Below are 57,671 nucleotides of genomic sequence, written 5' to 3'. Positions count from 1 at the left end.
AGAACGAGCGCTTCAACAAGCTGCTGGTCGAGGCCCGTTCGGAGCTCGACGACGCCAAGCGCCGGGCCATGTACGAGGAAATGCAGGGGCTGGTTGCCAACGATGGCGGCGCGGTGATCCCGATGTTCGCCAGCTACGTGATGGCGCACAACGACAAGATCATGACACCGGAGACCGTGGGGCCCCAGTGGACGCTGGACGGCTTCCGCGCCATCGAACGCTGGTGGTTCGCCTGAGTTTCACCGGCCCCGGCATCCTGCCGGGGCCGGGCTTTCGCGATCCGTCATCCAGCGCCGGAAACAGCCCCGGTTTCCGGCGAAAACACAGAAGAACGGGGCTGGGGGACATATCTTGTCCGACATATGGAAAATGGTCGCCAGGCGTCTTGGCCTCGGCGTCCTGACCCTTTTTGTCATTTCGTTGTTGATCTTCGGTGCCGTGGAACTCTTGCCCGGCGATCTTGCCCAGGAAATCCTCGGTCAGTCGGCGACGGAAGAGACGGTCGCCGCGTTTCGCCGGGAACTCGGGCTCGACCTGCCGGCTTATCAGCGATACCTCACCTGGCTGGGCGGTGTCGTGCAGGGCGATTTCGGCACCTCGCTGGCCAATGGCCGGCCCATTGCCGATCTGATCGGTGTCCGGCTCGGCAACACCTTGTTCCTGGCGCTTTATGCTGCGGTGATCGCCGTGCCGCTGGCCTTGGTGCTCGGGATCCTCGCCGCGCTCTACCGCAATTCGCTGTTCGACCGGGCCATCAACGTGGTCACCCTGACGTCGATCTCCTTTCCGGAATTCTTCGTCGCCTACATCCTGATCGTCTATCTGTCCCAGACCGGTTTCTTTCCGTCGATTGCCCGCATCGACCCGGACGCCGGTCTCGGAGAGAAGCTCTATCGCACCTTCCTGCCGGCGCTGACCCTGACCCTGGTGGTCACCGCCCACATGATGCGCATGACCCGCGCGGCGATCATCAACCTGTTGGCCTCGCCCTATATCGAAATGGCGCGGCTGAAGGGGCTCTCGCCGGCCCGGGTGATCCTGAAACACGCGCTGCCCAACGCTCTGGCGCCGATCATCAATGTGGTGGCGCTCAATCTGGCCTATCTGATCACCGGCGTGGTCGTGGTGGAGGTGGTGTTCGTCTATCCGGGCCTTGGCCAGTTGATGGTCGATTCCGTCTCCAAGCGCGATATCACCGTGGTGCAGGCGGCGGCGCTGATTTTCGCCTGCGCCTATGTTCTGCTCAACCTTCTGGCGGACGTGCTTTCGACCCTGTCGAACCCGCGTCTCGTGCACAAGCGCTAGGGGAGGGGCAATCATGAACGGACCAACCCCTGTCTGGCTTTCCGCAGTTTATCTCGTGCTGGTCTTCGCCTGTGCGGTGGGGCTTGCCGCCGGGTTCCGGGGCCTTCTGGCGCTGGCGGCGCCGGCGGGTCTTGCCCGGACCTTGCGTTCCGCGCCGCTGACGGCAAGCTTTGGCCTGCTCGTTATTCTCCTTTATTTTCTGGCCGCGCTGTTCGCGCCGGTGATCGCGCCGTTCGGCGAACGGGAGGTGGTGGGCGGCCAGTTCCTGCCCTGGGACAGCGTGCATCTGCTCGGCACCGACAATCTCGGCCGGGACATGTTCACCCGGCTTCTTTACGGCGCGCGCAATACGGTTGGCGTTGCCTTCATCACCACCGGCATCGCCTTTTTCGCCGGTGCGCTTCTCGGCCTTCTGGCGGCGGTGGTCGGCGGCTGGCTCGACCAGTTTCTGAGCCGGACGGTCGATGTGCTGATGGCGATCCCGGCGCTGATCTTCGCCCTTCTGCTGCTGACCATTCTCGGCACGTCGGTGGTCAACATGATCCTGGTGATCGCGCTGATCGATTCCACCCGGGTGTTCCGGCTGGCGCGGGCAGTGGCGATGAACATCGTGGTGATGGACTACATCGAGGCGGCGCGGCTGCGCGGCGAGGGGCTCTATCACCTGATCCTGCGCGAGATCCTGCCCAACGCGGCTGCCCCGCTGGTGGCGGAGTTCGGCTTGCGGTTCTGCTTCGTCTTCCTGTCGATCTCGGCGCTGTCCTTCCTCGGCCTTGGCATGCAGCCGCCGACGGCGGACTGGGGCTCGATGGTGCGGGAGAACGCCACGCTGATCACCTTCGGCGATGTGACGCCGCTGCTGCCGGCCGGGGCGATCGCGCTGTTGACCGTGGCGGTGAATTTCGTCGTCGACTGGATGTTGCACCGCGCCAGCGGGCTGAAGGAGTAAGCCGATGACCACGGCAGAACAGACACCGCTCCTGGAAATCCGCGGCTTGCGGATCGAAGGCCGGTCGGAAGGCAAGTGGAATGAAATCGTCAAGGGCGTCGACCTGACCCTGCACCGGGGCGAGGTGCTGGGGTTGATTGGCGAATCCGGCGCCGGCAAGTCCACCGTCGGTCTGGCGGCGATGGGCTATACCCGCGATGGCTGCCGCATCAGCGGCGGCTCGATCCGCTTCGACGGAACGGATCTGCGCAGCGCGCCCATGCGCGAGCGCCGGCGGCTGCGCGGCAACCGCATCGCCTATGTGGCGCAATCGGCGGCGGCCAGTTTCAACCCCGCTCACCGGCTGATCGACCAGTATTGCGAGGCGCCGGTGCAGCATGGGGTGATGGGCCGGGCCGAGGCCAGGGCCGATGCGGTCGATCTTTATCGGCGGATGCGCCTGCCGGACCCGGAGGACATCGGCTTCCGTTATCCGCATCAGGTCTCCGGCGGTCAGTTGCAGCGGGCGATGACGGCGATGGCCATGTCGAGCCGGCCGGATCTGATCATCTTCGACGAGCCGACCACCGCGCTCGACGTGACGACCCAGATCGAGGTGCTGGCCGCCATTCGCGACATTGTCGAACAGTTCGACACCGCCGCCATCTACATCACCCATGATCTTGCCGTCGTTGCGCAGATGGCGGACCGGATCAAGGTGCTGTTGCAGGGCGAGGAGGTGGAGGAGGCCGATACCGAGGCCATGCTGGCGAGCCCGCGCGAGGCCTATACCAAATCGCTGTGGGCGGTGCGCAGCCATGCCCGCCCCGAACGTCCGCCGGCTGGGCCGGAGGAAACCCCGGTGGTGTCGGTGCGCGGTGTCACCGCCGCCTATGGCGAGATCCCGGTGCTGCATGACGTCAGCTTCGACATTCACGCAAGGCGCACCGTGGCGGTGGTCGGGGAATCGGGCAGCGGCAAGTCGACCACCGCGCGGGTCATCACCGGTCTTCTGCCGCCGAGCGCAGGGGACGTGCGGTTCAACGGCACCGCCCTGCCGCCGAGCTACCGCGCCCGCGACAAGGATCAGCTCCGTCAGGTGCAGATGATCTACCAGATGGCCGATACGGCGCTCAATCCGAAGCACCGGATCCGCGAGATCATCGGCCGGCCGGTGGCGTTCTATCTCGGCCTGTCGGGCAAGCGGCTGACCGAACGGGTGCGAGAGCTGCTGAGCCTGATCGAGCTGGAGCCCGACGAGTTCATCGACCGGCTGCCCTCGGAGCTTTCCGGCGGACAGAAACAGCGCATCGGTATCGCCCGTGCGCTGGCCGCCGAACCGCAGTTCATCATTTGTGACGAGGTGACATCGGCGCTGGATCAGCTTGTCGCCGAAGGGATTCTGACCCTGCTCGACCGGCTGCAGAGCGAATTGGATCTGGCCTATATGTTCATCACTCATGACCTTGCCACCGTCCGGGCGATCGCCGACGAGGTGGTGGTGATGAAGGAAGGCAAGGTGGTGGAGCAGGGCGGCAAGACCGCGATGTTCCGGCCGCCGCACGATCCTTACACCGAATTGCTGCTATCCTCGGTGCCGGAGATGGATGCCCACTGGCTCGACCGGTTGCTGGCGGAGCGCGGCGAGTTGCCAGCAGAGGAATGACTGGCGACAGCGGGTAGGCGAGGGGGTAAGACGGAGCGCGGGGCAATGAAGCGCCGTGCGCCGTCGAGGACCGCCGGGTGGGCGATCCCGTAAGCCGTGGGAGCTGGCATGAGCACCGGATTGTTGATGTTGGCGATGTTCGTCATGGTCTACACCATGCTCGCCAAATGGCTGTCCTCGACCGTGCTGACGGCGCCGATACTGTTCCTCGGCTTCGGCTATGCGCTTGCCGGCACCGGCCTGATGCCGGTCGGGGAGACCGAGGCGCTGCTGCATGTGGTGGCGGAAGTGGCGCTGATCCTCTTGTTGTTCCTCGACGCGGCGCAAACCGATGTGACGGCGCTGCGCCGGCATCACGTCTGGCCCTTGCGGATGCTGGTGATCGGGCTGCCGCTGGCGGTCCTGTTCGGCACGCTCGCCGCCTGGCCGATCCTTCCCGGCTTGCCGCTGGCCGCCGTGGCGCTGGTGGCGGCAATCCTGGCGCCGACGGACGCGGCGCTCGGTCAGGCGGTGATCGGCAACCCGAAGGTTCCGAAACGCGAACGGCAGGCCTTGACGGTGGAAAGCGGTCTGAACGATGGGCTGGCCCTGCCGCTGGTGCTCTTGTTCGCCAGCCTGTCTGCCGAGGCGATGGATGGCGCGGCAACCGATTGGCTGGCCTTCGGGCTCAAGCAGGTCCTGCTCGGTCCGCTGGTCGGCGCGGCCGCCGGCTGGATCGGCGGTTCGGTCTTTCTCACGGCCAAGGACAAGGGCATGACCACCGAGACCATGGAGGGCATCGGCACGATTTCGCTGGCCGGCGGCGCCTATCTGGCTGCGGGGGAGATCGGCGGAAACGGGTTCATCGCCGCCTTTGTGGCCGGGCTCGCCTTCGGCAATGTGGTGCTCGGCCGATGCCGCTTCATCTACGAGTTCACCGACAATGAAGGGCAGATGCTGGCCTGGGGGGCGTTCTTCCTGATCGGCCTGGCCTTGGTGCCGCAGGCCGTGATGCATCTGGAACTCTGGATGCTGGCGATCATCCTGCCCAGCATGTTTCTGGTGCGCCCGCTCGCCATCTGGCTGTCGCTGATCGGCACCGATGCGCCGGCGCGCACACGGTTGTTCTTCGGCTGGTTCGGCCCGCGCGGCCTTGCCACTGCCCTGTTCGCGCTCTTGGTGGTGCCGCAGATCGACCCGGAGCTGGGCGAGCCGCTGTTGATGCTGGCGGTCAATGCCGTGTGGATCTCGGCGCTGCTGCACGGGGTCAGCGCGGTGCCGGGCGCGCGCTGGTACGGCGCCTTGCGGCATCACGGCAAGGCGGACAAGACGGGCAAGCCAGGCAAGAATGGCGGTACGCCGGTCCCCGGTGGTCGGGCGTAGCTTCACACAGGTGTGGCGTTCATGGAAATCTCCACCTGTGCGTGCTTGATATACAATGCGAAATTGCGAATTGTCCTGAAGAAACCCGAGGGAGCGGGGCGAATCGGGTCTGGGGGGATCGGATGAACACAGGCGGACAGACGGCGCGGGTGCCGCACAGTTGTTTCTCGCTGGAAGGGGTTCCGCCGCAGCAGCGATTTGCCCTCTGGCGGGAGAGCATCAGCTGCATCTTCTCCGTCGAGGCGCCGCGCGAGGCACGAACCGAGGACTTTCGCGCGCAGCTCGATGCCCATGTGGTGGGCGATGCGGCGGTGGTGCGCACCCATACGCAAGCGCAGGAGTGGGAACGCGGGGCTGGGCAGATTGCCCGGGACGGGATGGATCACATCATGATCCAGCGCTACGAGGCCGGGACGATGGAGGTGAGCCATCGCGGTGGCACCGAAACCTTTGCGCAGAACGGTCTGATCGTCTTCGATCTGGCGCAGGAAATGGCCTCCCGGACCACGGATCTGGTCAATCTGTCGCTGCTCCTGCCACGCAATGTGCTGGAGCCGCATCTGAAGGAGGCGGGCGACCATCATATGCAGGTGCTGGCGGGCGACAACCCTATGACCCGGCTGCTGCAACAGCACATGCATTCGCTCAAGGCGCTGGCCGGGGACATGTCGCTCACCGAGGCGGCGGAGGCGAGCGCCGCGACCATCGCACTGGTCGCCGCTTGTCTCAATGCGACCGGCCCCTCCGGTCATGGACCGGAACCCGGCATCGGCTACGCCTTCCTGACCCGGGCGCGCCAGGTTATCGAGGACCGTCTGGCCGATCCGGAGCTGACACCGGCACAGGTGGCCCGCCTTGCCGGCGTCTCGCGCACCCGGCTTTATGAAATGTTCGAACCCTTTGGCGGGGTGCGCAGCTACATTCGCGAACGGCGCCTGGGCCGGGCATTGCGGATGCTGCTGGACAAGCGGTGCCGGCACCAGCCGATCGGCGCCATTGCGCTTGCCTGCGGCTTTCTCAACGACAGCGCCTTCAGTCGCGCCTTCAAGCAGCGCTATGGCATGGCCCCCCGGGAGACCCGCTCTGAAGGTTCGCGAGAGGGCAGCGGCGGTCTGCCGGTCCTGCCCGATACGGGACACGGGTTGGTGATCGACCGCCGCTACGAAACCTGGATCCGCATGTTGACGGCCTGACCGCCAGCATCCCCGGACGACCTCAGCGCCAGGCGGTGATCCTCGTGCCCCCGGCGGTCATGCCGTCCAGGCGGTTGTGAGCTGTGCGATGCAAGCTCGCCCGGCGCTTGTCGAATGTGCCGGTCAGCACCACCTCATAGCCGCGCAGCGACCAGCCGGTGACCTGCCCCAGGTCCGAACCGAAGCACCCGAAGGACGAGGCGTAGCCTGTGGGGCGCCCCACGGGGCGGTTAAGCGTCAGTTTGCACTGCTTCCCGTCGATATCGAGCTGCCAGGAGCCGGCGAGATCGGATGCGTGTGGCGCCGGTCTGTATCCACCATCACCGCTGCTGGCGGCGGCGCCAATCAGTGTTGCCATTGTGGCGCCGAGGGCGTCCGGATTGACGGAAACGGACGCGGACGCGGTGGTACGGGAGCTTTTGGTATGACGGGTCCCGTTGGCGTCGACCCAGGATCTTGATTTGGAACTGAGGGTGGCCTGGCGCGTCATGTTGTGGGTGCGCCACGTGGTGGAGTTGTAGGGCATCGAACTGGGCCGGTAATAGGTCCCGGTCGCATGAGGGCTCGGTCCCGGCCCGGTCGACTGGCAAGCGGTGACGAGAAGGCCGGAGAGGAGGGCGGCGAGCTTCTTCACGTTTCGGATGTCCCTGTTGCTGTGGCGGAGGCCGCCCAGATGCCGGTCTCGCCATTGCTGAGCTAAGCGTCTTCTTTTTGACGGGCTTGGGACTGGGTGTGCAAGCTCTTTTTCTGCGAATTGGACGTTTGGAAAAGAATCGCGGATGTCTTGCAAGCGATATTGCGATATGCGCTAGCTCTCGCATAATGAATTACTTGATTAATACATAATTAAACATGAATTGGAAGAATGCGGTTCAGGAAGGCCCGAGCGATGTCCGTCGAGGCATCCTGCTGCGGGTGCAATTCGTCTGTCCAGCGTCCGGCGACGATGCCCCTCAGATCCATGACTTCCGCGTTCGGGTGGTTCTTCGCGACCTTGTCGAGCAGGGCGTAGAAGTGGTCGACCAGAAAGGCGATGATCTCGGCGATCAGACGGGCGTCGGTCTCCAGATCGTAGCCCTTGGCGGCAAAGGGCAGCCCAAGCCAGGGCTCGCCGGCCAGCGGCACCGGCCGGTCGTACCCGTGCAGCAACAGCACCGTGTCGGGGGCGAGGGCGGCCACGTCCGCGGCCAGGGTGTTGTAGCCTTCCGACAGTCGGCTGAGGGCGGCGTCGAGCCGGCCGCCGATCAGATAGGCACGCGGATCGCCGCTGCCGGCGCCCGCCTCCCTGGGCTTCAGCAGGGCGGCGAGGGCGCTGCCGCCGAGGATGTCGTTGCCGCCGCCGGAAAAGATGAAGAAGTCATAGATGCCGGAGGCGAGCGGCTGGCGGTAGTCCCGTGCGGCGAGGATTTCAGCGAAGGTGTCGCCCGGCCAGGCGATGCCGCGGGTGTAGAGATCCGGCCGTTGCTCGATGACATCGAAGAAGGTCATGTCATAGCCGAGCGGCGCAGAGAACGGCCACAGGATGTTGATCCAGGAGTCCCCCTCGGCACAGATCTTGAGCGTGCCGGGCGCCGTCGGCATGGTCTGCCGGACCGCATCCCGGCGGTAGGCGGAGCGCAGCTCGCCGGACAGGTCGCGCCCGGTGGCATCGAGCAGCCGGTAGACCAGGGCGGTTTGTGGGTCTTTCTCGATCCTGTCGATCGGGTCGGCCCAGTGCTCCGTCAGCTCATCCGTCATCGACTGCCCCTGCCAATGGTGCTGGAGCCGGCATGAAATCGCGTTTGCCGCCTTCGCGCAAGATTGTCGTGCTGTCCGGGACTATTTGATCCCGGCGCGCATGAAGCTCTGCACGAACTGGCGCTGGAACAAGAGGAAGGCGATCAAGAGCGGGGCGGTGGTCATCAGCGTCGCGGCGTTGATCACCGACCATTCGATGCCGGAATCGATGGCGGAGAAGATGCTGAGACCCACGGTCACCGGCCGGGTCTCCTCCGAGTTGGTGACGATCAGCGGCCAGAGGAAGTTGTTCCAGTGGTGACTGACGGAAACCAGCCCGTAGGCAAGGTAGGTCGGCTTGGCGAGCGGAATGTAGACGCGCCAGAGGATGCCGAGGATGGAGGCGCCCTCGATGCGGGCGGCCTCGTCCAGCTCGCGCGGGATGGTCAGGAAGGTCTGGCGCAAGAGGAAGATGCCGAAGCCCGAGGCGATATAGGGCAGGGCGATCGCCGGGATCGTGTCGACCAGATCGAGCAGCCGCATGGTCTTGTAGTTCTCGACGATCAGGATATCCGGCATCACCAGCAATTGCAGCAGGACCAGGGTGAAGAGGATCGAGCGGCCGGGAAAGCGGAAGCGGGCGAAGGCATAGGCGGCCAGGGTGCACAAGAGGAACTGGCCGGCGAGGATCAGCGTCACCAGCAGGAAGGTGTTGAGGAAATAGCGGGCAAACGGCGCCGCGTTCCAGGCGGCGATGAAGTTGTCGGCGGTGAGCGGCGCGGTCAGCACGAAGCGCGCCTCGTAGGCGCCCGGGTGGATCGCCGTCCAGACCGCATAGACCAGCGGCAGGATCCACAAGAGCGCGAGCAGCCAGGCGGCGAGAGTGTTCAGCGTCTGGTCGAGGGAAAAGGGGCGTCCGGTCATTTGTAGTGCACCCGCCGGTCGAAGAGGAAGAACTGGCCGATGGCCATGAGCGAGAGCAGGAGCAGCAGCACCACCGTCAGCGTGGCGCCATAGCCGGTCTCCCAGAAGCGGAACGCGGTCTCGTAGATGTAGAACAGCAAGAGCGAGGAGGCGTTGTCCGGTCCGCCGTCGGTCAGGATGAAGATGTGATCGACGAGGCGGAAGGAGTTGATCACCGCGTTGATCGACACGAACAGGGTGGTCGGCATCATCAGCGGGAAGGTGATGCGCCAGAAGATGGTCCAGCGGCTGGCGCCCTCGATCCGCGCCGCCTCGGTCAGGGTCACCGGGATGGCCTGAAGCGCGGCAAGGTAGAAGATCATGAAGAAGCCGGCTTCCTTCCACACGGTGACGACGATCACCGCGTTGAGGGCGGTGGCCGGATCGCCGAGCCAGTTGACGCTGCTCCAGCCGAACAGGGCGCTGGTGAGCTGGTCGATCAGGCCGAAGCCGGGGGTGTAGAAGAACAGCCAGATGTTGGCGACGGCGATCAGCGGCAGGACCGTGGGGGTGAAGAACGCCATGCGCAGGAAGCCGCGCCCGGCCATCTTGTCGTTGACCCACAGCGCCATGACGATCGCCAGCGCCACCGACACCGGGATGGTGCCAAGCGCAAACCACAGATTGTTGCCCAGCACCTTCCAGAACACCGCGTCATCCAGCAGACGCTCGTAATTCGTCAGCCCCAGGAACTTCGCCTCGCGCCGGCCGCGCGGGGTCGAATAGAAGCTGTTGATGATGGTGGTGATCGCCGGGATGTGGGTGAAGGCGAACAGAAACACCATGGCCGGCAGCAACAGCAGCCAGCCATGGATCCAGTCCCTGCGAAAACGGACGGAGCGATGTGACGTCATGGCGATGGGCGGGCCCTGCGCGCGGGAGAACTAGGGAAGAGGGACCGGCGGGCGCGATGGCCCGCCGGTCCGGCGTGTCGGGGTTTCGGCTTAGCGGTACTCGGCGAGGATCGCGTCGGCCTTGCTCTGGGCTTCCTTCAGCGCCGCTTCCGGATCCTTCTGGCCGGTGATGGCGGCGGCCAGCGCATCGTTGAAGATGCTGGTGACGCGCTGGTTCTGGTAGGTCGACAGCTCGGCAACCGCGTGTTCAAGCTGGTCGCGGGCGACGAGGACCGGCGGGAAGTCGGCGGCATAGGCCTTCATCGTGTCCGTTTCCCAGGTCTCGGCGCGCGGAGCGACATAGCCGGTGGCCATGGTCCACTTGGCCGACTGTTCCGGCGCGGTGATCCACTTGACGAAATCGACGGCCGCCTGGGCCTGCTCGTCGGTGGCGCCCTTCAGCAGGTAGAAGTTGCCGCCGCCGGTCGGCGCGCCGCGCCGCTTGTTGGCCGGCAGCATGGCCACGCCGAACTCGAACGGCGCGTTGGTGCGCACGTTGGTGAGGTTGCCGGTGGAGGTCCACATCATCGCGGTCTGACCCTCGAAGAAGGCCTTGGGGGTTGCGCCCCACTCGATGATGCCCGGCGCCATCACGCCGTATTTGCCGCTGAGGTCGACCATGTACTGCAGCGCCTCAACCACCTTCGGATCGTCGAAGTTGGTCTTGTTGCCATCGGCATTGGCCAGGATCACGTCATTTTCCGTGGTCAGGCCCTGGAACAGCCAGTAGGGGAAGCCGGAGGAGGGAATGCGCACGCCCCAGCGGGTGACGTTGCCGCTGGCATCCTTCTGCACCAGCTTCTGGCTGTATTCGACCATCTCGTCCCAGGTGGCCGGCGGCGTTTCCGGATCGAGACCCGCTTCCTTGAAGGCTTCCTTGTTCCAGTAGAGCACCGGCGTGGAGCGCTGGAACGGAATGCCGTAGGTCTTGCCGCCGGTCTGGCTGTTTTCCATGAAGGCCGGGTAGAAGCCGTCGAGCCAGGCCTTGCCTTCCTCGCCGGGAAGGTAGTCGTCGAACGGCATGATCAGGTCTTCGTCGATCAGCGTGAACATGTCGACCGACAGGATCACCGAAAGCTGCGGCGGGTTGCCGCCACGGGCGGCGGTGATCACCTTGGCGACCGTATCCTGGTAGGAGCCGGTGTAGACCGCATCGATGGTTACATCCGGATTGGCCGCGACATACTCGTCGGTGAGGCTCTGGATGGTTTCCGCCGCCGCGCCGCCAACGGCAACGGGGAAGTAGAATTGCAGGTCGACCGCATGGGCGGAGGCCCAGGTGCCGAAGGTCAGGGCCGTCGTGGCGACGGCTTTCAGCAAGGTGTGTTTCATCTCGTTCAACTTTCCCTTGTCAATGCCGTCCGCGGTGATCGGCGGCTGGTCGCCCCCGGGGAGCCGGGGGCAAGGCGTCAGGACCGCATCAGCGGTCCGAGTGTCTCTTTCAGATCGTCCCGGCGCGGGCCGGTCTCGCCTTCGAACACGTGCAGGTCGTCGATGGCGAAGGCGAGCCGAAGGGGCTGGCCGACCTCGATCTCGCGCTGGCCGTGAACGCGCACCACCAGCGGCGCGCCGTTCAGGGTGCAGTCGATCAGAAGGTCCGCGCCGAGGTACTCCACGCCGGTGACGGTGGTCGCCAGCGGTCCGTCCGCATCCGGCACGAGCGCTTCCGGGCGCAGGCCGAGCAGGCAACCGGGGCTGGCGGCTTCGACGGCTGGCAGCGCCGCGCCGGCGATGACATTCATCGGCGGGCCGCCGATGAAGCGGGCGACGAAGGGGGTGGCCGGGCGGGTGTAGAGCTCGCGCGGCGGGGCGGCCTGCTCCACCTTGCCGCCGTTCAAGAGCACTACCTGATCGGCCATGGTGATCGCCTCCACCTGATCGTGGGTCACGTAGATCATGGTGAAACCGAGCTGGCGCTGCAGGGCGCGGATTTCGAGCCGCATCTCGTGGCGCAGCTTGGCGTCGAGATTGGACAGCGGCTCGTCCATCAGGCAGACGGGCCGCTCGGCGATGATCGCCCGGCCAAGGGCCACGCGCTGCTGCTGGCCGCCGGAGAGCTGCGCGGGCTTGCGATGGAGCAGGGCGCTGAGGCCAAGCAGCTCGGCGACCTTCTCCAGCCGGTCCTGGCGCTCGGCCTGCGGGGTGCGGCGCACCTTGAGGCCGAAGATGATGTTTTCCGCCACGGTGAGATGGGGAAACAGCGCATAGGACTGGAACACCATCGCCAGATCGCGCTCGGCACTGGGCAGGCGGGTGACGTCGCGGCCGCCGATCTCGATGCGGCCGCCATCGGCCTCTTCCAGCCCGGCGATCATGCGCAAGGTGGTGGACTTGCCGCAGCCGGAGGGGCCGAGCAGCACGGTGAAGGAGCCGGCCGGAACGCTGATCGACAGTTCATCGACGGCGGGTTTGCCGTCCCACACGCGGGAGATGCCGCGCAGCTCGATGGCCTTGCCGCTGATGTGCAGGGGGGCGGAGGTACTCATGACGGATTTTCCTCGCCGGAACAGAGAATGAAACGGCCACCGGCGGCGGCAACGCGCTCGGCAAGCGGGCCGGGAAGGGGCTGGTCGCAGAAGATGTGGTCGACGTCGGCGATATGGCCGCCGCGCACATGCGCCCGCCGGCCGAACTTGCTGGCATCGAGCACGAGAAAGGCATTGCGGCAATTGGCGAGGATCGCCTGCCGCGCGGCGACCTCCTCCTCGTGGAAGTCGAGCAGGGTGCCATCCTCATCGACCCCGGCGACGCCGAACACGCCGATATCCACCTTGTAGGCGGAAAAGAACGCCTGGGTGTCGGGGCCAAGAATGTCCCGGTCGCCATGGCGCAGCCGGCCGCCGGCAATCGAGACCTCGAAGTCATCGTTCTGCGAGGCGGTGAAGGCCACGTGCAGATTGTTGGTCAGGACGCGCAGGCCGTGATGATGGCTGAGCGCCTGCATGACGATCTCCGGCGTGGTGCCGATGGAAAACGCCAGCGAGGCGCCATTGGGCACATGCCGGGCCACCTCGGCGGCGATGGCGTCCTTGGCCGGAAGGTTGAGGATGCGGCGGCGGCTGTAGTGAAGGTTGCCGGTTTCGGCCGGCGGCTCGACGCCGCCATGGGTGCGGCGCAGAACGCCGAGGGAGCAGAGCCGGCCAAGATCGCGGCGGATGGTCTGGGTGGTGACATCGAAGCGGGCGGACAGCGCCTCCACCGAGGCGAAGCCGTGCGACTGCACCAGATCGGCGATTTCCCGCTGCCGGGCGGTGATGGCGAAATGTGCGTTCATGTGACCTGCTTCCGGCGCCAACGGCGCGTTTCGGATGCTGGATTAAATCGTTCATATGAACGGCATGCAACGTTCATATGAACATAAAATGACAGGAGTCGATGTCCGGAGGCGGAGCAAAGGGGGGGCGATGGACGCTGCGGCACCGAGGCCGCGCGACAACTCGTCCGGACATCTTGTCCGGGCCGGGCCGGGGCGGCACGCGGAGGCGCGATGGGGCGTGTACCTGCGGGTTGTCGCACTCTTAAATGCGAATAATTCGCAATTGCATTGACAGATGCAACTCGTTCTCATAATCATTCTGAACAGGTTGAATGCAAACCGGGGATACGGATAGGTCATGCGGATAACGAAACGTGGGGTGCTGTCACTGATTGCCGGCGCGGCAATGATGGTTGTCGCTGGGGGCGGGGCGCCGGCCAAGGCGCAGTCTGAAGCTCCCTTGAGCGTGGTTGCGACCACCGGAATGATCGCCGATGCGGCGCGTCAGGTGGGCGGCGATCAGGTCACGGTCCAGGCGCTGATGGGGCCGGGCGTGGACCCGCATGCCTACCGCCAGACCCGCACCGACATCGTGGCGATGATCGATGCCGACCTGGTGCTGTGGCACGGCCTTTTCCTTGAGGCGCAGATGCAGTCCTTCATGCACGAACTGGGCGAGCAGAAGCCGGTGGTGGCGGTGGCCGAGGCGATGCCGAAGGACCTGCTGATCGCCCATGATGACTATGCCGACAAGTACGATCCGCATGTGTGGATGGACCCTGAGCGCTGGGCCCATGTGGTGGAGGCCGTGCGCGATGCGCTGATCGCCGCGCGCCCGGAGGCGGAGCCGGTGTTCACCGCCAATGCAGAGCGGCATCTGGCAGAGGTGAAGGCGCTGGCGGAGTATGCCCGCACCGCGACCGCCTCGGTTCCGAAAGATGCGCGGGTGCTTTTGACAGCGCATGATGCATTCAACTACTTCGGCCTGGCCCATGGGTTCGAGGTGCTTGGCATTCAGGGCATTTCCACGGAAAGCGAGGCCGGGCTCAATCGGGTGGCCGAGTTGGTCGACTTGCTGGTGGAGCGCAAGGTCGGTGCGGTGTTCGTGGAATCCTCCGTTTCCGACCGCAACATCCGCGCCCTGATCGAAGGGGCGGCGGCCAAGGGGCACAAGGTGGTGATCGGCGGCGAGCTGTTTTCCGACGCCATGGGCGAGGAGGGTACCTATGAGGGCACCTATCTCGGCATGATCGACCACAATGTCACAGTGATTTCCGGCGCGCTGGGTGGCACGGTTCCGAAGGGCGGAATGCGCGGCAAGTTGGCGGGAAGCTGATCTCTTATGAAGGACCAACAGGCAATGGGGCATACGGTGCTGGAACTGGCGGCGGATGGCGGTAAGGCGCCCGCCGCCGAGGCGGGTGGTGCAGCGGCGCTGCAGCTTGCCGAAATGACCGTCTCCTACGGCGAGAAGCCGGCGGTCTTTTCCGTCGATGCCCGGATCCCGGCGCGCAGCATGGCAGCGATCATCGGGCCGAACGGGGCGGGCAAGTCGACCCTTTTGAAAGCGGCGCTCGGCATCGTCCCGCGCCTTTCGGGCAAGGTGACCGTGTTCGGTGAGCCGTTTCGCCAGGCCCGGCACCGCATTGCCTATGTGCCGCAGCGGGCCTCGGTCGACTGGGACTTTCCGACCCGGGTGATCGACGTGGTGCTGATGGGGCTCTATCGGGAGCTGGGGCTGCTGCGCCTGGTGCGCCGGCGGCACCGGGAGGCCGCGCTTGCCTGTCTGGATCGGGTCGGCATGGCCGATTTCGCCGAGCGGCAGATCGGCCAGCTCTCCGGCGGTCAGCAACAGCGGGTGTTCCTGGCCCGGGCGCTGGCGCAAGGAGCCGATCTCTACCTGCTGGACGAGCCTTTCGCCGGCGTCGACGCGGCCACGGAAAAGGCGATCATCGCCGTCCTGAAGTCATTGAAGGAGGCGCAAAAGACGGTCCTGTGCGTTCATCACGATCTGGCGACGGTGATCGACTATTTCGACCACGTGTTGCTTGTGAATGTGCGCAAGATCGCCGAGGGGCCGGCGGCGACCACCTTCACCGCCGACAATCTGCAAGCCACCTATGGCGGCCGGCTGGCCTCCGCGCATATCGACCAGCTCAAACTGCCGGCATGACCATGGTGGACACGTTTCTCACGGCGCTCATGCTGCAGGCCGGCTACAATGCGGCGCTGGTCGCGCTCGGTGCCGGGTTGCTGGGCATTGCCGCTGGCGCCGGCGGCACCTTCCTGTTCCTGCGCAAGCGGGCGCTGGTCAGCGACGCGGTGGCTCATGCGACGCTTCCCGGCGTCGGTATCGCCTTCATCGTCATGGTGTTGCTCGGCGGCGACGGCCGCAGCCTGCCGGGTCTCTTGCTCGGCTCGGCGATTTCCGCGACCATCGGCCTGTTGCTGGTGGAATGGGTCGCCCGGCGCACCCGGCTGGCCGAGGATGCGGCCATCGGCGCGGTGTTGTCGGTGTTCTTCGGCATCGGCATCGTTCTTCTGACGGTGATCCAGACCATGTCCCGGGGCAAGCAGGCGGGGCTGGAGAGTTTCCTGCTCGGCTCCACCGCCGGTATGCTCTACCAGGACGCGGTGGTGATCGCCGTCGGCGGCGGGCTGGCGCTGCTGGCGGTGCTGCTGCTGCGCCGGCCGATGACGCTTGTTGCCTTCGATCCCGAATATGCGGCGGCGCGCGGGCTGGAGGTGCGGCTCATCGATCTGGCGATGATGGGGCTGGTGCTTGGCGTCACGGTGATCGGTCTGAAGATCGTCGGCCTGATCCTGATCGTCGCCATGTTGATCATCCCTGCCGTGACGGCGCGGTTCTGGACCGACCGGACCGAGCATGTGGTGCTGGTTGCCGGGGCGCTGGGCGGGGTATCCGGCTATCTCGGCGCGGCGCTGTCCGCATCGGCGCCGGGCATTCCCACCGGGCCGATCATCGTGTTGGTCGCGTTTGGTCTGTTTCTGTTGTCGCTGTTTCTGGCGCCCAAGCGGGGAGTGCTGGCGGCGCTGCTGCGCCACCGCCGGTTCCAGTTGCGGGTGCATCGGCGGCAGGGGCTCTTGGCGCTGGCCCATGGCGAGGCGGTGCTCGATCCGCTGACGATCCGGGTGCTCAGGCGCGATGGCATGATCCGCGGCGATCTGGTGCCGACCGAGGCAGGCCGCGCGCGGGCGGCCAAGGCGCTGCGCGATGAGCGGCGCTGGGAGATCGCCCGGAAAATTCATCAGGATGAGGCGATCCACGGCCGCTACGACGGGTTGACGCCAATCGAAACCGTGTTGACGCGCGACGAGATCGCCGAGATCGACCGCCGTATTGGCAGGCCGGTGGTCGCCGGCGGCGCGGCCTGAAGGGGCTTATGATGGGAAGTGCTTTCGTTCAATTGTCGCTGACGCCGATCCTGATCGGTGTGCTGTCGGCGATCGCCTGCGCCTTGCCGGGCAACTTTCTGATCCTGCGTCGGCAGGCATTGATTGGCGATGCGATCAGCCATGTGGTGCTGCCGGGCATCGTCGTTGCCTTTCTCATTACCGGCGCCACCGCCAGCATGTCGATGTTGCTGGGAGCCGCCGGGGCGGCGGTGGTGGCGGTGCTTCTGATCGAGGCGATCAAACGGCTCGGGCGGATCGAACCAGGGGCGGCGATGGGGGTGGCCTTCACCTCCATGTTCGCCGCCGGCGTGCTGCTGCTGGAACAGAGCGACACCAGCACCGTGCATCTGGATGTCGAACACGCCTTGATGGGAAATCTGGAAAGCCTGATCTGGTTCAAGGCGCGCGGGTGGGAGTCTCTCTTCGATCCGGCGGCGCTCGCCGGTCTGCCGCCGGAGTTGCCGCGCATTGCGGCGGTCGCGCTGCTGATGGTGCTGTTGATGCTGGTGTTCTGGCGTCCGCTCAAGCTGTCGACCTTCGATGAGGGCTTTGCCGGGACGGTTGGCGTGCCGACCGGGCTGATGGGCTTTGCCCTTGTCGTCGCCGCTGCGGTGGCGGCGGTGGCCGCCTTCGACGCGGTCGGCTCGATCATCGTCATCGCCATGTTCATCTGTCCGCCGGCGGCCGCCCGGTTGATGACCAACCGGCTGGAAGTCCAGATCCTGTGGAGCGTGGTGTTCGCCAGCTTGTCGGCGGTGCTCGGCTACGTGCTGGCCGGCTACGGGCCGCTTTGGTTCGGTGCCGATCACGCGGTCAGTGCGGCCGGCATGATTGCCGCCGTGTCCGGGGTGATCCTGGCGGTTGCCTGCGTGGCGGCGCCGCACCGCACCCGGCTGGGCGCGCCGAAAGACGCGGGGTAGAACGCGACGTTTCGAACGCGGCGACAAAGCCGCTTTCGTGAGGTCTCCCGGATGCCGCGCAAGCGGAGGGTCCGGGAGGTGCCTTCCCCGCCCGGCGGCTTGCAATCCACTGAAAACGCCTGATTTTCGTCTTCCGAATCGCAAGGGCGCGCATGCGTGACTCCCCTGCGGAAGAGGAGTCTTCTTTGCCATTCAGGTGGGGGTGCATTTAAGATTTTAAATATAAAAAATATATTATTACTTATAGTTTGATATTGAATATCAAATCAATGAAATTGAATTGATGTATTTGTCATAGTTAAAACAATCATTACCCCTGCGGAAATGTGCCAATTGATATGGTTATAACGTGGTGTCAGTCTTCTCGTATTCGTAGCATTGGAGATTTTTTTCTAGCTATTCGCGATGCGAGGATCAGATGTTCGATATCACCACGGTGCGAGAGATCGACTACGGCTCCGACCAGGTTGCCTATGTCTACCAGGATCATGACGACCCGAAGCTCTGGTACATGGTGCCGGTTCCGACCTTGCGGAGGGTCAATGGGGCACCGGCCTTTTCGCTGACCTCCTATACCAAGAACGGCGGCGGGATCGCCGGCCTGTGCACCTTCGAGATGGAGTTGATCCAGCCGACGGAAGCGCGCCGCGCGGCGGAGGAGGTGCTCGGCGACGACATCAGCTGGGGTGGCTTCACCTGGGTCGGCGGCACCGCCTTTTTCTACTATGACATCGAGGGCGAGGCGGAGGTGCTGGCGGTCGAGCCGACGCTTTATGGCACCAATGTCGCGGCCTTCCAGGTCCCGCTGAAAACGGCGGCGGCGGTGAACACCTTCAAGAATGCCTATTCGCAGGGCGGCGGTGCCTCGCCGTTCCGGGTCGAATACGACATGCAGGTGCTGACCATGCTGCTCGGCGCCAAGGCGACCGTCAAATACGTGGCGGAAGCGGCGATCGAGTATCAGAAGACCTACAAGACCGTGCGGGACACCTGGGGCAACCAGAAAAAGGTGCTGCAGGAGGTCAAGCAGGTGATGCAGCAGTCGGGCGCCGGCGAGGTGAAGGTGACGCTGGGCGCGGGCAGCAGCCCGGAGCTGGAACAGCGGGTGCGCGACTGGGGCTGGACCACGCTGGAAAACCAGGTGGCGAACACGATCGCGGCGGCGGCGGCCATGGCCACCGGGCCGGACCCGGTCTCCGCCACCACCTCGTTCGAACAGACCTACGAGGAAGACACGGTGATTGACTGGTCGACACCGGTCAGCACCTTCATGCGCAAGTTCAGCGCCGAGGAGTGGAGCAAGCTGTTCGTGGAGGTGGACAACCGCAAGCTGTCGGTGGTCTTCAACCTGATCGGCCAATTGTCGCGCACCTCGGACGGGGGCGCGGTTGCCCAGTCGATAACGGTCACCGTCGACTACCCCACGCGCAAGACCGACAATACCTTCACGCTGATCGTCACCGATGGGGACCAGTCCTCGCAGATCTACGAGGCGCCGGGCGATTTCTCGGGCGGTGCGTACAATCCTCAGTTCACCTATTCCTATGTGATCCTGTTCGAGGACGGCAAGACCTACGAGAGCGAGCCGGTGACCACCACCGATACGCTGATCAACCTCACGCCGAACAATTTTGGGGTGCGTCAGGTGACGTTCATCGGTCAGGATGTTCCCTTCACCGCCGTGACCGGGGTCAAGAGCGTCGATATCGACTTCTTCTTCGCGCCGCCGCTTGGCAATCCGGCGATCGTGCAAACGAAGACCATGACCGCCAATGGCGAGGCCAACGCGATCACCTTCGACAGCTACTACGATCTGCCGATCGGCCAGGCCTATACCTATCGGCTGCGCTATGTGATGGACGACGGATCGGTGATCGTCTCGCAGCCGCCCGGCGCGTTGAGCAGCTCTCCGGATAACACCAATTCCGGCAATGCGGATATTGTCTTTGTCAGTGATCCCAAGGGACTGTTCACCCAGTTCACCGTGCGGGCGTTCAACTATCCGGGCAAGCCGGCGGATCTGCTGCTGGTCGATGTGACGGCGCAGTATTTCGATCCGGCCAATGATGGCGACAAGGCGCTGTTCCAGAATACCTGGTCGAACTGGCAGCCTAGCGGGCTCTTGAGCTTCGCCGAGCCGCGCTGGAACTTCCAGGCGGTCGACAACATGAACACCGCCTATTTCAATATCAGCGGAACGATCTTCTATTCCGACGGCAAGAGCTTCATGCTCGACAATTACAAGCAGTCGAGCGAGTACAAGACGCTGACGATCTCCAACACCGTCGAGAATTACAGCGTCAAGGTCGATATCGGCCAGATCGACTGGGACAAGGTGGCGAATGTCAACCTGACCATGTTCCAGCTGTCGGACGAGGCCCGCGAGCGGTTCGGCGATACCCTGCCGCGCTTCCTGACCAAGCCGCGCGAGGAAATGACCTCCGAGGAGCGGGCATTGGCGGCAGGCTCGCAGGAAAACCTGATCCTGTTCAATGTGCTGGGGCCGGGTCAGGGCACGCCGACCGATCAGCTGGAACGCTACTACGGGATCCAGCGCGAGCGCAGCGAACCGACCGTGGAGTTCTACTACACCGCCATCTACGTGATGAAGGATGGCAGTGCTCCGCGCGAACTGGTCGACCAGAAGGTCGAGGGGCGCTTGTCGGTGGAGCTGCCGGCGCTTCCGCCAGCCAGTGTCGCGGGCGGGATCGTGCGGCAGGTGATCGACCCGGAGGCCCTGGCCGCCCGTACCCGCGCCGCGGAGTGAGGGCATGTCCGCCCTGTTCGGGGGCGCCGGGCAGACGATCCCGCAGATGGCCTGGAATCATATTCCGGTCGCCTCGCTGGACCAGCTCGGTTGCCCCGCTTCACAGGAGCTGCGCCTGTTGCGACAGGCCGTCGGCGAAGGCCCGGATCAGGACGCAGGCGGTGCGCCCAGCGATCTGACACCGGCCGGTGCGCCGCTGGAAGTCGCTTTCGTCTGGCCGTCCGGAGAGCTGCGGGTCAGCGCCGACCCCTGTCCTGGCGCGGGCGCCCGGGCACGGCTTCTGTCGTGCCTGTCCGGGCTGACCGCAGCGCTGTCGCCCGATCAGGCGCGCCATGTGGAACGGGTCGCCGCCTGGCAGAGGGCGCATGGCAGCCGGTTCGGTGGCTGGCTCGGCTATCGTGTCATCGGCGGGATCCTGCGTAGCAAGCTCTATCTCGATGTGCCGCGCGGCGCGCCCTGGGAGACCTGGGAGGAGGAGGTCTGTGGCAGGGCGCCGGTGTTGCCGTCGCGCGGCCTGCGGCTGAGCATGATCGGGCTGGATACCCGCAGCGGCGGGCTGGAACTCTACTACCGCTGCGACCGGCTGTTCCCGAAGGAGCTGGACACACTGCTGACCCGGCTCCGGCTTCCGGAGCGCGGCGGCGAGGTGGTGGCGTTGGTGGCGGCGCTGACCCGGCGCAGCATCCGCTTTGAGCTGCCTTCCTATGACATGGGCTTCAGCTATGCCTTTGACGGGCAGGGGCGGCCTCAGGCCTTCACCTGGTACTCGGTCGCCGAGGCCCTGCTCGGACCGCCGGACAGGGTGCGCGAGGCGATCCTGCGGGTCGGCCGGGCGGCGGGCTGGGATCAGGACGCCTATGCCAGGCTCACCGATGCGCGCGCGGTTCCCGGACATGGGCTGGTTGGCGCGGTGCTGGCACCCGAACTGCCGATGCAGGTCACCGCAACGGTTGCCGCCAGCCGGCCACAAGGGGAGGCGGGCGATGCCTGACCGGTTGGGTGACATGGCGCCGCACGGCGGAGCCTGGAAATATCGCGGGCCGCAGGGGGCGGATGGCGCGCTTTCCGCCTCCGTGGCGGCCTTGCTGGCGGAGCAGGCCGAGCGCGGCGCATTCCCGTCCCATGTGGCGGCCGGGGATCGGAGCATCGCCGATGAAACCTGTTTCGTGACCGCCCAGGTGGCGCTGCTCATGACCGAACTGATCGAAAAGGGCGAGGGGCGTGGCCTGTTGGCCGGTCCCGATTGCAGGGCACTGAGGCGGGCGCGGGCGCGGGCGCTCGATTTTATCGAGACCTGTGCCGCGCCCGATCTTGCCGGCGCATTCCATTTCTACCCGCCAGAAAATGAGGATGGGGAGGAAGGCGGGGGCGATCCCCCGTTCCTGCGGCCCGCGCTCTATCGCACCTGGTTCGTTGCCCCCGGCGAGGACAGTCCGGTGGACCTGATCGTCAACATCAACATCCTTGCCTGTCTCGCCGCTGCCGGCTGCGATCCGGTAAAGAGCGCTCCGGCGGCAAGGGCAGTGGTCGCCGCCTGCCGGGAGTGCGATCTGTCGCGTTCCGCACTGCGCGCCTTCGCGCCTTATTACGCCGACCCGTGCGAATTGGAAATCGCGCTGGCGCGGGCGCTGGACCTTGGCGCCGAGGCGCTGCGTCCGGCCCATGCGCAGGTTGCGGCCCACGGGGACGATGCCCGCGACCGAAACGCCGGCCGGCCGCGGCAGCGCGCGCTTTATTGCAACGCGCATGGCCGGCCGATCTGGCGCGCCCCGGCCCTGCAGGCGGCCCGGCATTGCCGCGACCGGCTGCTGGCGCTGGCCGAGATACCCGTTTTCCCATCCTCAAGTCCGGGAGGCTCCCATGACGATGATGCCAAGGTCTGTTCTCGCTGAAACCCCCACCGGCGAGCGCCCTGCAATCCGGGCCAGCACCAAATACATGGAAACCTTCCAGCTGTTTCGTCCGGCCTTGGGCGGAACGGATATCAAGACCTTCGCCAACAAGGCGGGCAATCTCGACCTCTACACCATCGGCACCAACGATGAGGTGTTCCGCCTGCGCCGGGGGGAGGATGCCGAAGCGCCCTATCATGAGCTGGACCTGAACATCACCGGCCGGCAGCTCTATCTCTACACCTCCTCGAGCGAGGGCAGCGACACGCCGAACATCCTGACCCTTGGCGGCAATGGCCGGTTGCGGCTGGCCGAGTACAAGCAGAGCACCGGCGCCTACTTCCAGCAGGAAACCTCGCCGGCGAAAGCGACGGAGTCGATCCGTCAGTTCAAGGGGGCGCGCGGCGCCACCGGCAATATCTACGTCAATGTGATGCTGGATGTGCCGGGAACGGACTATGGCCTCCTGGCCAACAACTTCTTCAAGCCCGGCAGCAATGACTGGGCCGGCCCGGTCTGGGCGCCGGTGATGGGGCCGGGCGGAACCCAGGCGGAGGTGAAGGCCATCGCCGTGGTGGAGAACAGCACGGTGCAATCGGCCATCTTCGCCATCGGCCGGGACAACGAGGTGCTGTTCTCCGAAACCAGCGACCGGACCTCAAGCCTCCGGGTGCTGGGCCTCAAGAAGGCGACCGCGCTTTCGGTGGTGGTCGACCAAGACGACCGGCTGGCGATCTTTGCCGTGGAGAAGGACAGCGGCAAGCTGCTCCTGAAGCGGGAGAAGAAATATCAGGCCGGGACGATCAAGCAGTTCGATGACTGGATCTATGTGGACCCGGGGCAGACGGTGGCGCTGACCAGCGTCTACGCCTCGCAGTGCTTCAACGATCTCTTGCAGGTGTTCGGCATCGGTACCGATGGGCGGCTTTGGCGCGCCGGGGAGGTGCCCGGCAGCGGCCGTCGCGCCGATCCGGTCTGGAACACGCTGTTTCCGCTCGGCAACGAGATTCCGAGCGATCCGGGCTCCGAGGCGACGATCTTCGCGCTCGGCCGCGATCTGGCCGGCTATGCCGAGGCCTACACGGTATCCGCCGGCGGCGACCTGACCCGCTTCTGGCAGGCGCCGACCACGCAGCAATGGTTCGAGGAAAGCATCGAGCTGTTTCGCGGCGACAACGAGATGGTCCCGGTGCAGACCCATGCGCTGGAACTGGTGGTGCTCGACGAGGGGGGGATGCCGGCGAGCTTCGTGCCCGTGTCGATCCAGGCCTCCAGTCTCGTCACCCTGTTCGTCGATGGACGATCCTACCGATGCAGCCAGCTCAACCGGGTGATGGTGGAGACCGGCCCGAACGGCAAGGTGGTGATCTATCAGAAGGCCAATGCGCTGGCCGCGGCAACGCTCTATGTGGAGACCCCCTCGACCTTGGCCGGAGCGCCGCTGGTGGTGGAGCCCAATCGGCAGCTGCAGGCCAAGCTGGCCACGCTGTCGGTGGATGACATCAAGAATGCCAAGGACGCCTCCGGCGCCTATCTGCTGCCGGCGGAATACCGGTCGAGCGATGAATACGCCGAGAGCCTGCAGAAGATCACCGAGGCGTCGATGCAGATCGCCGCGCAGGATGAAGCCGGTGGTGGCGACAAGATCAGCTATCTCTTCGTTTCGCGGCGCAATGCGGCGCGCGGCTTCAACCCCCGGCTCAATCTGGCGGCGCTTGAAGGCACCTCCTGGGCCATCGACTTCACCTCCGGCTTCCCCCAATACGTGCCGATGACCAGTGCGGAGGTCGCGGAATGGAAATCCTCGCGGCTGAAGGCGATGGGGGCGGAAGCCAATGGCTTCCTTGGCATCGGTTGGGGCGATGTGTGGAACGGCATCAAGAATTTCGTCGGCGATGTGGTCGACAAGCTGACCCGGATCGTCGTGGAGGTGGTGGAAGGCATTGGCCGGGTGTTGTTCGAGATCGGCGGCAAGGTGTTCGAGGCGATCATCGAGTTTGCCCAGCAGGCCTTCGACTTCGTGCAAGGGGTGTGGAACTGGCTGAAGGTGAAGCTGGAGCAGTTGTTCGAGTGGCTCGCCTTCCTGTTCAACATCGGCGATTTCGTCCGCACGGCGGAGGCGGTGCGGCACAGCGTCGACGTGCTTCTAGACTTCACCGTCGGCGGGGTGGAAGCGGTGAAACAGACCCTTCTGTCGGGCATCGACACCATGAAGGACAATCTGCAGGCGACGGTGGATGATTTTCTGAAGGAGCTGAACAAGCAGGACAATCCGACCTACGACCAGTTCTCCTCGCAACAGCCGATGACCGAGGAACAGTCCTACCAGATGGAGCATAACCTGTTCGCCAACGCCTATGAGCAAAACGGCGGGCAGGCCGGAGAGCGCGGGGCCACCACGGTCAGCCTGATGAGCAGCTCCGCCCTGTCGAGTTCGCTCGAAGGGCTCCTGAAGATGCTGGAGGACCTTGCCAACGACTTCCAGTATGGCGAGGGCAAGGAGGCGTTCAACGAGGCGATCGAGTATTTCACCGCCATCGGCGACGATCCGAACAACGCGCTCAACCTCCTGATGAGCGGCATCGTCAAGGTGATGGAGAGCGTTGCGCTCTATGCGCTCGATGCGGCCAAGACGGTGATCGCCACCTTGATGGATCTGATCAAGGAGGTGGTGGAATCCTTCCGCGACCTGTTGTTCGCCGAATGGGAAATCCCGATTCTCTCCCAGCTCTACAAATTGTTCACCGGCAAGAGCCTGTCGATCCGGGTGATCGACATCGCCGCCTATCTGGTCGCCATTCCCGGAACGCTGATCTACAAGCTGGCGACCGGCAAGGCGCCGTTTCCGGATCAGGCGGCGCTCGATGCCTACAAGGATTATGTCACCGTCGACTGGATCAAGTCGAAATTCGGCATCCCGACCAGCCGCAAGGTGGTCTTCAACAGCACGCTGGAGACGGTTGTCGCCTGCGTCTCGCTCGGGGTCTATTCGGGGGCGATGTTCGTGCGGATCTTCACCGACACGCTGACCGGCGTCTTCAGCGCCACCGCGCTGGTGAAGGCGGACACCCCGACGAGACTGCCCGATGGAATGAAGAATTACGTGGGCAAATGGACGCCGGGCGGCAAGCTGCTGGCAGGCGGCGTCTCGGTGCTGATGCGCTACGTCACCACCATTTTCACAATGCCCTGGCTGATCCGGCCCGGTGCACCGGCGCCAAGCTGTCCGGCCGGGGATCCGGGTTTTGCCGGAACCATCTGGATCTGCCAGGTGATCGCCGGACCGACCCGGGGGCTTCTGGTGTTGAAACTGCCGGCCGGGCGCGCGCGGGTCTACACCGGCGAATTGACCATCACCCTGTGGGGCTGGGCCAATTTCGGCATGGTGGTGTGGAATTACTGCGCCTCGCCCAACCACGACACGGTGGCGCGGCTCGGTCTGGCGCGGGCACTGTGCAACGTCATTCCCGGCCAGGGAACGCGGGCGCTGTTCGTGCCCGACATCCAGGAGGCGACGTATTTTGTGCCGGCGATCATCGGCGAGGTGCTGCTCGTCGTCGGCTATCTCGGGTCGATCGGCGTGGCGGTGGCCGAGCTGGTCGAGATAGCCGAGGGCGGCTTACAGACCGCTGACGGCGGGAGTGGCCGGATCAGCATCGAGAAGGCGGCGCATCCGCTCTAGCATGTGCCGGGTGTCCGGCTCCATCTCGTCCGGATCGCCGACGACATACTCGACCATGCCGAGCGCCTTTTGCCGGTCGGCATGGTCGGTCAGCAACAGCGGCAGGGTATTGAGGGCGCGTTCGGGCTCGAAATGGGCGATCAGCGTCTGCTCGTGGATCATGCGCGCCCGGGCGGCGGTATCCATGGTGTCGAAGGGTGGGCGGGTCGACAGCACTTCGGCCGAGCGCTGCAGCCGGTCGCGCCGCACGTCGCCGCGAGTATCGGCCATCAGCACCAGCATCCGCACCACCGCCTCGGACAGCTCGCCCGTCCCGGCGCGGTCGAGGGCGGAGAGCACCTCCGGCAGCGCGCGCAGGTCCTGCATCGGCGTCTGCGCCCGAGAGGCGGCGCGGGGGGCGCCATACCAGAAGCCCAGCGGGCTGGCATAGGTGGCAAGGAACGCGGTTTCGAACAGCATCGCCCGTGTGTCGCGGAACACGTTCCAGCCGGTCTCCACCATATCCGCCCACAACCGCTCGGCGGCCAGGAACGGATTGTCGGGCGCCGCCTTCTTGCGCTCGGCCCGCGCCCGCTCGACGGCCGGGGCCAGAACGCCGGTGATCGGATTGTCGGAGGCGAAGATGCGCCGCTGCAGACGCAAGGGGTGCAAGGACCGGCGGACGTCGGCGACTTCCTTGGTCACCGATGCCTGAACCAGCGGGCGCAAGGTGGTCTCGTAGCCTTCCACCAGGGCTTCCGACATGCGGGCAACGGCGGCGAAGGCCGGCTCCTCGGCCCGGCCGCTGTCGCTATAGGCCTCAATGTCGGCGAGCTTGCGCTTGTGGAAGCTGACGGTGAAGCGTTTTTCATCGCCGACCCCGGCCACATCCTCGATCATCATTTCGTAAAGACCGGGGGGCAGGGCCTCGATGGTCTTCAGGGTCGAGGTCATCTGCGTGTGTTCGCGCCGGGCGATGGAGGATGACACGAAGATGCCGAGATGACCGACCTGCTCATGCACCATGTAGAGGATGCGCTGGCCGCGGATCTCGATCTCCCTTTCGTCGGCGTAGCTGTCGGGGATCCAGTTCAGTGCCTGTTGCGGCGGGGTGATGTTGTCGCCGCGCGAGGCAAACACGATGATCGGCGCGCGGATCGCCTTGAGGTCGATCGGGCAGCCGGTTTCCAGCCGGGCCTCGTTGCGCGCCAGCCGGTTGCCGACGAACAGGTTCTCGACGATCCAGCGGATCTCCGGGCCGTTCATCAGGAAGAAGCCGCCCCACCACTTCTCGAAATCGAGGAAGCGCTGGTCGCCATCGTCGATGCTGGAAAACAGGTCGTAATACTTGCGGAACCAGGTACGGCCGGGATTGAGCAGCTCGAAGTTCATCACCAGATTGGCGCCGTCGAAGATGCCGCCGCCAAGGTCGGAGACGAGAATGGCCGGCAGCGCCCCGCCGACGATGCCGCCGGTGTAGCGCATCGGATCCTGACCGAGCTGGCCGGACCAGTAGGACATGGGCGCGCCGTTCAGCACGAGCGGCCCGGCCAGGTCCGGGTTGGTGGCGGCGAGAATGGCGCCGGCCCAGCCGCCCTGGCAATTGCCGATGACGATGGGGCGCGGTGCATCCGGGTGCAGCCGGTGCACCTCGCGCAGGAAGGCCGCTTCCGCCTGGGTGACGTCGGCAAGGGTCTGGCCGTCTTCCGGCGTGGGGCGGAAGGCGACGAAATAGACCGGGTGGCCATCCTTCAGGGCGACGCCGACCTGGCTGTCGGGCTTGAAGCCGCCAATGCCCGGGCCATGGCCGGCGCGCGGGTCGATGATCACGTAAGGGCGCTTCCAGTCGAACACCTCGATGCCGTCCGGTGGCAGGATCTTCAACAGCATGTAGTTGCAGGGGCGCGGCAGGTCGGCGCCGTCCAGCACGATGTCGTAGTCGTAGATCAGCACCGGCGGGGTGCCCGCCGCCTCATGGGCGGTGAAGAGGTCGCCGCGCTTGCGCAAGGTGTCGAGCGTCAGCACCGTGCGCTGGCCGGCGTCCGTGAGATAGGCGTTCCAGGCATCGATCAGGCTTGCCGGCGAGGGCTGCGCGGTGATCCGGTTGAAGATGTTCTGGGACTGGATGGTGACGGAGCCGCTGCGTTCGGTCAGCGTTTCCTGAAGACGGCGCATGTGCCGGTCGAAGGCGGTCTGGAACAGGCGATGCTGCAGGGCGGAGGCCTCGTCGAACCGCTCGGCGGTCCGGATCCTGTCTTCGAGCAGTTGGGTGTGCATCTGCATGGATCCTTGCAAGGGGGCGATCAGCCGACCACGTGATAGCCGCCGTCGATCGGGTGAATGACGCCGGTGACGTTGGAGGCCTCGCGGGACGCGAGGAAGGCGGCATAGGCGCCGATATCGTCAAGGCTGGCCAACCGGTGGGTCGGGGTGCGGGCGGCATTGTCGGCCAGAAGCGCATCGAAATGGGCGATGCCGCTGGCCGCGCGGGTCGCCAGCGGGCCGGGCGACAGGGCGTGCACGGAAATGCCCTTCGGCCCCAGTTCGGCGGCGGCATAGCGGGTCACGCCTTCCAGCGCCGCCTTGACCGGCCCCATGATGTTGTAGTGGTCGACCACCTTTTCCGAGCCATGGAAGGTGACGGTCATGCAGGTGCCGCCGCGGGGCATCAGGGGCTCGGCCCGCCGGATCAGCCGCAGAAAGGAATGGACGGAAATGTCCATCGCTTCAAGGAAGCCGGCGCGGGAGCAGTCGATCGCCCGACCGTGCAGATCGTCCTTCGGGCAAAAGGCGATGGAATGAAGCAGGATGTCGAGCCCGCCCCATTCAGCGGAAATTTGAGCGAACAGCGCGTCCATCTGGGCATCGTCGCGCACATCGAGAGGCGCGAAGATCGGCGCCTCCAGCCGTTCGGCGAGCGGGCGCACATGCGGTTCGGCCTTGGCGTTCAGATAGGTGACGGCCAGTTCCGCGCCCTGCCGGCGTAAGGCATCGGCACAGCCCCAGGCAATCGACTGGTCGTTGGCGATCCCGACCACAAGGGCCCGTTTTCCTGCAAGTGAGAACATGTCACCATCCTTGTTGCGATGCAGCATAAATGCAAGTGGTGTCTGAAACGTGACGGATATGCGCTATCGCGGCTAGGCCGCAGGTTATAGCGCAGGTCCCTGTCATCCTTGCGAGAATTTACATGCCTAGGATGACGAAACTGGCGTTTTGCGCTTGTGGACAGTGCTTCTCTTGCGAAGGTGCGTATGTTGCGCTGCCAGAAAGTCACTGTTTTTCAGGGTGTCAGCGGTGCTTTACCGATTGTTCACCTTGGCTCTCGGAAGTGGTCGGCCGCCGGGGAGCGGTTTGGAGTGAGCCGGCCGCGTTTACCACTCTCTTAACGGGAATCCGGCAGGTATGGACCGTGTGGGCGGATCCCCCGCCGTTTGTCGTCCGGGCCAGGGATGCCGTGTCCGGCCCGGCACTGCATGTGGGTGGACACTTGAAGAAATCTAAGGGCGCGTATGCCCTTCTCCTTGGCAATTATCGCCCCACGGCGATCATTGCCCGGGAACTGAGAGCACGAGGGTATCGTGTCGCGGTCGGCCTTGACGGGTTCGAGCGCGGGGCGGAGCTGTCGCGTCATGTGGACCGGTTCTGGTGTCATCCGCCGCTGGATGAGGATGGGCCGGCCTTTGCGCACGCGCTTTCCGAGCTTCTGGCGCGGCGGGGCGACATTCGCCTGATCGTGCCGGTCGCGGAGAACTATGTCCGGTTTTTCGCCGAAGAGGACGTTGCCCTGCCGGCATCGGTGACCGCGCTGATGGTGGCGCCGGAACTGGTGACCACCTGCCTCGACAAGCTGCGGATGATGAGCCTGGCTGAGGATGTCGGCGTGCCGCTGGCCCCGTTTGCTGAGGTTCGCGACCAGCCGGAGCTGATCGGCGAGGCCGAACGGATCGGCTTTCCGCTCGTCATCCGCTCGGTCAGTTCGACCCACCGGCTGTTTGGCGAGAAGGCCATCACCGTGGCGGATCGCGCGGGGCTGGACCGGGTCTTGCCGCACTGGCCGGAGGGGCATCGGGCTTTGCTGCTGCAGCGCCGGGCTTCCGGTCTGCGGCACAATCTCTATTTCGCGGCCCGAGCGGGGCGCATCGACCAGCTGTTGCATGTGGAGATCGCCCGCACCGACCGGCTCGACGGGGCGGGGCTTGCGGTCGAAGGCGCCACGGTGGCGACCGACCCGGATCTTGGCCGTTATACGGCGGCGCTGGTCGCCGCCCTTGGCTATTCGGGGATCGGTTGCGCGCAGTTTCTTGTCGATGCGGCCAGCGGCGAGACCTCTTTTCTGGAGATCAATCCCCGCTTTGCCGGAAATCACGCCATTCCCGCCGCCTGCGGACTGGGGCTGACCGAGCGGCTGCTGGACCTGTGTCTGGACCCGGCCTCCTCTGCCGATGGTCCACCGGCGCCTTTCAGGAGCCTGCGCTATTGCTGGATCGCCGGCGACCTGCTCGGTGCCAAGGTCGCCTGGCGGCAGGGGCGGATTTCGGCCCTTGAGGCCGTTGGCTGGCTCGGGCGGATGGTTCGCGCCCGCTGGCGGGCCAAACTGGATGTCGGCTTCGACTGGCGCGATCCGCTGCCGGGCCTTGCCAATATTCTCGATGTCCTGCCCGGCATCGGCAAACTCACACGGATGCGGTTGTCGCGTCCGGGGCTTCTTCCGAAAAGATCTTTTTAGCAAGGGTTCGACATGCAGAAGTTGCCAGAACACATGTCAGATGACCCCAAGGTCATCGTTGACTGGCGCGAGGTCGAGCAGGAGGCGGCTGTACCGGCCGCGTCGGTCGCCGAGGGCCCAGCGGGGCATGCGCCCGTGACCGAGGTTCGGGTGGAGGATGTGGCGCCGGAGGACTGGGACCGGATGGTCCTTGGCTTCGACGACGTGCTTCAGGAGCAGATCCAGAGCTTCAATGAGGTGCGCCGGGCGCCCGACAAGCTGCGCCGCCTTGCGGTTTACGCCAATGATATGCTGGTCGGTGCGGCGCTGGTGCGCCTGGTCAAAGTGCCGATGTTCGGCTGCACCATCAGCTCCTTGCGCTGGGGGCCGCTCTGGCGGCGGACCGGCCGGCCTGCCACCCCGGCAACGATGGAGCTGGTGTTGCGCGCACTGACCGACGAATTGTGCCGCCGCGAGAAGGGGTTCCTGATGATCATGCCCCGTCCGGATCCGGATATGGAGGCGGTCCCCGGGGCGGTGCTGCAGCGTCTCGGCTTCCAGAGCATGGCGCCGCTTTCCAACCCCTTGCGCTATTTCGCGCGGGTGGACCATGGGCCGGAGGCGCTCAGGGCCAACTTTTCGCAAAAGTGGCGCTACAATCTGAAGAAGGCCGAGGCCGCCGGACTGGAAACCGAGCTGGTCGAGGGCGAAGCGGGGATGAACGAGATCCTCGGTCTTTACCACGAGATGCTCGCCCGCAAGAAATTCGTCGATTATTCGCCGATCGACACCCTGGCGCATCGGCTGGCCAATCCGCTGGAGGTGTTGCGCCCGCGCATGTTCGTGACCCGCAAGGATGGGGTTCCCGTTGCCATGGCCGTGGTCGACTGCTGCGGCGACACCGCGTCGTTCCTCTATGGGGCGACGGCGGATGAAGCCTTGCCGCTCAGGGCCGGCTATGCGCTGCAATGGGCGGTGCTGTGCCATCTGTCGCGCCAGCCGGCGATCCGCTGGTATGCGCTGGGCGGCGGCGGGTCGGCGACCTGTCCGTTGCACCAGTTCAAGCGCGGGCTGGTGGGCAAGGTCGGCGTCATCCTGCACGAACTGCCGCCGCATTTCATTGCCGAGGGCTCCTGCGCGAAAATCGTCGGTCGCCTGGCGATGTCCGGTCGGGCCTTGCGCGACCGGGTGCGCGAACCGCTCAGTCAGATGATCCCGGTGCGGCTGGGCCGCTAGGGTCAGATCCTAAACGTTCCGGAGCGCTGCCCGTCATGTTGGCCATTCTCACCAGGCTCTCGGTCCTGACCCTTGCCCGCATCGGCGGCGCCGGTGCGGTGCTCTTGGCGACGCTGGTGATCGCCCGCGGCTTCGGCGCCGATGCCACCGCCGCCTATGCGCTGGCGGTCTCCGCCTCCGGCGTGCTGGCGGTGCTGATGCTCGCCGGGTTTCAGGCCTTCGCCCAGATCCTGACGGCGGAATATGCGGCGCGCGGCCAAGACGGGCTGCTGCGAGGGCTGGTGCGGGCGGGTTTGCGCAATCTGCTGCTCGCCTGCCTGCCGGTGGGGGCGGGCGCCCTGCTGGTGCTCGGGATGCCCGATGCCGTGCCGGGTCTTTCCGCCGGGGCCTTGCGCACCCAGGTGGTTCTGGCCGTCTGCCTGATTGCCCCGGGTGTTGCCCTGACCCTGTTCAACGGCGCGGTCCTCACCGGTCTGCAACGGCCCGGTGAGGCGCAGATCGCCGACAGTCTTGGCCGGCCACTCCTGATCCTCTCCTTCGTCGCGCTGCTGGCGCTGGCCGCGCCGGGCGCCTCCGCCGGCTGGATCCTCGCCGGCCTGGCCGTTGCCGTGTGGAGCGCGGCGGCGGTGCAGGGGTATTTTCTGTGCCGGGCGCTGCGGGCGCGGCCCGCCCCGGCGGTGAGCGACAGCCGGCGCTGGTGGTCGATGGCGCCGCCCTGGCTGACCATCGCCCTGATCTGGGAATATGTGATCGAGCTGCATCTGTTGCTGGCCTCGCTGATCGCCGCGCCGGCGGAGATCGCCCTGCTGCATGTGTGTTTCCGCTTTCGCGTGCTCGCCGGTTTTGGGGTGCGTTCGATCTATTTGGTGTTCCAGCCGAAGATCCTTGCCGCGCAGGCCCGGGAGGACCGGGCGGCGGCACGCCACCTGATCGGCCTGACCAATGGGCTGTCGGTCGGCTATGCGCTGGCCGCCTTCGCCGGGCTGTGGCTGGTCGGCCCGTTCTTCCTGTCGCTGTTCGGCCCGGAGTTCGCCGGCGGCCTGCCGCTTTTGCTGGTGCTGTGCGGCACCTTCCTGCTGCGCGCCGTGTTCGGCCCGGCGCTGTCGGTGCTGAGCGGGGCCGGGCGGCAACGGGAGATCGTCGTCATCCTGGTTTTGTCGCTGCCGCTCTCCGCCGGATTGATGTTCGCGCTTTATCCGGCGCTGGGCATTGTCGCGGCGGGCATTGCCTATACCGCATCGACCGGTTTCGCCGCTGGCGCAATGTGGTGGACCGCGCGCCGGCGCCTGGGCATCGACTGTGCCGTGTGGGGCGCCCGGGCCGGGTAGGCGCCCGCTGTCCACATCACCGACGAGACCCTGTTCTTCACCATCGGCAAGCTCTGATCGCCAGCAACGCTTCACGGCATGAGACAAAAAACACCCGGCGCGAGGCCCCTCGCGCCGGGTGTCGTTCATTCAGGAGCCTGTTCGTTTCCCGCTCAGGGGCGACGGAACACCATCATGGTGAACAGTCCGAGCGGGCCGAGCCGCTCCTCATGCTCCAGCGTCATGGAGGTGTGCGCCAATATGCGCTCGCGGCGGAACAGCGGATCCCAGCCAAGGGTCTGGGAAAAGCGCGCGAGCAGGCGCTCGGCGAGGGCCAGAACGCCGCGCTCGCTGGCGAAATGATTGACGATGATCACCGTGCCGCCCGGCCGCACCACCCGTTCCAGCTCCGCCAGCACCTTGGCCGGATCCGGAACGACGGTCATCACATACATCACCGTGGCCAGGTCGAAGCTCGCCTCACCATAGGTCAGGTCGGAGGCGTCCATGGCCTGAAGCTCGGCGACATTGCCAAGATGCTCGCGGGCGACCCGTTGCCGGGCGCGCTCCAGCATCGGCTCGGACAGGTCGATGCCGCTCACCGTCAGCTTGCGGCTGTAAAGCGGCAGGGAAAGGCCGGTGCCGACTCCCACTTCCAGCAGAGTGCCATCCAGCTTGTTGGCCTCGCGCGCCGCCGCGCGTTGGCCATAGACCAGGGGGGCGGTGAACACCCAGTCGTAGATCGGCGCCCAGCGGGCATAGGCGCTCTCCACCGAACTGCCGGTCGCGGTATCCGGCGTGAAGAGGGCGCGCAGCTTGCGCTGGATACGGGTGGCGGTGCGGCGCAGCCACCCGGCGGGGATCAGATCTACGGTCATCAGATTGGTGCTACTGCCTTTTCCTGCTGTTGGGTTTCGGTTTCAGTCTGCGGTGCGGCCGCGGTGGTGCGGTCGATCCACCCACCGCCAAGCACTCGCGCCGCGTCGCCGTCGCTGTCGAAGAAGACGCAGGCCTGTCCCGGTGCGACGCCGGTTTCGCCATCGACCAGATCGACCACGGCGGCGCCATCGCGCATGCGCAGGATCGCCGGCTTGGGCGGACGGGTGGAGCGCACCTTGGCATGAATCTCAAGGCCGGTCTCGGGCACCTCGTCCAGCGTGCCGGGGCCGATCCAGTTGACATCGCGCAGGATGATCTCGCGGGTGCCGAGCGCCTCGCGCGGGCCGACGATCACCCGCCGGTTCTCCGCATCGAGGCGGACCACATAAAGCGGCTCTCCGGTTGCGATGCCGATGCCCCGGCGCTGGCCGATGGTGTAGTGGATGATGCCCTGATGCTGCCCCAGCACCCGGCCGTCGAGATGGACGATTTCGCCCGGTTCGGCCGCATTCGGCTTCAGCCGCTCGATCAAATCGGCGTATTTGCCCTGGGGCACGAAGCAAATGTCCTGGCTGTCCTGCTTGTCGGCGATGGCGAGACCGAATTCGCGGGCAAGCTCGCGGGTCTCGGCCTTGGTCATGCCGCCGAGGGGAAAGCGCAGGAAATCGAGCTGATCGGGGGTGGTGGCGAACAGGAAGTAGCTCTGGTCGCGGTCAAGGTCGACCGGACGGTAGAGCGCGCGGTGATTGCCCTCGGTCTGGCTGCGGACATAATGTCCGGTCGCCAGCACATCGGCGCCAAGGGTGCGCGCGGTCTCCAGCAGATCGGAGAATTTGACCGTCTGGTTGCAGGCGACGCAAGGGATCGGCGTCTCGCCGGCGATGTAGCTTTCGGCGAAGCGCTCGATCACTGCTTCGCGGAAGCGATCCTCATAGTCGAGCACGTAATGGGGGATGCCAAGGCGTTCGGCGACCCGGCGCGCATCCTGAATGTCCTGTCCGGCGCAGCAGGCGCCGGCGCGGTGTACCGCCTCGCCGTGATCGTAAAGCTGAAGCGTGACGCCGATGACGTCATAGCCCTCGCGCTTCATCAGCCCGGCGACGACGGAGGAATCGACCCCGCCCGACATGGCCACCACGACCCTGGTGTCCTCCGGGCGCTTGGGGAGATCGAGACTGTTGAGCATACCCTTGACCCTTGCGGTGTCCTGCCCGCCGCTGCGGCGCGGGACACGTGTTTGCTTCGTTCCACTTGATTTGGTTCCACGGGCAAGGTGTGCCGCCTCGCGCGCCGTGGCCGGGACCGGATCCCGGAACGAAATTCTCCCCCGTTGACGATCACCTATAGCAAATGCGGTGGGTGAAGGCCAAGCGGCAGCGCTGCGCCATGGCATCTGGCGCTCCCGCCCCTCTCCGGCAAAGCTTTCCCTTGCCCGGCAGTTCTTGCCGGGTATGTGAGGCTTGGGACGGTGCAAGGCAAGGGTGGAACGGCAAAAAAACGGCGGGAACGCAGGCTTTTCGTCGGTTGGCCCGCCATTTGCTCTCGATTTTTCGAGATGGTGTGTGCATGGGGCAGACCCGGATGTCGAGAAAGCGGAGCGCAGCGTGATCATCGCCAATGTCTTGCAGGCCACGGTATCGCCCGCCCCGGCGGCGAGCACGACAGCCGTGGCCGCGTCTGGGGCGGCGGTTGGATCGGCGGGTGGCTTCGCGGCGCATTTGCCCCAAACCGGCGAGCAGTCGGCGGGCAGCGGTGACGTGAGCGGGCTCGTCGGTCTTGTGCCGGCAGGTGGCGCACAAGCGGCGAAGACGATGTCCGCCCCCGCTTCAGCGCAGCTTCTGGGCAGCACGGCGATCCCGCAGGCGGAGGCCACTGCTGGAGCCGCAGAGGTTCCAGGGCTGTTTGCCGGACAGGTGATGGCGGGCCGACCCGCGGCCAAGGTTCAAGGCGATGGCGCGGGTGCGGGCGAGGGCATGGTCCTGCCTGCCGATCCGTCGGACGGCGCGGGCGAGGCCGAGGCCGAGGCCGAGGCACAGGCAGCGGCGGCCGGGCTCGCGGGCCCCCTGCTTGCAACGGACACAGGACGGCCGGAGGGCAAACCGGCGCCGGGATCGGCTGGCAAGGGCGTGGTGCCCGCGCATGCGGATGTTCGGGCCGGTGGCTCCGTCGTCCATGGTCTGGGCGCGGGGAAGGCCGCGACCGCCGAACCGGCGCTCGGATCCACGCAGCCGCATGAGGGCATGGCGCAGGGCAAGGCCGCTGTCGCCGGGAGCGGGGGAGTTGCTGCTGGCGGTGCGGGCGGTGGACGCCCGCTGGCCGATGGCGACGAGGCCTTCCGAGCGGCTGCCGCACAGGCTGCAGGCCGAACCGAGGCGGGCGGTGAGCGTCGGCTGCCGGCCGGTGCCGCGCCGGTCGAGGGTGAGCCCGAAGTTCAGACACAGGCCCAAACCGCAACCCAAGCCTCTCGCCAAACGAAGCCTGTGATGTTTCCCGCATTGAAGGACGGCATCCCCACAGGGGAGAGCCGTCCGGCGGTCGCTGGCGCGAACTCCTCCGAAGGGGCGGTTCAGCAGGTCAAGGCCGAGGCCCAAGGGCAGGGTCTGCCGGCTGGCACGGCGTCGCCTTTGAAGGCTGGGGAAGCAGCGCCTGCCGCACCGGGCGCCAGCTTGAGCGAAAACCCCGATGGCGCGCGCGCGACAACTTCAGGTGCCGCTGGCGCTGGCGCTGACGCCAATCCGGAAAAGGCGGTAGCAAGACAGGCGCAGGCAGCCGGTGGCGGGGGAGAGGTCGACAAGAACAGCCCGCAGGTGGACGCAGGCGCGAAAGGCGGGGCGGGGCAATCCGCGGCGCCGCGCTCCGCCGCTGGCCAGGCCCCGGCCGCTGCCCTGCGCGGCGTTGAGACCGCCGAGGTGGATGTTCGCGCGACGATCGCCGTCACCGGGAATGGGGGCGCGAAAGCATCCGCGACGGCGTCCGCCGATGCCACTGGTGCGACCGAAAAGGCGCAAGCCTCGGCGCGCGCGGCCGCCATGGTTCCAGGGCAAGCAGCGACGGGCCGCAGATCCGCTGAGGGCGCGGCCCACGCCGCAGCCCCTGCCGCGCCGACCGATGTGCAGGAGGACGCACCGTTGTCCGGTCGCGCGGGGCACGTTTCCGGGGAGCCGCTGGCCGGCGATGACGGGGACAGGGCCACGGAGCCCAAGCGGGCGGCTCATGGCAACGGCATAGCTCCCGGGCGGAGCGATCAGACGACATCGCCGGCAACGGCGCGTCAGGGCGTGAGTGCGGCGGCGCTGGCCTTCGCGGCCGCCGTGCGTGAGCAGGCCGGCGCCCCATCCGAAACGGATACGGATGGGGCATTGGAATTCGGGCGTGCCGAGCCGATGCCGGGAAGCTCGGCCTCCCAGGCGATGGCGCGCGGAACGGCGCCGCAGCCCTTGCCGCAACATGCGGCGGCGGCCAGTGTGCAGGTTGCCTCCGAGGTTGCCCGGCAGGCGAGCAAGGGCGTGAACCGCTTCCAGATCCGGCTCGATCCGGCGGAACTGGGGCGGATCGACGTGGATATGAAGATCGGTGCCGACGGAACGGTGCGGGCGCATCTTGCGGTGGAGCGCAGTGAAACGCTGGACATGTTCCTGCGCGATCAACGCGGCCTTGAGCGGGCACTGGATGCGGCCGGGCTGAAGCTGGACGGCGGCTCCTTGCAGTTCTCGCTGAAGGATCAGGGCGGTTTTGCCGGGTTCGGCCGCGATGGAGCGGCGGAGCAGATGGCGGAAACCGGCGGAGCGGAACGTGACGCGGCCGCCGCCGGGGAGTTTGAGGATGCCTCGGTGCTTCCGGCAAGGGTTCACGTCGATGGGGCCAGCGGCGCTCTCGATATTCAGATTTGACCGGGCACGGTCGCGCTTGTCCAGGCGGGACGCGGACCTGTCTCGGGCGTAGGGAGTAACGGTAATGACGACAGCAGCAGCGGCGACAACAGGCGGCGTTTCGGCCAGTGGCGCCTCGGCGAACAGTTCCACGGCAAAGACCGCGCTCGACAACAACTACGAGCTGTTTCTGTCGATCCTGACCACGCAGATCCAGAACCAGGATCCGCTCAACCCGATGGATTCGTCGAAATACACCGAGCAGCTCGTTCAGTATTCCTCCGTCGAGCAGCAGATCAAGACGAACGACCAGCTTGGCGGGATGCTGCAGATCATGGCGGCCTCGACCGCCTCCAGCTATGTCAGCTATCTGGGGACCAGCGTTGTCGCCTCCGGAGCGACGACGCAGCTTCAGTCCGGCGAGGCCAACTGGACCTACAATGCGGAGGAAGGCGGCGAGGCGCTGGTGGAGATCCGCAACAGCATGGGCGCGGTGGTCTACCAGGGCAAGGAAACGCTGTCGCAAGGCAAGAACAGCTACACTTGGGATGGGCGCACCTCGGCGGGGTCAACCGCGCCCGACGGCCAGTACTCGATCTCGTTGGTGCAGGTCGATGACAAGGGCCAACCGGTGAGACGCGTGCAGACCGAGGTGAAGGGCGTCGTCGAGGGGGTGGAGTTCACCGGATCGGGGGCGCTGTTGACCGTTGGCGGCGCGAAGATTCCGGCCAGTGCGGTCATTTCTGTAAACAGCAACTGAGTCTTCTTGCAGGATCGTCCCGAGTCACGCGATATGGCGCCGCGCCCGCGAACGCGGCGTCGTTTTTTGTTTCACTCTGTTTTTTTCTCAAATTGCGATTCTTGAGAGTGCGCCGCGAAGGTCAGGATTCCCGTGCGAAACATGGGAGAACGGGCCGGTTTGACTCGTTCCAATTCTTACCGAATTGTTGATTGTGGTTTAGGCAAATTTTAAAACCGCTCACGTATTGTCTGCTCAACGTGGTCATGTTGAGTGTGAGTGTACAATGACCGACCGAGCAAGTGCGCGAGTCAAATATGTTATCGGCCCTGATGGGTCGCCGTTAACGATTGCCGATCTACCGCCCGTTTCTACGCGGCGGTGGGTTATTCGCCGAAAGGCGGAAGTCGTCGCGGCAGTACGCGGGGGACTCTTGTCTCTCGATGAAGCCTGTAAGCGATATACGCTGACGGTGGAGGAATTCCTCTCCTGGCAAAGCTCGATCGACCGGCATGGACTTGCCGGATTGCGGGCGACGCGCGTGCAGCAATACCGGAACTGACGGGACGGCGGGCGATCGGATCTTTCGCCTCGTTCCCGCCATCCAATCCCGCCAAATTCCCTGCCTGATGGCCGGCCGTTGCGCCGGCCATTTTGCGTTTCCGCGGCCCGGGGGTGGGGGGCTGAACCGTCGTGCTGCGGTGCAAGCCAGTGCGCCTTGCAAAAATCGACAATGCTTCGCGGCTGCGTCGGCTGATCCGGCCTGGCGGAAATTGCAGGTCGCGCCCGATCCCGATCTGCCCCCGGTCAATTTTACCGGGTAAAAATCGCAATCCGCGAGGGGAAACCCGCGGAAAATTCGGCGTTTTTACCAATTGCTAACATTCGTTAACATCTTGTTTACCATCTGGCGGGCAAAAATTGCCTACCAGCCATCCAGGGGGCAAATCATCATCCCCTCATTACCCCGTTCCCCTGGATGGCATGGGTCGCAAGCCCTTTCCCCGCACGCATCGAACGGGTCATCTCGTGAACGGATTTGGTGAACTGGTAAAAACACTTGGGCCCACCCGGCTGGCGGCAATGGGGGCCGTTGCGGCCATCCTCGTCGGTGTTTTCGCATTCATCATGCTGCGCATCAGCACACCGCAGATGACCCCGCTCTACACTGACCTGACCTTCGAGGACTCCTCAGCCATCGTCTCCCAGTTGGAGAGCCTGGCGGTATTGCATGAATTGCGTAATGACGGCTCCACCATCCTGGTGCCGGAAGAAGAGGTTTTCCGCACGCGCATGCGGCTTGCAGAGCAGGGGCTGCCGCTCGGCGGGTCGGTCGGATACGAGATTTTTGACAAGGCCGATACGCTCGGCACCACCAGCTTCGTGCAAAACATCAACCACACCCGGGCGCTTGAGGGCGAGCTGGCCCGCACCATTCGTTCGATCGGCCGCATCAAGGCGGCGCGGGTGCATCTGGTGATTCCGGAGCGCAAGCTGTTCCAGCGAGATTTCCAGCCGCCCACCGCCTCCATCGTTCTCAACGTGCGCGGCTCGCTCGATCCGGGTCAGATCCGCGCGATCCAGCATATTGTTGCCACGGCGGTCGAAGGGCTGCAGCCCAATTTCGTGTCGATCGTCGATGAGACGGGGCGGCTTTTGGCCAGTGGCGCGGGCGAGGAGGGCGAGGGCTTCATCGCGTCCTCCCTGCAGGAGCGGGCCCAGTCGATGGAAGCGCGGCTGCGTTCGCAGGTGGAAGAGATCGTCAACAGCGTGGTTGGCGTCGGTCGCTCCCGGGTGCGGGTGGCGATGGAGCTCGATCACAACCGCATCACCGAGACCCAGGAAACCTTCGACCCGGACGGGCAGGTGGTGCGCTCCACCCAGACGCGGGAGGAAAACAGCTCTACGATTGGCCGCGCCGGCGCCGTGACCGCCGGCACCCAGTTGCCGGAGACCGGTCAGCAGACCGGCGAGGATGCCAACCGCAACATCAGCAATCAGGCCGAGGAAATCGTCAATTTCGAGATTTCCAAGTCGACCAAGACCGAGGTCGTCGAGGCCGGCGGCGTGCGCCGGGTGTCGGTGGCGGTGCTGGTGGACGGGATCTACGTGCCCGATGCCAATGGCGATCTTGTCTATGAACCGCGCAGCGCGGAAGAGCTGGAGCGGATCGCGCTCTTGGTGCGCTCGGCGGTCGGCTTCGACAAGGGGCGGGGCGATACGGTCGAGGTGGTGAACCTGCGCTTTGCCCAGGCGCCGAACAGCGTGCTGGCCGAGGTCGAGCCGGGCCTGTTTGAATTCACCCGGTCCGATTTGATGCGCTTTGTCGAGCTTGGTGTGCTGTTCCTGATTGCCGTCCTCTTGACCCTGTTCGCGGTGCGGCCTCTGGTCAAGCGGATCCTGACGGCGGAGGAGGCGCCTGTGCCCGCTTTGGCAGGGCCGGAGGGCGCCGCCGCCGAGCAGGCGTTGCTCGCTGACGGGGGCGCCGGCGCCACGGGCGAGACGCCGGCGGTGGAGACGGACGAGGCCGGCGATCCGCGTATCGCGTGGCTGGAAGAGGCGCAGGCGCAAGGGGCGGTACAAGTCGCGACCATCGCCAAGGTCGGCGATCTGATCGAGGAATATCCGCATGAGGCGGTCAGCATCATTCGCAGCTGGATGAACGAGGCCGCCTGATCATGACCACCGAGGTACAACCGGCCGCAGGAAACCAGCTGACGATCAGTGCATCGGAGAAGGAGCGCGAGTTGCGCGGCCCGGAGCGGGTCGCGGTGCTGTTGCTGGCGCTCGGAGAGCGGCATGGCCGGCGCATCTGGGAGCAGCTCGACGAAATGGAGGTGCGGGAGGTGTCCGCCGCCATGTCGCGTCTCGGACCCGTCACGCCGACGATGCTGGAGAATTTGTTCGTCGATTTCGTCAAGAAGATCTCCAGCAACGGGGCACTGAACGGCAACGTGGATGTGACCGAGCGGCTCCTGTCGAGCTTCCTGCCGCAGGACCGGGTCTCCATCATCATGGAAGAGATCCGTGGGCCGGCCGGGCGCAATATGTGGGAGAAGCTCTCCAATGTGCAGGAGAACGTTCTCGCCAACTATCTGAAGAACGAATACCCGCAGACGGTTGCGGTGGTGCTGTCGAAGATCGACCCGGATCACGCCGCCAAGGTGCTCGGCATTCTGCCCGAGGAGCTGGCGCTGGAGGTGATCTCGCGCATGCTGAAGATGGAGGCGATTCAGAAGGAGGTGCTGGAGAAGGTGGAGCAGACCCTCCGGGTCGAGTTCATGTCCAACCTGACTAACACCAGCCGCCGCGACAGCCATGAAATGATGGCGGAGATCTTCAACAATTTCGACCGCCAGACCGAGGCCCGCTTCCTGGCGGCGCTGGAGGAGGAGAACCGGGATTCGGCCGAGCGCATCAAGACGCTGATGTTCACCTTCGACGATCTGATGAAGCTGGACGCGGGCAGCTGCCAGACCCTGTTGCGCAGCGTGGAGAAGGACCGCCTTGCCATCGCGCTGAAGGGCGCGTCGGAATCGGTGCGGGAGTTCTTCTTCAGCAACATGTCCTCGCGTGCGGCCAAGATGCTGCAGGATGACATGGAGGCGCTCGGGCCGATCCGGTTGCGCGATGTCGACGAGGCCCAGTCGGGCATGGTCGCGACGGCGAAGGACCTGGCGGCCAAGGGCGAATTGATGCTCTCGAAGAGCAAGGGCGACGACGAGATCATCTACTAGGTGTGCATGTCCATGATGACGCGACTTTCGGGTACCCAGATGAAAGCCAACCGGTTCCTGTTCGACAGAAACTTCGCGGCGATCGAACTGCCCTCGGACGAGCCGGAAGAGGTCGAGGCGGCGCCGGAGATCCCGATGATCCCCCTTGCCGAGCACGAGGCCCGGCTAGCGGCGGCCGAACAGGCGGCCTATGAGCGGGGGCGGGCGGAGGTGCTGGCGGCGCGGCAGCAGACCGAGCAAGGCCGGCTTGCCGATGAGGCGCGGCATCTGGCGGACGAAATCTGCGGGCTTTCGGCGCAGCTCGACCGGGATCAGGCGCGCCAGGAAAAGGATGCGGTGGCGCTGGCGTTTCTCGTCGCCCGGCGGATCTGCGGTCATCTGATCGCCCGCGAGCCGCTCGGCGAGGTCGTCGCGCTGATTTCCGAGTGTCTCGGTCCGCTGCGCCGTGCGCCGCATCTGGTGATCCGGGTGCGCGAGGGAGACCTTGCCCAACTGAAGGCCGAGGTCGAACCGCTGGTGAACGAGAAGGGGTTTGAGGGGCGGGTCGTCTTTCTCGGCGAACCGGAGCTTGCGGCCGGGGATTGCCGCATCGAATGGGCGGATGGCGGGATCGTGCGCGACCGCCGCGCCATCGAGAAACAGGTCGACCAGGCGGCGCGCCGCTATTTCGAGGGACGACGCGCCGGCAAGAGCCCGGCGCAGGCCGTCGACCATGGAGCCGCTGAGGAGGCGGAAGACAAATGAGCGACAGCGACAACGCCGAGAGCGGAATCCCGCTCACCGAAATGGAAGCGCAGGATGTGGGCCGGGATGCGGAGCGTGACCATACGCTGGCACGCGGCGCGGGCGATCTGGAAGCGGTGTTCGATGTACCGGTGCAGATTGCGGCCGTGCTCGGCCATTCGCGGATGCATGTGTCCGACCTTTTGAAACTGGCACCGGGCACGGTTCTGAAGCTCGACCGCAAGGTCGGCGAGGCCATCGACATCTACGTCAATGACCGCCTGGTGGCGCGCGGCGAGGTCGTGCTCGTGGAAGACAAGCTCGGCGTCACCATGACGGAAATCATCAAGTCCGACCGCTGATCGGAACAGGAGAAGACCCATGCGACTGTTGATCGTCGGCAGCCTCCAGGGACAGTTGATCACCGCGTCCAAGATGGCGATGGATCGTGGTGCGGCCGTCACTCACGCCGATACCATCGACGGGATGCTGAAGGTGCTGCGTTCGGGGCGCGGCGCCGATCTTGTGATGGCCGACGTGGGCCTCGACATCGCCGAGCTGATGGAGCGGCTGCAGCGGGAGCGGATCCATCTGCCGGTGGTCGCCTGCGGGGTCAAGACGGACGCCAGTGCCGCCGTCAACGCCATCCGCGCCGGGGCCAAGGAATACATCCCCCTGCCGCCGGATCCGGAGCTGATCGCGGCCGTTTTGGCTGCGGTGGCGCGCGATCAATCGAACCTGATCTATCGCGATGGGGCGATGGCGGCAGTGGTGAAGCTGGCCGAACAGGTCGCCGCCTCCGATGCCTCCATTCTGGTGACCGGCGAATCCGGCTCCGGCAAGGAGGTGATCTCCCGCCATGTCCACAATCTGTCGAACCGCGCCGACAAGCCGTTCATTTCCATCAACTGCGCGGCGATCCCCGAGCATCTGCTGGAATCGGAGCTGTTCGGCCATGAGAAGGGCGCCTTTACCGGCGCGGTCGCCCGGCGGATCGGCAAGTTCGAGGAGGCGGACGGCGGCACCTTGCTGCTCGACGAGATCTCGGAAATGGATGTGCGGCTGCAAGCCAAGCTGCTCAGGGCGATCCAGGAGCGGGTGATCGACCGGGTCGGCGGCAACAAGCCGGTCGCCGTCAACATCCGCATCATCGCCACCTCGAACCGGGACCTGACTGAGAGCGTGCGCAACGGCGCGTTCCGTGAGGATCTTCTCTACCGGCTCAACGTGGTCAATCTGAAACTGCCGCCGCTGCGCGCGCGGCCCGGCGATATCGTGGAACTGGCCGAGCATTTCGTCGACCGCTACGCCCGGGAAAACGGGGTGCCGAAGCGGCCGATCTCGGAGGAGGCGCGGCAGATGCTGGTGGCCAATCCCTGGCCGGGCAATGTGCGTGAGCTGGAAAACACCATGCACCGGGCGGTTCTGCTTGCCACCGGCGAGGAAATCGGCCCCGATGCGATCCGCATGCCCGATGGCAGCCCGATTGCCGCCGGTGGGGCGTCCGCCGATGCCCGGGTGGCGGCCAGTGCGGCGGCGACGGCCGAAGCGGTCAGCCGGGTTCTGGTCGGCCGCACGGTTGCCGATGTGGAACGCGACCTGATCCTCGATACGCTCGACCATTGCCTCGGCAATCGCACCCACGCGGCGAAGATTCTCGGCATTTCGATCCGCACCCTGCGCAACAAGCTGAACCTTTACGCCGAAGACGGTGTCGAGGTGCCGGGTCCCGGCGAAGCCCGCATCGCGATTGCGTGAGCGGGCCGGTGGGGACGTTCAAGTGAGAACCGGGTATGAGTGATCTGACGCCAGGCGAGGCAGGAGGCGGCGTGCCGGCGACGGCGGCACCGGAGCGGTCCGGCGGCGTCCGGCTTCCGGCCGGTTTGCCGAGCATCGCCGGCATGTGGGACACCATCAAGCGCGGCGAGATCGCCCTGGCGCTCGGGGTGATGATCATTCTGGTCGTGCTCATCCTGCCGATGCCGGCGATGATGCTGGACCTGTTCCTGGCCATCTCGATCATCTTTTCCGTGTTGATCCTGATGACCGGCCTGTTCATCCAGAAGCCGCTGGAATTTTCGTCCTTCCCCACGGTTCTGCTGATCGCCACCATGTTGCGGCTGGCGCTGAACCTCGCCTCCACCCGGCTGATCCTGGCCCATGGCCATGAGGGCACCGGGGCGGCCGGCCAGGTCATTCAGGCCTTTGGCCATTTCGTCATGGGCGGCAACTTCATCATCGGGATCATCGTTTTCTCGATCCTGGTGATCGTCAATTTCGTGGTGATCACCAAGGGTTCGGGCCGTATCGCTGAGGTGGCCGCGCGCTTCACCCTTGATGCCATGCCGGGCAAGCAGATGGCGGTGGATGCCGACCTCAGCGCCGGGCTGATCGATGAGGCGACCGCGCGTCAGCGGCGGCGCGAGCTGGAAGACGAAAGCAGCTTCTTCGGCGCCATGGACGGTGCTTCGAAATTCGTGCGCGGCGACGCCATCGCCGGGCTCTTGATCACCTTCATCAACATCGTCGGCGGGATCATCATCGGCATCGCCCAGATGGACCTGTCGTTTTCGCAGGCGGCAACGACCTACACGCTGCTGACCATCGGCGACGGTCTCGTCTCGCAGATCCCGGCGCTGATCGTCTCCACCGCCGCCGGCCTGCTGGTCTCCAAGGCCGGGGTTTCCGGCTCGGCGGACAAGGCGTTGGCCCAGCAGCTTTCCGGCTATCCCAAGGCGCTTGGCATGTCCTCCTTCGTCATGGTGACGCTGGCGATGCTGCCGGGCATCCCGATGGCGCCGTTCCTGGCTCTTGCCGGACTGGCCGGGTATCTGGCCTTCCGCTCCAGCCGGTCGCAGCAGGTGGCGGCCGCAGAGGTGGCGCAGGCGGAGGTGGAGGCAAGCGCCCCGCCGCCGCCGGCCGAACCGCCGATCACCGATGCGCTGAAGATGGACGAATTGCGCATCGAGCTGGGCTATGCCCTGTTGCCGCTGATCAACGGACAGGGCGGCGACGGCGACCAGCTCACCCAGCAGATCAAGGCCCTGCGGCGGCAGCTCGCGGCCGATCTCGGCGTGGTGATGCCGCCGGTGCGGATCCTCGACAACATTCAGCTCGGCGCCAATGATTATGTCATTAAGGTCAAGGAGGTGGCCGCCGGTCAGGGCCAGCTCTTCCCGAACCATTTCATGGTGATGGACCCGCAGGGTGGCCAGGTGAAGCTGCCGGGGCAGCAGACCATGGAGCCGACCTTCGGGCTGCCGGCCACCTGGGTGGAGGCGCAGTATCGCGAAGACGCGGCGCTGCGTGGCTACACGGTGGTGGATCCGGCGACGGTGCTGGCCACCCATCTCACCGAGACGATCCGGGGCAATGTCTCCGAGTTGCTCACCTACGCCGATGTGCAGAAGCTCCTGCAGGAAATCACCGGCGAACAGGCCAAGCTGGTGGAGGATATCGTTCCCTCGCAGATCACCGTCTCCGGTATCCAGCGGGTGTTGCAGGCGCTGCTCGCCGAGCGGATTTCGGTGCGCGATCTGGGCACCATTCTGGAGGGCATCGCCGAGGCGACCGGCTTCACCCGCAATCCGGCGACGATCGCCGAGCATGTGCGCTCGCGCCTTGCCCGGCAGATCAGCGCCGCCAACCAAGCGCCCGGCGGCTACCTGCCGCTGATCGCCCTGTCGCCGCAATGGGAGCAGGCGTTCCTGGAGGCCATCGTCGGCGAGGGAGACGAGCGCTCGCTCGCCATGGCGCCGTCAAAGCTGCAGGAATTCGTCCGACTGGTGCGCGAGGCGTTCGAGCAGGCGGCCCAGGCGGGCGAGGTGCCGGTGCTTCTGACCTCGCCGCAGACCCGGCCGTTCGTGCGCTCGATCGTCGAGCGGTTCCGCGCCCATACCACGGTGATGAGCCAGAACGAGGTGCATGCGCGGGCAAGGCTGAAGACGGTGGGCTCGGTCTGACCAGGAGATGTGCGAGGTATGGATGGCGCGTCGCCGTCAGACCGTGACGTCGAGGGACTCGATGGCCTTGTCGATGGCGCCGTTCTTTTCGTCGATCTTGGCCTGGGCCTCGTTCTGCACCCGCTGCGCCACCTGCTGGAACAGGAGCTGGGTCGCGCTCTGGGTGGCGTTGAGACCGACGCCGAAGACATTGGCGGCGGCTGCCTGCTGGCTCAGGAATCTCTCCGAATGCTCCCGCTGCTTGGCACGCCAAGCCTTGTTCCGCTCATAGAACGAGAACTGCTGGGATTTGCCGAAGGATTTGCCGATGAGAGGCATGGCGGGCGGTCTGGGTCCTGCGCGAAGATAGAGGCTGCCGCCAGTGTGGCGGGAAGTGGGTTAACAGCCCGTTAACCTGTCGGGCGGGGCTGGGACTTGATCGGCGCGGCGGGGCGGCGTACCTGAAGCGGCCCACCCATGATCTTCAGTCCAGCCTTTCAGGGTCTTGTCATGTCCACGCTGTCCGTCAGTCTTTCCGGCTACACCGACCTGCCCGCAGGCAAGATCGCCAGCATCGTCACCTATCTGGAAATGCATGAACGGCCGGCGCCGCGCGCCGTGGAGCGGCCGGACCTGAGCCTGCAGCGGGTCACCGATCCCGCGCCGCACGCCTATCGGGCTCTGTTTCGCCGGATCGGCGCGGAGTGGCTCTGGTTCGGGCGGCTTGAGGCAAGTGACGAGGGTCTGGCGGCAATCCTGCGCAAGCCCGGGAACGAGATCTATCAGGTGATCCGCGAGGGTGAGCCGGTCGGTCTGCTGGAGCTCGATTTTGCCGACCCGGCGGACGTGGAGCTTTCGTATTTCGGGCTGGTGCCGGAACTGCTCGGGGGCGGCGCTGGTCGCTGGCTGATGAACCAGGCGCTGGAGCTGGTGTGGTCCCGCCCCGAAACCCGCCGGTTCTGGGTGCACACCTGCACAGCCGACAGCCAGAAGGCCGTCGGCTTCTATCGCTCCAGCGGGTTCACCGCCTACAAGCGGGCGATCGAGATCGCCGACGATCCGCGCCTCTCCGGCCTGTTGCCGAACGATGTCGCCCCGCATGTGCCGCTGATCGGCGGGTAGGTCTGGCGCTGGCGCTCAGGCGTCGCCGGTCATCTTCAGAACGCGGGCGCCGGTTGCCTCCTTCAGGGCCTGCGGCGCCACGGAAAAGACGCTGTTCGGCGTGCCGGCGGCGGCCCAGACCGTGTCGAAGCCCAACAGATCCTCGTCGATGTAGATGGCGACATCGGACGCATGGCCGAGCGGGGGAACGCCGCCGATGGCATAGCCAGTGCGCTCGCGCACGGCGCGGCCGTTCGGACGGGCGAGCGCCTCGCCGATACGGCCGGCCACCGCCGTCTCATCGACCCGGTTGTCGCCGGAAACCAGAAGCAGGATCACCGCGTCGCTGTCGGCGCCGACGAACACCAGCGACTTGACGATTTCGGCGACGGTGCAGCCGCAGGCGTTTGCCGCATCCTGGGCGGTGCGGGTCGACTCCGGCATCTGAAGAATGGAAATCGGCAGGTTGGCGGTGCTGGCCGCCTGTGCGACCCGGTCAAGACTGGAGAGGCTTGCCATCGGAATGTCTTAATCCTTGTTAACCATGATTTGACCTTTGGTCGTGGACGACTGCGAGGGGCTTTGGCCGGCCGCTGCCGTGGTCCCGACTTTTGTGGTAATCACTTCCGTTAAGGGTTCATTTACCGGCTGGAATCACCCCGGCCGCCGAGACTGCCGGTTGAGGACAGGAAAACGCATGACCAGAACGCGCGACAATGTTGTGCCCCACGCCAAGGTGCGCAGTCTCCGGGATGCCATCCGCAAGGTCAAGTTCTCCGAAGTCGAACGCACTGATGTCGTTGTCGAATTGCAGGAATCGGAGCGCGCCCGGTTGGAGATGCTGGCCGATGAACTGCAGGACGTTTTCAAGGAAGTGCCGGAGGATGACGATCAGTTTTCCTTCCAGATCGTGCCGGGCAACCTGCCGCGCCTTTGGATCGACATCACCAGCCATGTCACCATGGGACGGGACAAGCGGGTTTACCGATTCGTGAAGGACACCCGGCTTGGCCGCACCGTCATTCTGGAAACGCCCGAACTCGACGACATGGCCGATTGCATCACCGAATATATCGCCGAACGGGTGCTGGAGCGCGAGCGCGCGGTGGAAGGCGACTGGCTGTCCAAGCGCCTGCGCGAGCCGGCGCGCAACGAGCCGGCGGTAAACACCAACGTTAGCACCACGCCGCCGGTGCCAAATGTGCATGGGCTGTGGGGGCCGTTTGCCGCCTTCGCCATCGGTCTGATGGTCGGTGTCATCGGCCTGATCGGCTTTGCCTGGTTCGCCAATCCGATCAACTGATCTGCCTGACCGCACGCTGGCCGCCCCAGAACGGGACCCGTCAGGGAATGACGAGCCGATGCCGGGCCAGCATGCGCACCTCGGCGGGCATTTCCGCCTCTCTGGTGTCATAGCCGCGCTCTTCCATGTCGCAGCGCCAGGCGCCCGCTTTTCCGGAAATCCGAAACAGATTGTAGCGCGCGGGCGGGCGTTTGTGCCCCGGTGCGTTGGAGGCCGAGGGCACGCAGATCACCGGCACCGGTCCGTCCGGTCCGTCGATGGCGGTGCGGGTCGCCAGATGAGTGTGGCCGTGCAGGATCAACTCGCAGCCGGCGCGTTTGACGGCGGCGCGAATGCGCGAGGCATCGGTCAGCCGCTTGTTCCAGGCGGTGGCGCGTTGCTGCGGCGGATGATGCAGCATGACGATGCGGAACAGACCTTCGTCCTTCAACGTTTCCAGAAGGTCACGCAGGTCCCGCGCCTGCCGGGCGCCGACCCGGCCGGTTGCCAGCCAGGGGCCGCTGGCACGGGCGCTGGAGACGCCAACCAGCGCCACCGGGCCGCGCCGGCGCACATAGGGAAAAGCGGGGGCGGTTTCGCGGTCGCCGGTCATGTAGGGCGCCCAGGCGTGAACCGCCCGGCGCAGGGCGCCGGGAACATAGGCATCGTGATTGCCGGGCACGAGCGACATCTCGCTCGCCGGCGCCAGCGTTTCCAGCCAGCGCCGCGCCGCCGAGATCTCCAGATCGAGGGCGATGTTCACCAGATCGCCGGTCAGAGCGATGTGATCGAGCGGCTGCGCCTGCATGTCTTTGATGAGACCGTCAAGCCAGGTGGCGGTCATGCTGCGGGCGCGGTTGCGGTGCCAGTTGACATAGCCCAGCACCCGCTTCGACATGAGTTCGCGAAGGCGGGTTTCGGGCAGGGGACCCAGATGCGGGTCGGAAAGATGGGCAAGGAGAAACATCGGCCCACATCAGGAAGAACGGGGCGGCCGGTCAAGCAAAAAGCGCCGCGAACGAGCCGTTCGGGCGCTTTCGAGCCAGACCGTTTCGCCTCCCCTTCGCGGCAAAGGCGCGGAAACTGGGGGCTGGCGGCCAAATTGCCCCGGACCGGGTCGCGCAGCTCGCGCGACCTCATCCACAGGCAGAAGCGTCAGTTGCTGCTGAAGGTCGTCAGAGCCGCCGCAATGCGGGGGTTGGTCAGATCGACAGCCGGCCGCCAGTGAAAGCGACGGCGATTGCGCTTTGCGAAGAACGCGGACAGCATCTCTATCTCCTTTGGGTGCCGCAACACCGAATTGGGATACGCGCGTATCGCGCGTCCTCACCTTGTCGGCTGCACCCGAAAGATGCGCATTGACGTAGCGGTAAACAAGCGCGAAGACCGCAGGCCTCCCATGCAAGGCACGCATGATGGAGGTAAGCTCTTCTTTCGGCTCGCCCTTTCGGGGCAGGCCAGGGATAACAGGGGAATGGACAGGATGAGCAGGTCTCCATCGCTGGTTACGCGGCTGGTGCGTTCGGTTGTTCTCAGCGGGGCCAGATGGCGCCGGGCGATGACGCTTGGCGCCCGGGTCGCCGTCATCGATGCAGGCGGCGGCGATGGCGACGGCAGCGGTTCGGTGCTTCTGGTGCGGCACAGCTACCTTCCCGGCTGGTACCTGCCGGGCGGCGGGGTCGATCCGGGCGAAACGCTGGCGGCCGCCGCCTGCCGGGAGCTGGCGGAGGAAACCGGCGTTTTGTGCGAGGCCGCGCCGGTGTTGTTCGCGATCTATCACAATGCGCAAGGCCACCCGCGCGACCATGTGGCGCTTTACCGGGTGTCGCGCTTCACCGTGCCGGAAGGGGCGCTGGCGCCCAATGCGGAAATCCGCGAGGCGGGGTTCTTTCCGCTCTGTGATCTGCCCGACGGCACGACCCCGGCCACCCGCCGCCGGCTGGCGGAACTCGCCGGCACGGTGCCGGTGTCCGAGGTGTGGTGAGCGTGGGCGTAGGCGTCAGACCGCTGCCAGCAGCCGGTCCCGCCCATGCGGTGCGGCAAGATCCATCTCCGGTCCGGCCGGAACGATGCCGGTCGGATTGATGGTCGCGTGCGAGCCGTAGTAGTGCAGCTTGGTGGCGGCCAGGTCGAAGGTCTCGGCGATGCCGGGGATCTGGTACAGCTCGCGCAGATAGCCGGAGAGGTTCGGATAGTCGGCGATGCGGCGGATGTTGCACTTGAAATGGCCGACATAGACCGGGTCGAAGCGCAACAGGGTGGTGAACAGGCGCCAGTCGGCCTCGGTGATCCGCGTGCCGGTCAGATAGCGGCGGGTGGCGAGCCGCTGGTCCAGATCGTCCAGGGCGGAAAAGAGCGCGGTGACCGCCTCGTCATAGGCTGCCTGGGTGGTGGCGAAGCCGGCCTTGTAGACCCCGTTGTTCACGCGATCGTAGATGTGGGCGTTGAGCGCGTCGATCTCGCCGCGCAGCTCTTCAGGATAAAGGTCGAGCGATGCGTTGACCCCGGCGAGCCCGTTGAAGGCGCTGTTGAACATGCGGATGATCTCCGCCGATTCGTTGGACACGATGGTGCGCTGCTTCCGGTCCCACAGGATCGGTACGGTCGCCCGGCCGGTGAACTGCGGATCGGCCTTGACGTAGACCTGCCAGGCGGTCAGGGCGCCGGTTTCCGGCTCCGGGTCGGCGAAGGTCCAGCCATCGTCCAGCATCAGGGGCTCCACCCGCGACACGGTGACGATGTCTTGCAAGCCTTTGAGCGCGCGAACGATCAGCGTCCGGTGCGCCCAGGGGCAGGCCATCGCCACGATCAGGTGGTAGCGCCCGGCCTCGGCGCGAAACCCGCCGGTTCCCGAAGGTCCGGGCGCACCGTCGGCGGTGATCCAGTTGCGAAAGCTGGCATCTTGGCGCACGAACCGTCCGCCGGTCGACGCCGTGTCATACCATTCCGTGCTCCAGACCCCGTTCACCAGCCGTCCCATCGCCTTGCATCCTCTTGTTTGCTTGCTCGGACGGCAGATGGCGTTCCCCGGCTCTGGCGTCAACGGTCTGAATGGTGCGTTTACGTCAGGTGAACGATGCGGGGTGCAACAAGTCGCTTTACGCTCTTTCCCCTCCATGCTATCGGCAGCGTCGCAAACGGGCCCGATGCATTGACCGATGGTGGATGCCTGAGCGGCCCCCGAGAAGATCTTCCGGTATCGGCTGATACCGGTTTTTGGACGGCAACGGGCATGACGACGCGGATCGGACAGCAGCGACGACGAGGACAGCGACGAGGATCCCCCTCGCGCCTCGTCTTGCGTGCCTCCTGATCTCCCACTGGTCCAAACTCGATGACCGGTGGCACGGGATCAGCGGGGACGCCTATGTCTTCCCCCGATCCCGAGACCAAATCCATGCTTGCTGTTTCCTGGCTTATCCGGACTGAAACCCCGGCGGACCTGCCGACTGTCGAACACCTTCAGGAAGAGGCCTTCGGGCCGGGCCGCTTTGCGCGGACCGCGTTCCGCGTGCGTGAGGGCATCGCCCCGGATCCGGAGCTGTGTTTCGTCGGTATGAGCGGTGAGGAGATCGCCGGTTCGGTGTGGCTGACGCCGATCACCATCGGCGGGGCGCCGGCACAGCTTCTTGGGCCGTTGACGGTGGCGCCGGCCTTCAAGAACCGGGGTCTGGGACGGCTTCTGGTCAAGCATGCGCTGGAGGCGGCCGCAGCAAGGGGCGAGACCCATGTGCTGCTCGTTGGCGATGGCCCCTATTATGGCCCGCTCGGCTTTGCTCCGGTTCCCTTCGGCACCGTCATCTTCCCCGGGCCGGTCGATCCGGGCCGGGTGCTGGTCGCCTGCCTCGGCGGCGCGGCCATGCCCTCCGGCATGGTGCGCGGCGGGCGCTGAGACCTCAGTCCTTCTCCATGAGCGTGTCGCCTAACGGCCTTCGCGGTACCAGGTCAGCACCGCCGCGCCGAGCAGCAGGGCGAGGCCGAGAAGGCCGCTGAACAGCGGATAGCGGTCGATTCCCTTCAGCATGCTGGCGTCGGTGGAGCGAAAGCCGATCCAGCCATCGCCGGAATAGTCGTTTGCCCGGCGCAGGGGCACCACGCGGGGCATGTCGATGGCGGTGGGCGATGCGCCTTCGCCGCGCAGCCGGGCGATGGCGCCGCCGGTCGCCTCGGCCAGCGGGGCGAGCGTTTCCGTCGTCGACAGCACATCGGCAAACTCGCGCGGGTTGGGCGGTCCCACATGCACCAGGGCCTTGCGGGTGCCGTCATCCACGGTGTAGAGGCCGAGATCGGGCGCCGGCGCGGTCGCGCGCCACAACCCGGGGGAGACCTCCACCGGGGTGAGCCGCCGGGTTTCGCCGCCGGGCAGGGTCAAGGTGAAGTCTTCCGCGCTGGTGCCGATGGTCTGGCGCTCGGCGATCACCTCCGGCCCGCGCGCTTCCAGCCGCAGGGCCTCTTCTTCAAGGTCGGGCTCCTTCATCAGCCAATGCGCCAGCCGCCGCAGCAGCGGCACATGCGGCCCGCCGCCCTCATAGCCGCGCGCCCAGAGCCAGACATGGTCGGACAGAAGCACCGCCACCCGGCCTTCCTCCTCGCGGCTGAGCACCAGGAGCGGCTTGTCCCCGTCGCCGCCGGTCATCAGGGTTTCGCCGCCGGTGGTGACCACCGCGTCGATCAGCCGGAACCAGCGGCTCCAGGCCGGCGGGGTGGCGGCGGCGCCGGGCAGGCCCCGGGTCACCGGGTGGCGGGCGCCGGTTTCGGAAATCGCCGCCCGGAACGGTTCCTCATGGACGACGCCGGTGGGCACGGCCGGCAGCACCGGCGACAGCGGCGTGCGGTAGATGCTCCTGTCATAGGCATAGTCGGGACCGACCGCGACCAGCACCGCGCCACCGCCGCGCACGAAGCGGGTGATGTTGTCGAAATAGAGCAGTGGCAGCACGCTGCGCAGTTCGTAGCGGTCGAAGATGATCAGGTCGAACTCGTCGATCTTCACCGAGAACAGCTCCCGGGTGGGGAAGGAGATCAGCGACAGCTCGTTGGTCGGCGTGCCGTCCTGCTTGGTCGGTGGCCGCAGGATCGTGAAATGCACCAGATCGACGGAGGCATCCGATTTCAGAAGGTTGCGCCAGGTGCGCTCGCCCGCGTGGGGGCTGCCGGACACCAGCAGCACGCGCAGGTTCTCGCGGATCCCCTCGATGGTGACCACCACCTGATTGTTCAGCCGGGTCAACTCGCCGGGCAGCGGCTCGGCGGAGAACTCGAAGATGTTGTCGCCGCCATGGGCGATCTCGACCGGAATGTCGATGGTGCCGCCCGGGGTGATCTGCAGCCGGGTGACGATTTCTCCATCCCGGCGTACGGTGAGCGGCACCCGGCCGGAGGGGGCGGCGGGGCCCTGATCCTGCAGTTGCAGCGTGACCACCTGCTGCGAATTGACCAGACCGAACCTGGGCGCCCGGGCGATGGCCAGCCGGCGGTCGATCTCATCCGCCGTGCCCGTTACCAGCGCATGCACCGGCGCGGTGAAGCCGAGGTCCGAGGCCTTGCCGGGGATGTCATGCACCTGACCGTCGGTCAGGAGAACGGCGCCGCCGATCCGCTCTGGCGGCACATCGGCAAGGCTGGAGGCCAGGGTGGAAAACAGCGCCGTTCCTTCGGTGGATGCGGCGGTGCCGCGTCCGGCGCGCACCACCCGCAGTTCATAGCCGGGCAGGGCCTCGAAGCGCTGTTCCAACGCCGCCAGCGCCGCCACCGTGGTGTCGGCCCGGCCCGCGAGCCGCTGGCTCTGGCTTTCATCGACGACGATGGCGACAACGCTTTCCAACAGCTCGCGGTCTTCCCGTTCAATGGCGGGGCCGGCGAGGGCGAGGACAAGAAGGGCCATCGCCAGCCAGCGCAGCGGCCAGGCCGGCAGGCGCAAGACGAGGGCGGCAATGGCCAGCAGCAGCGCAATGCCGCCGGCGCCGGCGAGGAGCCAGAGCGGAACCAGCGGATCGAAGGAGAGAGACCAGATCACCGCATGCCTCCTACTGGCCGAGCCGTTCCAGCAGGGCCGGGATGTGCACCTGGTCCGCCTTGTAGTTGCCGGTCATGGCATACATGATGATGTTGACCCCGGCGCGATAGGCAAACTCCCGCTGGCGCGGGTTCTGCGGCACGGTGGGAAAGAGATAGCTGCCGGCCTCGTCGATTGCCCAGGCGGCGGCGAAATCATTGCCGGTGATCAGCACCGGTGAGACGCCATCACCGCCACGCACCGGCCGGCCGGCGGGGCCCTCGGCGGATGTTTCCATTGCCTCCACCCAGAGCGGGCCGCCGGCATAGCGTCCGGGGAAGGCGTCGAGCAGGTAGAACGCCTTGGTCAGCACATGGTCGGGCGGGACAGGTTCGAGCGGCGGAATGTCGAGACCGTCGAGCAGCGCGCGCAGTTGCAGCCCCGCCAGTGAGGCTCCGCCGCCGGTCAGGCCGGCGGAAAGCTGGTCGGCGGTGTCGAACAGGATCGTGCCGCCGTTGCGCATATAGGTGTCGATCCGGGCCATCGCCTCGGGGGAGGGAAGGGCCATCTCCGCCGAGACCGGCCAGTAAAGCAGCGGGAAGAACGCCAGCTCGTCGCGGGCGATGTCGATGCCGATGGGCGGTTCGGGCTCCAGCGCGGTGCGGGTCGCCAGATAGCGGGTCAGGCCGAAGAGGCCGCGCCGGCTGGCCTCGTCCCGGCTTGCGATGCCGGTGACCACATAGGCAAGGCGCGTTTCCAGGGTGGCGTCGAGGGCAAAGAGATCGCTGGATGTCTCCTGCGCCAATGCCGGGCGCGGCATAGCCGGGGCAAGGGCCAGGCCCAGCAGGAGCACAAGGCCAAGGCCGCTTGAGAGACGCCGGCGGGCCTGACCGGTATCGCCGCGCAAGACCATCATGGCGATGGCATCGGCAAACAGCAGCAGCAGCGCCAGCAGGAACAGTGGCGCGCGCAGGTCCCGCGGCCCGCTGGTGGGATAGCTTTCGATCCGCGCGCGCGTACCGAGCGCGGCAAGATCGAGCGGCGGGACCTCGGCGGTGTCGCTGAACAGGTTGACCGCCCGGAACGCGTCTGTGGCGCCGTAGATGCCCGGCGGGTGGCGCCGGCTGGCGGTGACGGTGCCACGCGGTTCAAGCGGCAGGGCGGCCGCATCCGGCGCGCCGAACCGGCCAAAGCCATCGAGAACGCGCAAGGGCGGCAGCAATCCGCCCTCCCGGGCGCCATTGGCAGAGGTCGTTCCGGTGCCCTTGGCTGCGGTGTCGGTGGCGGTGGCCGCCGCCGACAGCCGCACCACCCGGCGCAGCATCTCCACGAAGGTGCCGGACAGGGGCAGGTTGGACCAGGCGGTGTCGGCGGTCACATGGAAGAGGACGATGCTGCCGCGCCCGAGCGGTGCGGCGGTCACCAGTGGGGTGCCGTCGGCCAGAAGCGCCCAGGTGCGCTCGCCCAGATCCGGCCCCGGTTCGGCCAGCACCTGCCGGGCCACGCTGACATCGGTGGGAACCGGCATGGCGAAGAAGGGCGAACCTTCGGGGAAGGGGGCGAGGGCCTGCGGCTCCTGCCAGGACAGGCTGCCACCGAGCGAGCGGTCGCCGGCGCGCAGGCGCACCGGCACCAGCGGGTCGGCGCCGCCGGCCAGACGCGGTCCGGCGAAGCGCACCAGAATGCCGCCCTGTTCGATCCAGCGGGTGACGGATGGCAGCGCCTGATCGGGGATGCGGCCCACATCGGCGAGCAACAACACCGACAGGCCCTGGTCGGTCAGCTCGGGCAGGGCGTCGGCCAGGTCGGTCTGGCGGGGGCGGCGGATTTCGGAAAAGGGCTGCAGCGCGCGGTCGAGATAATAGAGCGGGGAGAGCAGGGGCTGCGCCGCGCCGGCCGCCGTGCCGGACACGAGACCGACCGTGCGCCGCTGCCAGCGGTCATCGAGGAGCTGCACCCCGGCGGCGCTGGTCTCGCCGGTGATTTCCAGCCGGGCGACGTCGTTGCGCAGCTCGACCGGCAGGTCGAAGCGCACGGTCTGCTCTGCTGATGGGGCGTTTGCGGCGGGGGCAGACAGCGTGGTTTCGCCAAGCACCAGCCCTTTGCTGTCGAGGGCGCGGACCGTGATCGGAGTGCTGTCGCCGGCGGCCTTCGCGACTTGCGCCGTCAGGGCATCGACATCGTTGCGGGCGGCGAAAAGGGCCGCCGGCGGGGC

At 66.0% G+C, this 57,671-nt stretch carries 48 protein-coding genes (2 of these 48 cut by a window edge); 30 read left to right on the top strand and 18 right to left on the bottom strand.

Translation table 11 applies throughout. The features are described 5' to 3' along the window. The 6 genes from IEV83_RS06925 to IEV83_RS06900 form a co-directional block, all read left to right on the top strand. On the top strand, positions 1–236 hold the end of the coding sequence (locus IEV83_RS06925; protein ID WP_181759479.1) for an ABC transporter substrate-binding protein. 1,345 nt of this gene lie to the left of the window's left edge; the window shows 236 of its 1,581 coding nt (coding positions 1,346–1,581); its start codon lies off the left edge, out of view; its stop codon occupies positions 234–236. A 133-nt stretch (positions 237–369) separates the two neighbouring features. Next, positions 370–1,305 (top strand): ABC transporter permease, encoded by a 936-nt coding sequence (locus tag IEV83_RS06920; protein WP_209003009.1) that lies wholly within the window; start codon positions 370–372, stop codon positions 1,303–1,305. Between the two features lie 13 nt (positions 1,306–1,318). Beyond that, the gene (locus tag IEV83_RS06915) at positions 1,319–2,254 is read left to right on the top strand and encodes an ABC transporter permease (RefSeq protein WP_181759477.1); all 936 of its coding nucleotides are present in this window, start codon (positions 1,319–1,321) and stop codon (positions 2,252–2,254) included. A gap of 4 nt (positions 2,255–2,258) precedes the next feature. Then, positions 2,259–3,899: an ABC transporter ATP-binding protein gene (locus tag IEV83_RS06910; protein ID WP_181759476.1), complete on the top strand. Its 1,641-nt coding sequence runs from the start codon at positions 2,259–2,261 to the stop codon at positions 3,897–3,899. Between the two features lie 108 nt (positions 3,900–4,007). Further along, positions 4,008–5,261, top strand: coding sequence for a cation:proton antiporter (locus IEV83_RS06905; protein WP_181759475.1), 1,254 nt, complete (start codon positions 4,008–4,010; stop codon positions 5,259–5,261). Positions 5,262–5,383: 122 nt separating this feature from the next. Then, positions 5,384–6,454, top strand: coding sequence for a helix-turn-helix domain-containing protein (locus IEV83_RS06900; RefSeq protein WP_181759474.1), 1,071 nt, complete (start codon positions 5,384–5,386; stop codon positions 6,452–6,454). Positions 6,455–6,476: 22 nt separating this feature from the next. Here IEV83_RS06900 and IEV83_RS06895 read toward each other — a convergent pair whose 3' ends face one another. The 7 genes from IEV83_RS06895 to IEV83_RS06865 all read right to left on the bottom strand — a co-directional run bounded on the left by IEV83_RS06895 (position 6,477) and on the right by IEV83_RS06865 (position 13,300). Continuing rightward, positions 6,477–7,088, bottom strand: coding sequence for an AprI/Inh family metalloprotease inhibitor (locus IEV83_RS06895; protein WP_181759473.1), 612 nt, complete (start codon positions 7,086–7,088; stop codon positions 6,477–6,479). Between the two features lie 212 nt (positions 7,089–7,300). Beyond that, positions 7,301–8,191: a hypothetical protein gene (locus tag IEV83_RS06890; RefSeq protein WP_181759472.1), complete on the bottom strand. Its 891-nt coding sequence runs from the start codon at positions 8,189–8,191 to the stop codon at positions 7,301–7,303. A gap of 81 nt (positions 8,192–8,272) precedes the next feature. Then, entirely contained in the window at positions 8,273–9,094 is an 822-nt protein-coding gene (locus tag IEV83_RS06885) for a carbohydrate ABC transporter permease (RefSeq protein WP_181759471.1), read from the bottom strand. Then, positions 9,091–9,987, bottom strand: coding sequence for a carbohydrate ABC transporter permease (locus IEV83_RS06880; RefSeq protein WP_181759470.1), 897 nt, complete (start codon positions 9,985–9,987; stop codon positions 9,091–9,093). The genes IEV83_RS06885 and IEV83_RS06880 overlap by 4 nt, the downstream gene beginning before the upstream one ends. A gap of 90 nt (positions 9,988–10,077) precedes the next feature. Next, the gene (locus IEV83_RS06875; RefSeq protein WP_181759469.1) at positions 10,078–11,358 is read right to left on the bottom strand and encodes an ABC transporter substrate-binding protein; all 1,281 of its coding nucleotides are present in this window, start codon (positions 11,356–11,358) and stop codon (positions 10,078–10,080) included. A gap of 77 nt (positions 11,359–11,435) precedes the next feature. Continuing rightward, positions 11,436–12,512, bottom strand: coding sequence for an ABC transporter ATP-binding protein (locus IEV83_RS06870; protein WP_181759468.1), 1,077 nt, complete (start codon positions 12,510–12,512; stop codon positions 11,436–11,438). Further along, positions 12,509–13,300: a DeoR/GlpR family DNA-binding transcription regulator gene (locus IEV83_RS06865; protein ID WP_181759467.1), complete on the bottom strand. Its 792-nt coding sequence runs from the start codon at positions 13,298–13,300 to the stop codon at positions 12,509–12,511. Before IEV83_RS06865 ends, IEV83_RS06870 begins: the two co-directional genes overlap by 4 nt. A gap of 340 nt (positions 13,301–13,640) precedes the next feature. Here IEV83_RS06865 and IEV83_RS06860 point away from each other — a divergent pair, with 340 nt between their 5' ends. The 8 genes from IEV83_RS06860 (at position 13,641) to IEV83_RS06825 (ending at position 25,960) form a co-directional block, all read left to right on the top strand. Continuing rightward, on the top strand, positions 13,641–14,618 hold the full coding sequence (locus IEV83_RS06860) for a metal ABC transporter solute-binding protein, Zn/Mn family (protein WP_181759466.1): 978 nt from the start codon (positions 13,641–13,643) through the stop codon (positions 14,616–14,618). 6 nt (positions 14,619–14,624) lie between these two features. After that, positions 14,625–15,455: a metal ABC transporter ATP-binding protein gene (locus IEV83_RS06855; RefSeq protein ID WP_280513988.1), complete on the top strand. Its 831-nt coding sequence runs from the start codon at positions 14,625–14,627 to the stop codon at positions 15,453–15,455. Beyond that, positions 15,452–16,678 (top strand): metal ABC transporter permease, encoded by a 1,227-nt coding sequence (locus tag IEV83_RS06850; protein ID WP_244628078.1) that lies wholly within the window; start codon positions 15,452–15,454, stop codon positions 16,676–16,678. Before IEV83_RS06855 ends, IEV83_RS06850 begins: the two co-directional genes overlap by 4 nt. Positions 16,679–16,686: 8 nt before the next feature. Continuing rightward, a complete protein-coding gene (locus tag IEV83_RS06845; RefSeq protein ID WP_244628077.1) occupies positions 16,687–17,619 on the top strand; it encodes a metal ABC transporter permease in 933 nt (310 codons plus the stop codon). Between the two features lie 418 nt (positions 17,620–18,037). Further along, entirely contained in the window at positions 18,038–20,386 is a 2,349-nt protein-coding gene (locus IEV83_RS06840; RefSeq protein ID WP_181759465.1) for a hypothetical protein, read from the top strand. Between the two features lie 4 nt (positions 20,387–20,390). Further along, positions 20,391–21,377 carry a hypothetical protein gene (locus IEV83_RS06835; RefSeq protein WP_181759464.1) on the top strand — a complete coding sequence of 329 codons (987 nt, stop codon included), beginning with the start codon at positions 20,391–20,393 and terminating at the stop codon, positions 21,375–21,377. Then, positions 21,370–22,278, top strand: coding sequence for a hypothetical protein (locus IEV83_RS06830; RefSeq protein WP_181759463.1), 909 nt, complete (start codon positions 21,370–21,372; stop codon positions 22,276–22,278). Before IEV83_RS06835 ends, IEV83_RS06830 begins: the two co-directional genes overlap by 8 nt. Beyond that, positions 22,247–25,960, top strand: a complete 3,714-nt coding sequence (locus tag IEV83_RS06825) for a PLL family lectin (protein WP_181759462.1) — start codon at positions 22,247–22,249, stop codon at positions 25,958–25,960. Before IEV83_RS06830 ends, IEV83_RS06825 begins: the two co-directional genes overlap by 32 nt. On the opposite strand, the gene IEV83_RS06820 is transcribed toward IEV83_RS06825, so the two are convergent. Next, entirely contained in the window at positions 25,898–28,216 is a 2,319-nt protein-coding gene (locus IEV83_RS06820) for a DUF3141 domain-containing protein (RefSeq protein ID WP_209003008.1), read from the bottom strand. The genes IEV83_RS06825 and IEV83_RS06820 overlap by 63 nt on opposite strands. 26 nt (positions 28,217–28,242) lie before the next feature. Next, on the bottom strand, positions 28,243–29,007 hold the full coding sequence (gene fabI / locus IEV83_RS06815; protein WP_181759460.1) for an enoyl-ACP reductase FabI: 765 nt from the start codon (positions 29,005–29,007) through the stop codon (positions 28,243–28,245). A gap of 422 nt (positions 29,008–29,429) precedes the next feature. Here fabI and IEV83_RS06810 point away from each other — a divergent pair, with 422 nt between their 5' ends. The 3 genes from IEV83_RS06810 to IEV83_RS06800 are packed head-to-tail and all read left to right on the top strand — an operon-like array spanning position 29,430 to position 33,211. After that, positions 29,430–30,668 carry an ATP-binding protein gene (locus IEV83_RS06810; RefSeq protein ID WP_181759459.1) on the top strand — a complete coding sequence of 413 codons (1,239 nt, stop codon included), beginning with the start codon at positions 29,430–29,432 and terminating at the stop codon, positions 30,666–30,668. 33 nt (positions 30,669–30,701) lie between these two features. Beyond that, positions 30,702–31,883 (top strand): lipid II:glycine glycyltransferase FemX, encoded by a 1,182-nt coding sequence (locus IEV83_RS06805; protein WP_181759458.1) that lies wholly within the window; start codon positions 30,702–30,704, stop codon positions 31,881–31,883. Between the two features lie 35 nt (positions 31,884–31,918). Then, the gene (locus IEV83_RS06800; protein WP_181759457.1) at positions 31,919–33,211 is read left to right on the top strand and encodes a lipopolysaccharide biosynthesis protein; all 1,293 of its coding nucleotides are present in this window, start codon (positions 31,919–31,921) and stop codon (positions 33,209–33,211) included. A 152-nt stretch (positions 33,212–33,363) separates the two neighbouring features. Here the strand turns inward: IEV83_RS06800 and IEV83_RS06795 are convergent, their stop codons facing one another. The 3 genes from IEV83_RS06795 to IEV83_RS06785 all read right to left on the bottom strand — a co-directional run bounded on the left by IEV83_RS06795 (position 33,364) and on the right by IEV83_RS06785 (position 36,528). Continuing rightward, a complete protein-coding gene (locus IEV83_RS06795) occupies positions 33,364–34,068 on the bottom strand; it encodes a class I SAM-dependent methyltransferase (RefSeq protein ID WP_181759456.1) in 705 nt (234 codons plus the stop codon). Further along, the gene (gene mnmA, locus IEV83_RS06790; protein ID WP_181759455.1) at positions 34,068–35,255 is read right to left on the bottom strand and encodes a tRNA 2-thiouridine(34) synthase MnmA; all 1,188 of its coding nucleotides are present in this window, start codon (positions 35,253–35,255) and stop codon (positions 34,068–34,070) included. Before mnmA ends, IEV83_RS06795 begins: the two co-directional genes overlap by 1 nt. 640 nt (positions 35,256–35,895) lie before the next feature. Next, on the bottom strand, positions 35,896–36,528 hold the full coding sequence (locus tag IEV83_RS06785; RefSeq protein ID WP_181759454.1) for a hypothetical protein: 633 nt from the start codon (positions 36,526–36,528) through the stop codon (positions 35,896–35,898). A gap of 24 nt (positions 36,529–36,552) precedes the next feature. Here IEV83_RS06785 and IEV83_RS06780 point away from each other — a divergent pair, with 24 nt between their 5' ends. From IEV83_RS06780 to flhA, 9 genes are all read left to right on the top strand, one after another. Beyond that, entirely contained in the window at positions 36,553–37,959 is a 1,407-nt protein-coding gene (locus IEV83_RS06780) for a flagellar hook-length control protein FliK (RefSeq protein ID WP_181759453.1), read from the top strand. A gap of 64 nt (positions 37,960–38,023) precedes the next feature. Further along, complete coding sequence (locus IEV83_RS06775) at positions 38,024–38,698, top strand: flagellar hook assembly protein FlgD (protein ID WP_181759452.1); 675 nt, start codon at positions 38,024–38,026, stop codon at positions 38,696–38,698. 265 nt (positions 38,699–38,963) lie between these two features. Beyond that, positions 38,964–39,239 carry a CtrA inhibitor SciP gene (gene sciP / locus IEV83_RS06770; protein WP_181759451.1) on the top strand — a complete coding sequence of 92 codons (276 nt, stop codon included), beginning with the start codon at positions 38,964–38,966 and terminating at the stop codon, positions 39,237–39,239. 467 nt (positions 39,240–39,706) lie between these two features. Beyond that, complete coding sequence (fliF, locus tag IEV83_RS06765) at positions 39,707–41,353, top strand: flagellar basal-body MS-ring/collar protein FliF (protein WP_181759450.1); 1,647 nt, start codon at positions 39,707–39,709, stop codon at positions 41,351–41,353. Between the two features lie 2 nt (positions 41,354–41,355). Further along, positions 41,356–42,414, top strand: a complete 1,059-nt coding sequence (gene fliG, locus IEV83_RS06760; protein WP_181759449.1) for a flagellar motor switch protein FliG — start codon at positions 41,356–41,358, stop codon at positions 42,412–42,414. A gap of 12 nt (positions 42,415–42,426) precedes the next feature. Further along, a complete protein-coding gene (locus IEV83_RS06755) occupies positions 42,427–43,158 on the top strand; it encodes a FliH/SctL family protein (RefSeq protein WP_209003007.1) in 732 nt (243 codons plus the stop codon). Further along, entirely contained in the window at positions 43,155–43,499 is a 345-nt protein-coding gene (gene fliN, locus IEV83_RS06750) for a flagellar motor switch protein FliN (protein ID WP_181759447.1), read from the top strand. Before IEV83_RS06755 ends, fliN begins: the two co-directional genes overlap by 4 nt. Before the next feature lie 19 nt (positions 43,500–43,518). Then, positions 43,519–44,895 carry a sigma-54-dependent transcriptional regulator FlbD gene (gene flbD, locus IEV83_RS06745; protein ID WP_181759446.1) on the top strand — a complete coding sequence of 459 codons (1,377 nt, stop codon included), beginning with the start codon at positions 43,519–43,521 and terminating at the stop codon, positions 44,893–44,895. 35 nt (positions 44,896–44,930) lie between these two features. Next, positions 44,931–47,099, top strand: coding sequence for a flagellar biosynthesis protein FlhA (gene flhA, locus IEV83_RS06740; protein WP_181759445.1), 2,169 nt, complete (start codon positions 44,931–44,933; stop codon positions 47,097–47,099). A 36-nt stretch (positions 47,100–47,135) separates the two neighbouring features. Here the strand turns inward: flhA and IEV83_RS06735 are convergent, their stop codons facing one another. Then, complete coding sequence (locus IEV83_RS06735; protein ID WP_181759444.1) at positions 47,136–47,417, bottom strand: hypothetical protein; 282 nt, start codon at positions 47,415–47,417, stop codon at positions 47,136–47,138. Between the two features lie 138 nt (positions 47,418–47,555). Here IEV83_RS06735 and IEV83_RS06730 point away from each other — a divergent pair, with 138 nt between their 5' ends. Continuing rightward, complete coding sequence (locus tag IEV83_RS06730; RefSeq protein ID WP_244628076.1) at positions 47,556–48,200, top strand: GNAT family N-acetyltransferase; 645 nt, start codon at positions 47,556–47,558, stop codon at positions 48,198–48,200. Between the two features lie 15 nt (positions 48,201–48,215). Here IEV83_RS06730 and IEV83_RS06725 read toward each other — a convergent pair whose 3' ends face one another. Further along, entirely contained in the window at positions 48,216–48,698 is a 483-nt protein-coding gene (locus tag IEV83_RS06725) for a YbaK/EbsC family protein (RefSeq protein WP_181759443.1), read from the bottom strand. Between the two features lie 178 nt (positions 48,699–48,876). Between IEV83_RS06725 and IEV83_RS06720 the strand changes: the two genes are divergently transcribed. Continuing rightward, the gene (locus tag IEV83_RS06720) at positions 48,877–49,482 is read left to right on the top strand and encodes a hypothetical protein (protein ID WP_181759442.1); all 606 of its coding nucleotides are present in this window, start codon (positions 48,877–48,879) and stop codon (positions 49,480–49,482) included. Positions 49,483–49,522: 40 nt separating this feature from the next. On the opposite strand, the gene IEV83_RS06715 is transcribed toward IEV83_RS06720, so the two are convergent. Continuing rightward, positions 49,523–50,428: a metallophosphoesterase family protein gene (locus tag IEV83_RS06715; protein WP_181759441.1), complete on the bottom strand. Its 906-nt coding sequence runs from the start codon at positions 50,426–50,428 to the stop codon at positions 49,523–49,525. A gap of 516 nt (positions 50,429–50,944) precedes the next feature. Between IEV83_RS06715 and IEV83_RS06710 the strand changes: the two genes are divergently transcribed. After that, positions 50,945–51,445 carry an NUDIX domain-containing protein gene (locus IEV83_RS06710; protein ID WP_181759440.1) on the top strand — a complete coding sequence of 167 codons (501 nt, stop codon included), beginning with the start codon at positions 50,945–50,947 and terminating at the stop codon, positions 51,443–51,445. A 15-nt stretch (positions 51,446–51,460) separates the two neighbouring features. Here the strand turns inward: IEV83_RS06710 and IEV83_RS06705 are convergent, their stop codons facing one another. Further along, complete coding sequence (locus tag IEV83_RS06705; RefSeq protein WP_181759439.1) at positions 51,461–52,441, bottom strand: glutathione S-transferase family protein; 981 nt, start codon at positions 52,439–52,441, stop codon at positions 51,461–51,463. 417 nt (positions 52,442–52,858) lie between these two features. On the opposite strand from IEV83_RS06705, the gene IEV83_RS06700 reads away from it, so the two are divergent. After that, on the top strand, positions 52,859–53,353 hold the full coding sequence (locus IEV83_RS06700; protein WP_181759438.1) for a GNAT family N-acetyltransferase: 495 nt from the start codon (positions 52,859–52,861) through the stop codon (positions 53,351–53,353). 30 nt (positions 53,354–53,383) lie between these two features. Here the strand turns inward: IEV83_RS06700 and IEV83_RS06695 are convergent, their stop codons facing one another. Continuing rightward, entirely contained in the window at positions 53,384–55,477 is a 2,094-nt protein-coding gene (locus IEV83_RS06695; protein WP_181759437.1) for a hypothetical protein, read from the bottom strand. Between the two features lie 10 nt (positions 55,478–55,487). Then, a protein-coding gene (locus IEV83_RS06690) for a DUF4159 domain-containing protein (protein ID WP_181759436.1) crosses the window boundary here: on the bottom strand, positions 55,488–57,671 show its 3' portion. The gene runs 663 nt beyond the window's last position; 2,184 of the gene's 2,847 nt are visible here — the last part of the coding sequence; the start codon falls outside the window, past its right edge; the stop codon is at positions 55,488–55,490.

The sequence above is a fragment of the Stappia taiwanensis genome (genome assembly GCF_014635285.1).
Classification (GTDB): Bacteria; Pseudomonadota; Alphaproteobacteria; order Rhizobiales; family Stappiaceae; genus Stappia; species Stappia taiwanensis.
This window is presented reverse-complemented; position numbering and strand designations above follow the sequence as displayed.

Excerpts from the sequence above, each read along its gene's own strand:
- IEV83_RS06920 (WP_209003009.1), top strand. The coding sequence starts at position 370 with ATGGTCGCCAGGCGTCTTGGCCTCGGCGTCCTGACCCTTTTTGTCATT.
- IEV83_RS06915 (WP_181759477.1), top strand. The coding sequence starts at position 1,319 with ATGAACGGACCAACCCCTGTCTGGCTTTCCGCAGTTTATCTCGTGCTG.
- IEV83_RS06910 (WP_181759476.1), top strand. The coding sequence starts at position 2,259 with ATGACCACGGCAGAACAGACACCGCTCCTGGAAATCCGCGGCTTGCGG.
- IEV83_RS06905 (WP_181759475.1), top strand. The coding sequence starts at position 4,008 with ATGAGCACCGGATTGTTGATGTTGGCGATGTTCGTCATGGTCTACACC.
- IEV83_RS06900 (WP_181759474.1), top strand. The coding sequence starts at position 5,384 with ATGAACACAGGCGGACAGACGGCGCGGGTGCCGCACAGTTGTTTCTCG.
- IEV83_RS06890 (WP_181759472.1), bottom strand. The coding sequence starts at position 8,191 with ATGACGGATGAGCTGACGGAGCACTGGGCCGACCCGATCGACAGGATC.
- IEV83_RS06885 (WP_181759471.1), bottom strand. The coding sequence starts at position 9,094 with ATGACCGGACGCCCCTTTTCCCTCGACCAGACGCTGAACACTCTCGCC.
- IEV83_RS06880 (WP_181759470.1), bottom strand. The coding sequence starts at position 9,987 with ATGACGTCACATCGCTCCGTCCGTTTTCGCAGGGACTGGATCCATGGC.
- IEV83_RS06875 (WP_181759469.1), bottom strand. The coding sequence starts at position 11,358 with ATGAAACACACCTTGCTGAAAGCCGTCGCCACGACGGCCCTGACCTTC.
- IEV83_RS06870 (WP_181759468.1), bottom strand. The coding sequence starts at position 12,512 with ATGAGTACCTCCGCCCCCCTGCACATCAGCGGCAAGGCCATCGAGCTG.
- IEV83_RS06865 (WP_181759467.1), bottom strand. The coding sequence starts at position 13,300 with ATGAACGCACATTTCGCCATCACCGCCCGGCAGCGGGAAATCGCCGAT.
- IEV83_RS06860 (WP_181759466.1), top strand. The coding sequence starts at position 13,641 with ATGCGGATAACGAAACGTGGGGTGCTGTCACTGATTGCCGGCGCGGCA.
- IEV83_RS06855 (WP_280513988.1), top strand. The coding sequence starts at position 14,625 with ATGAAGGACCAACAGGCAATGGGGCATACGGTGCTGGAACTGGCGGCG.
- IEV83_RS06850 (WP_244628078.1), top strand. The coding sequence starts at position 15,452 with ATGACCATGGTGGACACGTTTCTCACGGCGCTCATGCTGCAGGCCGGC.
- IEV83_RS06845 (WP_244628077.1), top strand. The coding sequence starts at position 16,687 with ATGATGGGAAGTGCTTTCGTTCAATTGTCGCTGACGCCGATCCTGATC.
- IEV83_RS06840 (WP_181759465.1), top strand. The coding sequence starts at position 18,038 with ATGTTCGATATCACCACGGTGCGAGAGATCGACTACGGCTCCGACCAG.
- IEV83_RS06835 (WP_181759464.1), top strand. The coding sequence starts at position 20,391 with ATGTCCGCCCTGTTCGGGGGCGCCGGGCAGACGATCCCGCAGATGGCC.
- IEV83_RS06830 (WP_181759463.1), top strand. The coding sequence starts at position 21,370 with ATGCCTGACCGGTTGGGTGACATGGCGCCGCACGGCGGAGCCTGGAAA.
- IEV83_RS06825 (WP_181759462.1), top strand. The coding sequence starts at position 22,247 with ATGACGATGATGCCAAGGTCTGTTCTCGCTGAAACCCCCACCGGCGAG.
- IEV83_RS06820 (WP_209003008.1), bottom strand. The coding sequence starts at position 28,216 with ATGCACACCCAACTGCTCGAAGACAGGATCCGGACCGCCGAGCGGTTC.
- fabI (WP_181759460.1), bottom strand. The coding sequence starts at position 29,007 with ATGTTCTCACTTGCAGGAAAACGGGCCCTTGTGGTCGGGATCGCCAAC.
- IEV83_RS06805 (WP_181759458.1), top strand. The coding sequence starts at position 30,702 with ATGTCAGATGACCCCAAGGTCATCGTTGACTGGCGCGAGGTCGAGCAG.
- IEV83_RS06800 (WP_181759457.1), top strand. The coding sequence starts at position 31,919 with ATGTTGGCCATTCTCACCAGGCTCTCGGTCCTGACCCTTGCCCGCATC.
- IEV83_RS06795 (WP_181759456.1), bottom strand. The coding sequence starts at position 34,068 with ATGACCGTAGATCTGATCCCCGCCGGGTGGCTGCGCCGCACCGCCACC.
- mnmA (WP_181759455.1), bottom strand. The coding sequence starts at position 35,255 with ATGCTCAACAGTCTCGATCTCCCCAAGCGCCCGGAGGACACCAGGGTC.
- IEV83_RS06780 (WP_181759453.1), top strand. The coding sequence starts at position 36,553 with ATGTTTCCCGCATTGAAGGACGGCATCCCCACAGGGGAGAGCCGTCCG.
- IEV83_RS06775 (WP_181759452.1), top strand. The coding sequence starts at position 38,024 with ATGACGACAGCAGCAGCGGCGACAACAGGCGGCGTTTCGGCCAGTGGC.
- sciP (WP_181759451.1), top strand. The coding sequence starts at position 38,964 with ATGACCGACCGAGCAAGTGCGCGAGTCAAATATGTTATCGGCCCTGAT.
- fliG (WP_181759449.1), top strand. The coding sequence starts at position 41,356 with ATGACCACCGAGGTACAACCGGCCGCAGGAAACCAGCTGACGATCAGT.
- IEV83_RS06755 (WP_209003007.1), top strand. The coding sequence starts at position 42,427 with ATGATGACGCGACTTTCGGGTACCCAGATGAAAGCCAACCGGTTCCTG.
- fliN (WP_181759447.1), top strand. The coding sequence starts at position 43,155 with ATGAGCGACAGCGACAACGCCGAGAGCGGAATCCCGCTCACCGAAATG.
- flbD (WP_181759446.1), top strand. The coding sequence starts at position 43,519 with ATGCGACTGTTGATCGTCGGCAGCCTCCAGGGACAGTTGATCACCGCG.
- flhA (WP_181759445.1), top strand. The coding sequence starts at position 44,931 with ATGAGTGATCTGACGCCAGGCGAGGCAGGAGGCGGCGTGCCGGCGACG.
- IEV83_RS06735 (WP_181759444.1), bottom strand. The coding sequence starts at position 47,417 with ATGCCTCTCATCGGCAAATCCTTCGGCAAATCCCAGCAGTTCTCGTTC.
- IEV83_RS06730 (WP_244628076.1), top strand. The coding sequence starts at position 47,556 with ATGATCTTCAGTCCAGCCTTTCAGGGTCTTGTCATGTCCACGCTGTCC.
- IEV83_RS06725 (WP_181759443.1), bottom strand. The coding sequence starts at position 48,698 with ATGGCAAGCCTCTCCAGTCTTGACCGGGTCGCACAGGCGGCCAGCACC.
- IEV83_RS06720 (WP_181759442.1), top strand. The coding sequence starts at position 48,877 with ATGACCAGAACGCGCGACAATGTTGTGCCCCACGCCAAGGTGCGCAGT.
- IEV83_RS06715 (WP_181759441.1), bottom strand. The coding sequence starts at position 50,428 with ATGTTTCTCCTTGCCCATCTTTCCGACCCGCATCTGGGTCCCCTGCCC.
- IEV83_RS06710 (WP_181759440.1), top strand. The coding sequence starts at position 50,945 with ATGAGCAGGTCTCCATCGCTGGTTACGCGGCTGGTGCGTTCGGTTGTT.
- IEV83_RS06705 (WP_181759439.1), bottom strand. The coding sequence starts at position 52,441 with ATGGGACGGCTGGTGAACGGGGTCTGGAGCACGGAATGGTATGACACG.
- IEV83_RS06700 (WP_181759438.1), top strand. The coding sequence starts at position 52,859 with ATGCTTGCTGTTTCCTGGCTTATCCGGACTGAAACCCCGGCGGACCTG.